The 56,298-nt window shown below is 64.8% G+C and carries 54 protein-coding genes and 2 tRNA genes (1 of these 56 only partly in view); 26 read left to right on the forward strand and 30 right to left on the reverse strand.

Going from position 1 to position 56,298, the window contains the following annotated elements; all coding sequences use genetic code 11:
* Positions 1-226: 226 nt before the first annotated feature.
* The 4 genes from CA2_RS17565 to hrcA form a co-directional block, all read right to left on the reverse strand.
* A complete protein-coding gene (locus CA2_RS17565; protein ID WP_081888969.1) occupies positions 227-430 on the reverse strand; it encodes a hypothetical protein in 204 nt (67 codons plus the stop codon).
* Between the two features lie 146 nt (positions 431-576).
* Entirely contained in the window at positions 577-1,236 is a 660-nt protein-coding gene (locus CA2_RS18040; protein ID WP_156106020.1) for a hypothetical protein, read from the reverse strand.
* Positions 1,237-1,371: 135 nt separating this feature from the next.
* A tRNA-Ile gene (locus tag CA2_RS11130) sits at positions 1,372-1,448 on the reverse strand.
* Positions 1,449-1,501: 53 nt separating this feature from the next.
* On the reverse strand, positions 1,502-2,509 hold the full coding sequence (hrcA, locus tag CA2_RS11135; protein WP_042416848.1) for a heat-inducible transcriptional repressor HrcA: 1,008 nt from the start codon (positions 2,507-2,509) through the stop codon (positions 1,502-1,504).
* Positions 2,510-2,538: 29 nt separating this feature from the next.
* On the opposite strand from hrcA, the gene CA2_RS11140 reads away from it, so the two are divergent.
* The 3 genes from CA2_RS11140 to rapZ are packed head-to-tail and all read left to right on the forward strand — an operon-like array spanning position 2,539 to position 6,049.
* The gene (locus CA2_RS11140; protein WP_042416851.1) at positions 2,539-3,441 is read left to right on the forward strand and encodes an NAD kinase; all 903 of its coding nucleotides are present in this window, start codon (positions 2,539-2,541) and stop codon (positions 3,439-3,441) included.
* A 2-nt stretch (positions 3,442-3,443) separates the two neighbouring features.
* Entirely contained in the window at positions 3,444-5,102 is a 1,659-nt protein-coding gene (gene recN / locus CA2_RS11145) for a DNA repair protein RecN (protein ID WP_042416855.1), read from the forward strand.
* 26 nt (positions 5,103-5,128) lie between these two features.
* A complete protein-coding gene (gene rapZ / locus CA2_RS11150) occupies positions 5,129-6,049 on the forward strand; it encodes an RNase adapter RapZ (RefSeq protein ID WP_042416857.1) in 921 nt (306 codons plus the stop codon).
* Between the two features lie 148 nt (positions 6,050-6,197).
* On the opposite strand, the gene mutY is transcribed toward rapZ, so the two are convergent.
* The 3 genes from mutY to mutM form a co-directional block, all read right to left on the reverse strand.
* Positions 6,198-7,283, reverse strand: a complete 1,086-nt coding sequence (gene mutY, locus CA2_RS11155; RefSeq protein WP_042416860.1) for an A/G-specific adenine glycosylase — start codon at positions 7,281-7,283, stop codon at positions 6,198-6,200.
* A gap of 47 nt (positions 7,284-7,330) precedes the next feature.
* Positions 7,331-9,292, reverse strand: a complete 1,962-nt coding sequence (locus tag CA2_RS11160) for a dynamin family protein (protein ID WP_042417016.1) — start codon at positions 9,290-9,292, stop codon at positions 7,331-7,333.
* Between the two features lie 91 nt (positions 9,293-9,383).
* Entirely contained in the window at positions 9,384-10,205 is an 822-nt protein-coding gene (gene mutM / locus CA2_RS11165) for a bifunctional DNA-formamidopyrimidine glycosylase/DNA-(apurinic or apyrimidinic site) lyase (RefSeq protein ID WP_042416862.1), read from the reverse strand.
* Between the two features lie 186 nt (positions 10,206-10,391).
* On the opposite strand from mutM, the gene CA2_RS11170 reads away from it, so the two are divergent.
* The 7 genes from CA2_RS11170 (at position 10,392) to pth (ending at position 16,089) form a co-directional block, all read left to right on the forward strand.
* Complete coding sequence (locus tag CA2_RS11170; protein ID WP_245620943.1) at positions 10,392-12,014, forward strand: tetratricopeptide repeat protein; 1,623 nt, start codon at positions 10,392-10,394, stop codon at positions 12,012-12,014.
* A 14-nt stretch (positions 12,015-12,028) separates the two neighbouring features.
* Positions 12,029-12,550: an outer membrane lipoprotein LolB gene (locus tag CA2_RS11175; RefSeq protein ID WP_052369920.1), complete on the forward strand. Its 522-nt coding sequence runs from the start codon at positions 12,029-12,031 to the stop codon at positions 12,548-12,550.
* 47 nt (positions 12,551-12,597) lie between these two features.
* Positions 12,598-13,458 carry a 4-(cytidine 5'-diphospho)-2-C-methyl-D-erythritol kinase gene (gene ispE, locus CA2_RS11180; protein WP_042416870.1) on the forward strand — a complete coding sequence of 287 codons (861 nt, stop codon included), beginning with the start codon at positions 12,598-12,600 and terminating at the stop codon, positions 13,456-13,458.
* Positions 13,459-13,501: 43 nt separating this feature from the next.
* A tRNA-Gln gene (locus CA2_RS11185) sits at positions 13,502-13,578 on the forward strand.
* A gap of 42 nt (positions 13,579-13,620) precedes the next feature.
* Entirely contained in the window at positions 13,621-14,580 is a 960-nt protein-coding gene (locus CA2_RS11190; protein WP_042416873.1) for a ribose-phosphate pyrophosphokinase, read from the forward strand.
* Positions 14,581-14,709: 129 nt separating this feature from the next.
* On the forward strand, positions 14,710-15,327 hold the full coding sequence (locus CA2_RS11195; RefSeq protein WP_042416876.1) for a 50S ribosomal protein L25/general stress protein Ctc: 618 nt from the start codon (positions 14,710-14,712) through the stop codon (positions 15,325-15,327).
* 120 nt (positions 15,328-15,447) lie between these two features.
* Positions 15,448-16,089 (forward strand): aminoacyl-tRNA hydrolase, encoded by a 642-nt coding sequence (gene pth / locus CA2_RS11200; RefSeq protein WP_042416879.1) that lies wholly within the window; start codon positions 15,448-15,450, stop codon positions 16,087-16,089.
* 63 nt (positions 16,090-16,152) lie between these two features.
* Here the strand turns inward: pth and CA2_RS11205 are convergent, their stop codons facing one another.
* A complete protein-coding gene (locus tag CA2_RS11205) occupies positions 16,153-16,413 on the reverse strand; it encodes a YfhL family 4Fe-4S dicluster ferredoxin (protein WP_042416882.1) in 261 nt (86 codons plus the stop codon).
* A 188-nt stretch (positions 16,414-16,601) separates the two neighbouring features.
* Here CA2_RS11205 and CA2_RS11210 point away from each other — a divergent pair, with 188 nt between their 5' ends.
* The 5 genes from CA2_RS11210 to CA2_RS11230 all read left to right on the forward strand — a co-directional run bounded on the left by CA2_RS11210 (position 16,602) and on the right by CA2_RS11230 (position 21,903).
* Positions 16,602-17,564 carry an ABC transporter permease gene (locus CA2_RS11210; protein ID WP_042416884.1) on the forward strand — a complete coding sequence of 321 codons (963 nt, stop codon included), beginning with the start codon at positions 16,602-16,604 and terminating at the stop codon, positions 17,562-17,564.
* Entirely contained in the window at positions 17,561-18,409 is an 849-nt protein-coding gene (locus tag CA2_RS11215) for an ABC transporter permease (protein ID WP_042416886.1), read from the forward strand. The genes CA2_RS11210 and CA2_RS11215 overlap by 4 nt, the downstream gene beginning before the upstream one ends.
* A gap of 8 nt (positions 18,410-18,417) precedes the next feature.
* Positions 18,418-19,461, forward strand: coding sequence for an ABC transporter ATP-binding protein (locus tag CA2_RS11220; RefSeq protein WP_042417018.1), 1,044 nt, complete (start codon positions 18,418-18,420; stop codon positions 19,459-19,461).
* A complete protein-coding gene (locus CA2_RS11225) occupies positions 19,458-20,321 on the forward strand; it encodes an ATP-binding cassette domain-containing protein (RefSeq protein ID WP_042416889.1) in 864 nt (287 codons plus the stop codon). Before CA2_RS11220 ends, CA2_RS11225 begins: the two co-directional genes overlap by 4 nt.
* Positions 20,322-20,403: 82 nt before the next feature.
* Complete coding sequence (locus tag CA2_RS11230; protein WP_042416893.1) at positions 20,404-21,903, forward strand: ABC transporter substrate-binding protein; 1,500 nt, start codon at positions 20,404-20,406, stop codon at positions 21,901-21,903.
* Positions 21,904-21,999: 96 nt separating this feature from the next.
* Here CA2_RS11230 and CA2_RS11235 read toward each other — a convergent pair whose 3' ends face one another.
* The 17 genes from CA2_RS11235 to CA2_RS11315 form a co-directional block, all read right to left on the reverse strand.
* Positions 22,000-22,650, reverse strand: coding sequence for a LysE family translocator (locus CA2_RS11235; protein ID WP_042416896.1), 651 nt, complete (start codon positions 22,648-22,650; stop codon positions 22,000-22,002).
* Positions 22,651-22,721: 71 nt separating this feature from the next.
* Positions 22,722-22,937, reverse strand: a complete 216-nt coding sequence (locus tag CA2_RS11240) for a hypothetical protein (protein WP_042417021.1) — start codon at positions 22,935-22,937, stop codon at positions 22,722-22,724.
* A 10-nt stretch (positions 22,938-22,947) separates the two neighbouring features.
* A complete protein-coding gene (locus CA2_RS11245; protein WP_042416908.1) occupies positions 22,948-23,829 on the reverse strand; it encodes an EamA family transporter in 882 nt (293 codons plus the stop codon).
* A 96-nt stretch (positions 23,830-23,925) separates the two neighbouring features.
* Positions 23,926-24,660 carry a GTP cyclohydrolase I gene (gene folE, locus CA2_RS11250; protein WP_042416911.1) on the reverse strand — a complete coding sequence of 245 codons (735 nt, stop codon included), beginning with the start codon at positions 24,658-24,660 and terminating at the stop codon, positions 23,926-23,928.
* Positions 24,661-24,719: 59 nt separating this feature from the next.
* On the reverse strand, positions 24,720-25,523 hold the full coding sequence (locus CA2_RS11255) for an endonuclease/exonuclease/phosphatase family protein (protein ID WP_042416915.1): 804 nt from the start codon (positions 25,521-25,523) through the stop codon (positions 24,720-24,722).
* On the reverse strand, positions 25,520-25,993 hold the full coding sequence (nudB, locus tag CA2_RS11260; protein ID WP_042416917.1) for a dihydroneopterin triphosphate diphosphatase: 474 nt from the start codon (positions 25,991-25,993) through the stop codon (positions 25,520-25,522). Before nudB ends, CA2_RS11255 begins: the two co-directional genes overlap by 4 nt.
* Before the next feature lie 136 nt (positions 25,994-26,129).
* Complete coding sequence (aspS, locus tag CA2_RS11265) at positions 26,130-27,932, reverse strand: aspartate--tRNA ligase (protein ID WP_042416919.1); 1,803 nt, start codon at positions 27,930-27,932, stop codon at positions 26,130-26,132.
* 44 nt (positions 27,933-27,976) lie between these two features.
* Entirely contained in the window at positions 27,977-28,600 is a 624-nt protein-coding gene (locus tag CA2_RS11270) for a DUF502 domain-containing protein (RefSeq protein ID WP_042416923.1), read from the reverse strand.
* 16 nt (positions 28,601-28,616) lie between these two features.
* Complete coding sequence (locus CA2_RS11275) at positions 28,617-28,892, reverse strand: FmdB family zinc ribbon protein (protein WP_042416925.1); 276 nt, start codon at positions 28,890-28,892, stop codon at positions 28,617-28,619.
* Positions 28,893-29,060: 168 nt separating this feature from the next.
* Entirely contained in the window at positions 29,061-30,515 is a 1,455-nt protein-coding gene (locus CA2_RS11280; RefSeq protein WP_042416928.1) for a high affinity choline transporter 1, read from the reverse strand.
* A 257-nt stretch (positions 30,516-30,772) separates the two neighbouring features.
* Positions 30,773-32,338, reverse strand: a complete 1,566-nt coding sequence (ubiB, locus tag CA2_RS11285; protein ID WP_042416931.1) for a ubiquinone biosynthesis regulatory protein kinase UbiB — start codon at positions 32,336-32,338, stop codon at positions 30,773-30,775.
* On the reverse strand, positions 32,335-32,898 hold the full coding sequence (locus tag CA2_RS11290) for a ubiquinone biosynthesis accessory factor UbiJ (protein ID WP_042416934.1): 564 nt from the start codon (positions 32,896-32,898) through the stop codon (positions 32,335-32,337). Before CA2_RS11290 ends, ubiB begins: the two co-directional genes overlap by 4 nt.
* Before the next feature lie 33 nt (positions 32,899-32,931).
* Positions 32,932-33,930, reverse strand: a complete 999-nt coding sequence (locus tag CA2_RS11295; protein ID WP_042416936.1) for a Tim44 domain-containing protein — start codon at positions 33,928-33,930, stop codon at positions 32,932-32,934.
* 81 nt (positions 33,931-34,011) lie between these two features.
* The gene (gene ubiE / locus CA2_RS11300) at positions 34,012-34,743 is read right to left on the reverse strand and encodes a bifunctional demethylmenaquinone methyltransferase/2-methoxy-6-polyprenyl-1,4-benzoquinol methylase UbiE (protein WP_042416939.1); all 732 of its coding nucleotides are present in this window, start codon (positions 34,741-34,743) and stop codon (positions 34,012-34,014) included.
* Positions 34,744-34,949: 206 nt separating this feature from the next.
* On the reverse strand, positions 34,950-35,399 hold the full coding sequence (locus CA2_RS11305; protein WP_042416942.1) for a gamma-butyrobetaine hydroxylase family protein: 450 nt from the start codon (positions 35,397-35,399) through the stop codon (positions 34,950-34,952).
* 112 nt (positions 35,400-35,511) lie between these two features.
* The gene (locus tag CA2_RS11310) at positions 35,512-35,952 is read right to left on the reverse strand and encodes an HIT family protein (RefSeq protein ID WP_042416945.1); all 441 of its coding nucleotides are present in this window, start codon (positions 35,950-35,952) and stop codon (positions 35,512-35,514) included.
* Entirely contained in the window at positions 35,949-39,860 is a 3,912-nt protein-coding gene (locus CA2_RS11315; RefSeq protein WP_042416948.1) for a DUF3683 domain-containing protein, read from the reverse strand. The genes CA2_RS11310 and CA2_RS11315 overlap by 4 nt, the downstream gene beginning before the upstream one ends.
* Before the next feature lie 411 nt (positions 39,861-40,271).
* On the opposite strand from CA2_RS11315, the gene ugpB reads away from it, so the two are divergent.
* The 5 genes from ugpB (at position 40,272) to ugpQ (ending at position 45,509) form a co-directional block, all read left to right on the forward strand.
* On the forward strand, positions 40,272-41,591 hold the full coding sequence (gene ugpB / locus CA2_RS11320) for a sn-glycerol-3-phosphate ABC transporter substrate-binding protein UgpB (RefSeq protein WP_042416950.1): 1,320 nt from the start codon (positions 40,272-40,274) through the stop codon (positions 41,589-41,591).
* Between the two features lie 221 nt (positions 41,592-41,812).
* On the forward strand, positions 41,813-42,694 hold the full coding sequence (gene ugpA, locus CA2_RS11325; RefSeq protein WP_042416954.1) for a sn-glycerol-3-phosphate ABC transporter permease UgpA: 882 nt from the start codon (positions 41,813-41,815) through the stop codon (positions 42,692-42,694).
* 2 nt (positions 42,695-42,696) lie between these two features.
* Entirely contained in the window at positions 42,697-43,545 is an 849-nt protein-coding gene (gene ugpE, locus CA2_RS11330) for a sn-glycerol-3-phosphate ABC transporter permease UgpE (RefSeq protein WP_042416957.1), read from the forward strand.
* 48 nt (positions 43,546-43,593) lie between these two features.
* Positions 43,594-44,601 carry a sn-glycerol-3-phosphate import ATP-binding protein UgpC gene (locus CA2_RS11335; RefSeq protein ID WP_042416960.1) on the forward strand — a complete coding sequence of 336 codons (1,008 nt, stop codon included), beginning with the start codon at positions 43,594-43,596 and terminating at the stop codon, positions 44,599-44,601.
* A gap of 131 nt (positions 44,602-44,732) precedes the next feature.
* Positions 44,733-45,509: a glycerophosphodiester phosphodiesterase gene (gene ugpQ, locus CA2_RS11340; protein ID WP_042416963.1), complete on the forward strand. Its 777-nt coding sequence runs from the start codon at positions 44,733-44,735 to the stop codon at positions 45,507-45,509.
* A gap of 170 nt (positions 45,510-45,679) precedes the next feature.
* On the opposite strand, the gene CA2_RS11345 is transcribed toward ugpQ, so the two are convergent.
* From CA2_RS11345 to CA2_RS11355, 3 genes are all read right to left on the reverse strand, one after another.
* Positions 45,680-46,657: a Bug family tripartite tricarboxylate transporter substrate binding protein gene (locus CA2_RS11345; RefSeq protein WP_042416966.1), complete on the reverse strand. Its 978-nt coding sequence runs from the start codon at positions 46,655-46,657 to the stop codon at positions 45,680-45,682.
* Between the two features lie 209 nt (positions 46,658-46,866).
* Entirely contained in the window at positions 46,867-47,769 is a 903-nt protein-coding gene (locus CA2_RS11350; protein ID WP_081888971.1) for an N-formylglutamate amidohydrolase, read from the reverse strand.
* The gene (locus CA2_RS11355; protein ID WP_042416970.1) at positions 47,769-48,752 is read right to left on the reverse strand and encodes a tripartite tricarboxylate transporter substrate binding protein BugE; all 984 of its coding nucleotides are present in this window, start codon (positions 48,750-48,752) and stop codon (positions 47,769-47,771) included. The genes CA2_RS11350 and CA2_RS11355 overlap by 1 nt, the downstream gene beginning before the upstream one ends.
* A 119-nt stretch (positions 48,753-48,871) precedes the next feature.
* Here CA2_RS11355 and CA2_RS11360 point away from each other — a divergent pair, with 119 nt between their 5' ends.
* Positions 48,872-49,777 carry a LysR substrate-binding domain-containing protein gene (locus tag CA2_RS11360; protein WP_042416972.1) on the forward strand — a complete coding sequence of 302 codons (906 nt, stop codon included), beginning with the start codon at positions 48,872-48,874 and terminating at the stop codon, positions 49,775-49,777.
* A 64-nt stretch (positions 49,778-49,841) separates the two neighbouring features.
* Here the strand turns inward: CA2_RS11360 and CA2_RS11365 are convergent, their stop codons facing one another.
* Positions 49,842-50,120: a hypothetical protein gene (locus CA2_RS11365; protein ID WP_042416974.1), complete on the reverse strand. Its 279-nt coding sequence runs from the start codon at positions 50,118-50,120 to the stop codon at positions 49,842-49,844.
* A gap of 72 nt (positions 50,121-50,192) precedes the next feature.
* Here CA2_RS11365 and hemA point away from each other — a divergent pair, with 72 nt between their 5' ends.
* The 5 genes from hemA to paeA all read left to right on the forward strand — a co-directional run bounded on the left by hemA (position 50,193) and on the right by paeA (position 55,745).
* Positions 50,193-51,488, forward strand: a complete 1,296-nt coding sequence (gene hemA / locus CA2_RS11370; RefSeq protein WP_042416976.1) for a glutamyl-tRNA reductase — start codon at positions 50,193-50,195, stop codon at positions 51,486-51,488.
* 104 nt (positions 51,489-51,592) lie between these two features.
* Positions 51,593-52,675 (forward strand): peptide chain release factor 1, encoded by a 1,083-nt coding sequence (gene prfA / locus CA2_RS11375; protein ID WP_042416979.1) that lies wholly within the window; start codon positions 51,593-51,595, stop codon positions 52,673-52,675.
* 195 nt (positions 52,676-52,870) lie between these two features.
* Complete coding sequence (prmC, locus tag CA2_RS11380; RefSeq protein ID WP_245620944.1) at positions 52,871-53,719, forward strand: peptide chain release factor N(5)-glutamine methyltransferase; 849 nt, start codon at positions 52,871-52,873, stop codon at positions 53,717-53,719.
* Positions 53,720-53,771: 52 nt separating this feature from the next.
* Positions 53,772-54,095, forward strand: a complete 324-nt coding sequence (gene grxD / locus CA2_RS11385) for a Grx4 family monothiol glutaredoxin (RefSeq protein WP_042416983.1) — start codon at positions 53,772-53,774, stop codon at positions 54,093-54,095.
* Positions 54,096-54,296: 201 nt separating this feature from the next.
* Positions 54,297-55,745 carry a polyamine export protein PaeA gene (paeA, locus tag CA2_RS11390; protein WP_081888972.1) on the forward strand — a complete coding sequence of 483 codons (1,449 nt, stop codon included), beginning with the start codon at positions 54,297-54,299 and terminating at the stop codon, positions 55,743-55,745.
* A 390-nt stretch (positions 55,746-56,135) separates the two neighbouring features.
* Here the strand turns inward: paeA and CA2_RS11395 are convergent, their stop codons facing one another.
* On the reverse strand, positions 56,136-56,298 hold the final stretch of the coding sequence (locus CA2_RS11395) for a lytic transglycosylase domain-containing protein (RefSeq protein ID WP_042417028.1). Its footprint extends 500 nt past the window's final position; only the last 163 of its 663 coding nucleotides appear in the window; its start codon lies beyond the right edge, outside the window — the gene reads right to left on this strand; it ends in the stop codon at positions 56,136-56,138.

Below are 56,298 nucleotides of genomic sequence, written 5' to 3' on the forward strand. Positions count from 1 at the left end.
CGATTCATGTTTGCCCGCGACGATGTTGGGGGCCAAAGGCAATTCACGCAGATTGTGGCGCGCAGCTATCAATGCGGACTCAGGCCCTTTGGTTATCTTGCCAAAGCGCAAAAAAGCTTGGTGTCGCTGAAGCTGCTGCACCATTACGCCGCCTCTGAAAGCAGTTCAGCCGTGCAATGCACGGCTGATGCTGAAAGGAGCAGGCGTGACATGCGCACCAAGTGCTTTAGATGCCCAACACCTTACGAATATCCGCTACGGCCCAAGCCAAGCGGCTGTTGATGCGCACAGGGCGCAGCGGGCCATTGTCCAAGCAAGCCCACAAACGCAAGGTTTGCTCAGCACGGTTCAGATGGAAGGCGGCTTCTGCCGTTGTCAGATGAGAACGAGTTTCTTCGCTCAGATGCAGGGGTTGGAGTTTGATCGCCATCTTCGTATTCCTCCGTATTGAAGAAGATTGATGGCGTGACTTTCCTTGGCTCGACGAATATGAACCCCCTTCATATTCGTCTTTTTGAACTTCAAATGAGGTCGCTGCCCCCCCCCGTTATTTAGCAAACAGCTCGTTTGCGCGAGTCATGCTTGACGTCGCTTGAGACGGATGGCTTGTGCCGATACACCGAACTTTCTGGACAAAATCCCTGCGGTTTCAGATTCATCTTTACCACTAGCTAGGAGCTTTGCGGTTTCCAGCATGAGTACTTCAGCAGATGGAATTTTGGTTTGCCGTTTGCGCCTCAGCGCTGACTTCAGTCCTCCAGTACTCGCACCTTTACGAATTCGCACCTGCTTTGCCTTCATAGGTTGAACTTCAGCACTAACCTCCTTGATGATCATCTTGATCACAGCGCGATGAAGGAAAAATTGCTCCAAATGCGGCAGATGCTCATAGGGGCAGATGGACAAGACAAACGACTTCAGCTCATCCTCACTACACCCTGCTACTTGGCAAATTTTGGCCAAACAATCTTTGTCCATCGTGAGCAATGCAGGCCAGGCAAGAAAATTGGCACGGACTTCAGGTTTGGCTGTTGGATGAAACCCCCTAGGCGGCAAATAAACTGGAGCGCCCCAAACCTCATCCGCTTTCAAACGACATCGAACTTGCTCTGTGACTTCATAAACGACCTGAGCAATGCGCAATAGTTTTTCATCCGTGAGGTCGCTCGCATGGGGCGCACAAGCCAATGGAGGCTCACCGACTGTTTGCTGATAGCTGTGCAAAAAACTTTTCACGAGACCGACATCCTTTCAGCTATGACTCCTAGAAAGCTAGGAAATTACCCAAAATCGTCTTACATCCACCCTTACATACCTTGAAAAAACAAAAAGCCCGCTATGCAAAACATAGCAGGCTTTCCTTTATTCATATGGTAGGGCGTGGCGGACTTGAACCGACGACCAAGGGATTATGAGTCCCCTGCTCTAACCAACTGAGCTAACGCCCCAACCGGGCTTGCCAACCCATGGTCGGGCCCGCAAAGCCTGCGCATTGTAACGGCTAGCGATGGTGGCTCAGCGCATTGCTGACCAGCTTGGAAGTGATGTCCACAATCTGGATCATCTTGTCGTAGGGCATGCGCGTCGGGCCGATAACCCCCAGGGTGCCCACCACCTGCCCATCGACCTCGTAGGGGGCACTCACCACCGACAGCTCCTCGAACGGCACGACCTGGCTTTCGCCACCGATGTAGATGCGCACCCCCTCGGCCTTGCTGGAGAAGTCCAGCAGGTGCAGCAGCTGGGTCTTTTGCTCGAACAGGTCGAAGGCGCGGCGCAGGTTGCCCATGTCGCTGGAAAAGTCGCTGACGGACAGCAGGTTGCGCTCGCCAGAGATGATGACCTGGTCCTGGGGACCGGGGCTCATGGCCTCGGCGCTGATGTTCACGGCCGCCTGCATCAGGTGGGCGACCTCACCGCGCAGTTGTTCCACCTCCTGCTTGATGCGCTCGCGCACCTGCTCGATGTCCAGGCCGGCGTAATGCGCGTTCAGGAAATTGGAGGCTTCCAGCAGTTGGTTCGAGGAGAAATCGGCATCCGTGAAGATCACACGGTTTTGCACATCGCCCTGGGGCGAGACGATGATGACCAGCACGCGCCGTTCGGACAGTTTCACGAACTCCAGGTGCTTGAACACCGAGCTGCTGCGCGGCGCCATGACCACGCCCACGAACTGGGACATGTTGGACAGCAGTTGCGCCGCATTCGCAATCACCTTCTGCGGCTGCTCGGCCGCAAGGGCCGGCGTCACCAGGCTGGCTTGCTGCACGGTCAGCATGGTGTCCACAAACAGGCGGTAGCCGCGGGCGGTGGGAATGCGCCCGGCCGAGGTGTGGGGGCTGGCAATCAGGCCCAGCTCCTCCAGGTCGGACATCACGTTGCGGATGGTCGCGGGCGACAATTCCAGGCCCGAGGCGCGCGACAAAGTGCGCGACCCCACCGGCTGGCCGTCGGCAATGTAGCGCTCGACCAGCGCTTTCAACAACAACTTGGCACGTTCATCGAGCATGCACAGATTTTAATGATGTAATTTCCTTTATGACGTCCAAGTTTCGCCACGTTGCCTTGGTTGGGAAATACCAAGCCTCCACCGCCTCCGACGCTTCCACGGCCCAGTCCCGTGAGGTCTTGCAGGACATTGCCGACTTTTTGCAGACGCAGGGCTGTGAAGTCATCGTGGAGGCGGAAACCGCCGCGCACACCGGCCTGCACCAGCGCCTGCCCAGCATGGATGTGGATGGTCTGGGCCGGCATTGCGACGTGGGCATCGTGGTGGGGGGTGATGGCACCATGCTGGGCATCGGTCGCCACCTGGCCCGGTACGGTACCCCGCTGATCGGCATCAACCAGGGGCGCCTGGGCTTCATCACCGACATTGCGCTGGACGACTACCAGCATGTGCTGCAGCCCATGCTGCACGGCCAGTACGAGGAGGATGCCCGGCCGCTGATGCACGCGCGCGTGGTGCGCAACGAGCAGTGCGTGTTCGAGGCCCTGGCCATGAACGACGTGGTGGTCAACCGCGGCGGCACCTCGGGCATGGTGGAGTTGCGCGTGGAAGTCGATGGGCGCTTTCTGTCCAACCAGCGCGCCGACGGCCTGATCGTCGCCACGCCCACCGGCTCCACGGCCTACACCCTGTCCGTCGGTGGTCCGCTGATGCACCCTTCGATCCCGGCCTGGCTGATGGCGCCCATCGCGCCGCACACCCTGTCCAACCGCCCCATCGTGCTGTCCGACCAGACGGAAGTGATGATGGAAGTGGTCGGCGGCCGCGATGTCAGCGCGAATTTCGACATGCAGTCGCTGGCCTCGCTGCTGCACGGCGACCGCATCTACGTGCGCCGCTCGGCCTACAGCGTGCACTTTCTGCACCCCGTGGGCTGGAACTACTTTTCCACGCTGCGCAAGAAGCTGGGCTGGAACGAAGGGGGCTATTGAACATGGCGCTCAAGCGGATTGCACTGCGCGACTTCGTCATCGTGCAGCAGCTCGACCTGGATCTGCACACCGGATTCACCGTGCTGACGGGCGAGACCGGCGCCGGCAAATCGATCCTGATCGACGCCTTGCAGCTGGTGCTGGGCAGCCGTGCCGACACCGGCGTGGTGCGTGAGGGCGCCAGCCAGGCCGACATCAGCGCCGAATTCGACTGTCCCGCCCACCTGCAGCTGTGGCTGGAGGAAGGTGGCTTTGCCCAAGAAGACAGCCTGCTACTGCGCCGCGTGATCGACACCCAGGGCCGCAGCCGCGCCTGGATCAATGGTGCGCCCGCCACCGCCACGCAGCTGCGCGGCCTGGGCGAGGCCCTGCTGGACATCCATGGCCAGCATGCCTGGCAAAGCCTGACGCGGGCCGACGCGGTGCGCGAGCTGCTGGATGCCTATGCCGGCGTCAGCACCCAGGCCCTGCGCCAGCACTGGATGGTCTGGCGCGCCGCCGCCAAGGATCTGGAGCATGCGATCGCGGCCCAGGACACCGTGCAGCGCGAGCGCGAGCGCCTGCAGTGGCAGATCGGCGAGCTGGACAAGCTCAGCCCCGGCGCCGACGAATGGGACGAGCTGAACACCCAGCACACGCGCCTGTCCCATGCCCAGTCGCTGCTGGAAACGGCGCAGGGCGCCCTGTTCCTGCTGGAAGATGACGAGGCCGGCATCAGCGGCCCACTGGGGCGCGCGCAGGACATGCTGCAGGACAAGGAACACCTGGAGCCCGAGTTCCAAGCGATCGCCGATGTGCTGGCCTCCAGCCTGGCACAGATCAACGACGCCCAGCACTCGCTGCAGATCTATCTGCGTCGCACCGAGCTGGACCCCGACAAGCTGGCCGAGCTGGACGAGCGCCTGTCGCTGTGGATGCAGCTGGCGCGCCGCTACAAGCGCACCCCCGAGGAGCTGCCCGGCCTGCTGCAGTCCTGGCGCGACGAACTGCGCCAGCTGGATGCGGTGGTCGACATCGGCCGCCTGCGCCAGGCCGAGCAACGCGCCCACGAGGCCTACCAGGCCGCCGCCCGCGAGCTGTCGCAGCAGCGCGCCAAGGCCGCGCCCAAGCTGTCGCGCGCCATCACCCAGGCCATGCAGGGCCTGGGCATGCAGGGTGGCAAATTCGAGGTGCAGCTGGACAAGCTGACCGAGCCCAGCCCCCACGGCGTGGACAGCGTGCAGTTCCTGGTGGCAGGCCACCCGGGCGCCACGCCCAAGCCGATCGGCAAAGTGGCCTCGGGCGGCGAACTGTCCCGCCTGTCGCTGGCGATTGCGGTCACCACCAGCCAGCTGGGCCAGGCCGGTACGCTGATTTTTGACGAGGTGGATTCGGGCGTCGGCGGCGCCGTGGCCGAAACCGTGGGCAAGCTGATGCGCGCCCTGGGGCGCGACCGCCAGGTGCTGGCCGTCACCCACCTGCCCCAGGTGGCCGCCTGTGCCGACCACCACTACGTGGTCGCCAAGAAGCGTGACAAGGCCGGGACCAGCAGCTCGGTCACGCCCACCGATGCCACGCAGCGCGAGCGCGAGATTGCGCGCATGCTGGGCGGGGAAAAGATCTCCGACACCACCATGGCCCACGCCCGCGAGATGCTGCTACAGGCCGCCCACACCCCCTAAACCCCTCGATCACGCAAAGGCAGGCTATGACGGATTTGGAAATTGTGCTGATCACCGGCATGTCGGGCTCCGGCAAGTCGGTCGCACTCCACGCCCTGGAAGACGCGGGCTACTACTGCGTGGACAACCTGCCGCCCGAGCTGCTGGCCGACTTTGTGCGCCTGCAGCACGTGCACCATGGCAACCGCGTGGCGATCGCCATCGACGCCCGCAGTGCCGCAGGCCTGCCCGATCTGCCGCGCGAGCTGGAGAAGCTGCAGCGCCTCAAGGCCTCGGGTGTGCACCTGCACGTGCTGTTCCTGGACGCCTCCACCAGCACCCTGGTGCGCCGCTTCTCCGAGACCCGGCGCCGCCACCCACTGTCCCAGTCCAAGCTGCCCGACGGCCGCCAGGCCCTGGTGGAGATCATCGAGCAGGAGCGCGAGCTGCTGGGCGACCTGCGCGAGTACGCCCACGTGATCGACACCAGCAACATCCGCGGCTCGCAGCTGCAAAGCTACGTCAAGGCCTTGATCCAGGCGCCCGCCAACCAGATGACGCTGGTGTTCCAGTCCTTCGGCTTCAAGCACGGCATCCCGGTCGATGCCGACTACGTGTTCGACGTGCGCATGCTGCCCAACCCCTATTACGACCTGGAGCTACGCCCCCTGACCGGCATGGATGAGCCGGTGCAGCGCTTTCTGCGCCAGCAGCCCGACGCGGCGGCGATGCAGACGCACATTGCCCAGTTCCTGGACCACTGGCTGCCGGCCCTCAACGCCAACCACCGCAGCTACGTCACCGTGGCCATCGGCTGCACCGGCGGCCAGCACCGCTCCGTCTACCTGGTGGAACAGCTGGCCCAGCGCTACCAGGCGCAATGGACCACGCTGCGCCGCCACCGCGAAATGGACAGCCGCGGCCCGGCCGCAGCCGCTCCGGTGCCCGAGGCGCCACAGCTGCTCTAAACAAAAAAGAGAGCTGCTTGCGCTCGATTCACCAGCAGTTCAAATACTTTTGTATTTGAATGCCTTGAAAAACAAGCGCTGACAGCTCCTTTTTTTTATACCGCTGCACCGCCGCTGCCACTGCGCAGGCACAGGCGGCCGCTGCAAGCTAACCAGCGGTGAGGGCCTCCACCAGCTTGCGCACAGGCGCCGGCAGGCCTTGCTGCAACCAGTCCGCCGCGGACTGCCACTGCCCGGCGCCCAGCTCTGCAGAGTCCTGGGGCAGGCGGCCCTCGGCCAACTCCACCACCACCGGGTGCAGGAACAGGTCGCGGTGCGTCAGCACATGCAGCTGCGCCGGCCAGTCCTCGCGCCGGGCCACGCGCAAGGCCAGGGTGTCCAGGCCGGCCTCCAGCGCCGGGGCACTGGCAAACACCGGCGGGCTGAACAGCCCGGCCCAGATGCCGGTCTCCCCACCCTGGACAGGGCGACGCTGCAGCCACAGCTGCCCTTGCGGATCGCGTAGCACCAGCAGCCACCAGGACTGGGTGCTGCGCCGCGTCTTGCGGGTCTTGACCGGGTAGGCCTGCGGCGCGCCCTGCTGTGCGGCGCGGCAATGCGGCTGCAACGGACACACCAGGCAGGACGGGTTGCGCGGCAGGCACACGGTGGCGCCCAGATCCATCAGGCCCTGGGTGTAGCGCGGCATGCTGCTGGCCAGCTCCTGCGTCGGCAGCAGGTCTTCTGCCAGGGTCCACAAGGCCTTTTCGTTGCGGCTGCTGGACAGGTCTTCGCCATAGGCCAGCACCCGGGTCAGCACCCGTTTGACGTTGGCATCCAGGATGGCCACGCGCTCGCCAAAGCAGAACGAGGCGATCGCCGCCGCCGTGGACCGGCCGATGCCCGGCAACGTGGCCAGCACGGCCGCGCTGCGCGGGAAGGCCCCGCCATGCAGTTGCACCACCGCCTGGGCACAGGCGTGCAGGTTGCGCGCCCGGGTGTAGTAGCCCAGGCCGCTCCACAGCGCCATCACATCGTCCTGGGGCGCAGCCGCCAGGCTGGCAACGTCCGGGAAGCGCTGCAAGAAACGCTCGTAGTAGCCCAGCACCGTGCTGACCTGGGTCTGCTGCAACATGATTTCGGACAGCCAGACGCGGTACGGATCACGGGTCTGCTGCCAGGGCAGGTGGTTGCGGCCATGGCTGGCCTGCCAGCGGACCACGTCCGTGGCGATAGGAGGGAGAGGGGGATTCAAGGGAAAGCAACAGGTCAGAGAACGAAAGCCACAGGGCGCACGCAGCCTCAGACACCGGCGGCCGGGGCATCAGTCAGTGCGAGCTCTGGCTCGGGCGGCTGCAGCAGTTGCTGCATCCACTGCGCCAACCGCTGCTCCAGCGCGGTGAGCTGCTGCTCCGCCGACTCGATCTCGGCAATCCGCTCCATCAGGCCGCTGGCCGCTTCGCTGATGCGGTCCACCGCCTCAATGCGGCGGGCAAAGCTGCGTTTGCGCTCTTTCAATTGTGCATCCAGCTGCGAGGTGGCGCTTTTGCTCCACAAATCCAGGTCATTCGCTGCGGACTCAAACAGGGTGCGCAGCCGCATGCCCAGGGCCTTGACCATGCGCTGACCAAACAGCGGGTTCGCCAGCTTGAGCGCATGGCCGAATCCCAGGTACTGCAGGTAGCTCTCTTCAATCTGCGCCAGCTCGCGGTCGAAGTCGTGCAGCTGCAAGTCGCCAGGCAGTTGCAGGGAGAAGCCGTACTCCGTGTTCAGTTCCTTGAACGTGGCGCTGAGCATGGTCTGGATTTCGCCGGCGGCGGCCTTGGCCTGCTGCCCCAGGCCGCGCAGGCTCTCGAACGTGGCCGCATAGACCTTGCGCACCCCCAGCTTCAGCCCGGAATGCTCCAGTGCCCCGGCCAGTTGCTCCAGCTCGCGCCGCAGCGAGGTTGCGCCCAGCAGCTGGAAGGCCTGGTTCATGAGCTTGAGGTGCACCGTGCGCACCGCCAAAATCTTGGCGCTGCTGTCCTCGAACGTGCGCTGCTCCTGCTGGATGCGCTGGCGCATGCTCTGGATCACCGTGGCATTCTTGCCGCGCAGGCTGCGCAGCTCCAGCATCTGCTCGTCCAGGTCACGGCGCCGGATCTGGATGGCGCGCTGCACCTGGGCCTGCAACTGGGTCACGCCCGCCCCCACGACGTTGCGCAGGATGCTCTGGCGGTGCGCCAGGATGCCCTGCGCCAGCAGGTCCTCGAACAAGGGCAGGCCGCTGCGCTGCAGCAGGGCGGCATTGCTCTCGATCTTGGCCATCAGGCCTTTCTGCGCCGACAGCGGCAGGATGCGCGCCGGATCGATGCCCAGAATCTGCGCACTCTGGGCACGCTGGCGGTTCAGCTGGGCCTGCACTTCCGTGCCCGAATCCAGACTGCCCCACAGGGTGTCGATCTTGTTCAGCACCACCAGGTGGGCATCTCCCTCGCGGTGGCAGGGCAGCAGGTGCTCGCGCCAGATGGCCAGGTCCGACTTGGTCACGCCCGCATCGGCCGCCAGCAGGAACACCACGGCATGGGCCTGGGCGATCAGGTTGACGGTCAGCTCCGGCTCGGTGCCGACGGCATTCAGGCCCGGCGTGTCGACGATCACCAGCCCCTGCTTAAGCAACGGGTGGGCCATGTTCAACAGGGCGTGGCGCCATTTGGGAATCTCGACCAGCCCCTGCTCATCGGGCACGGGGTTGTCGACCCCTGCCTCATCGCTCCAAAAGCCCAGGGTCCTGGCCTCTTCCACCGACACCTTGCACACCTGCGCCACATGCGCCAGGGTGCTGGCCAACTGGTCCGGGTCGTGCACGTCCATGGGCAACTGCACCCAGGTCGAGGGCCGGCTGCGCCATTCCGCCAGGCTGTAGGGTTGCGCCCGGGTCTCCACCGGCAGCAGCCGCAGGCAGGGGGGCAAGGCCGGGTCATAGCCCAGCTCGGTCGGGCACATGGTGGTGCGCCCTGGCGTGGCCGGCATGATGCGCCGGCCATAGTGGGCAAAGAACACGGCGTTGATCAGCTCGGACTTGCCGCGCGAGAACTCTGCCACAAAGGCCACACAGACCTTGTCACCGCGCAGCAGATGCTCCAGGCGCAGCAGGTGGTCCTGCACGGCGGCATCCAGCAGGTCCTGGGCCGCCAGCCAATCCCGGAAACTGGCCATCTGAGCGGCAAACCCCTTGCGCCATTGGCCAAAACGATCAAATTGCTCGCCGAATGAAAGGCCCACGATCATCCCCTCTCGCAACGTCTGTGTGCTGCCTGCATGCAATATACCTGCAGGCTGCCTGCGGGGAGCCCGGTGAATGTGACCCTTTTGCCTAGGATTTCTGGCAGTGCGGGCAATAGAACGTGCTGCGCTGCCCTTGGCGCAACAAGGCAATCGGCCTGCCACACTGCACACAGGGCAGACCTTCGCGGCCGTAGACCTTGGCTTGCAACTGGAAGTGTCCCGGCAGCCCATCCGCGTTCGAGAAATCACGCAGCGTGGTGCCGCCGCGCTCGACCGCCAGGGCCAGGATGTCACGAATCGCCTGGAACAAACGGCGGGCCTTGACGGCGCTGATGGCCTGCCCCGGCGTGGTGGGTGCAATCCGGCTGGCAAACAACACCTCGGAGGCATAGATATTGCCAACGCCCACCACCAGCTTGCCCCCCAGCAGCAAGGGCTTGATGGGCGTGCGGCTGCGCGCCAGCCCATCCCGGAACGACTCCCAGCGGAAGTGGTGCACATCCAGCGGCTCCATGCCCAGCCCGTCGAGCAGCTTGCGCGCCACCGGATCGTCGTCGCCGTCCGTGGCGATCACGGCGCCGAAACGCCGCGGATCATGCAGGCGCAGCGTGCCCCGGTCGGTTTGCATGTCGAAGTGCTCGTGCGGCCCCAGTGCGGCGGGCAGCTGGGTGGCGAACCGCAAGCTGCCGGACATGCCCAGGTGCACCATCAGCATGCCGCGGTCCAGATCGATCAGCAGGTACTTGCCGCGTCGGCGCACCTGCTGCACACGGGCGCCCACCAGGCTGGACGGTGCACGCCCCAGCGGCCAGCGCAGGGGTTTGCCCAGGGTCACCGACAGCACCTGGGCACCGGCGATTTGCGACGCGAAGCTGCGGCGCGTGACTTCAACCTCAGGAAGTTCTGGCATCTGTCGAATTCATTCACAGGGGGGAAATGCTTGGATTATTATGGGTTGATGGTTCTCACACTCCGCACTTGGCACTTGGCCCTGATCCCTGCCCTTGTTCTTGGAACAGTGCCGGCTCACGCTCAAGGAAAATCCTCCCCCGCGCCGCAGCCCGACCAGCCATCGGCGTCAGACCTGGCCGCGGCCTTGGATGCGGAGCTGTTCTATGAACTGCTGGTCGGAGAGATGTCGGCCTCCCAGGGCGATGCCACCAATGCGATTGCGCTGTTCATGGATGCGGCCCGCCAGACCCAGTCGCCACAGCTGTACCAGCGGGCCGCCGAACTGGCCCTGCAATCCCGCTCGGGTCAGCGTGCGCTGATCGTTGCCAACGAGTGGTACAAGGCCTTTCCGCAGTCGCGCGACGCCAACCGCTACATGCTCCAGATTTTGCTGATGCTCAATCGCGTCTCCGAATCCCAGGAGTACCTGGCCCGCGAAGTCGCCTGGACCCCCGCAGCCTCCAAACCCGCCACTTATCTGGCGATTGCCCAGCTGTACAGCCGTGCCAGCGACAAGGCCATGGCAGCCAGCGTGGTCGAGCAAGCGTTGCAGCCCGATGTAAAGGACCCCGCCCTGGGGTCTGCAGCCTGGGCCACGATTGGCCATCTGCGCCTGGTGGCCGGCCAGAAGGACCTGGCACTGCAGGCCCTGGAACAGGCCTATGACCTCGGCCGACGCAATGGCGCCACGGCACTGCTGGCGCTGGAACTGCTCGAAACCGGCAGCCTGTCCGTCGAGCCAATGGTCCAGGATTACATGCAGCACCAGCCCGCACCGACCATACAGATGGCCTATGTGCGCGTACTCATGGAGCAGCAGCGCCTGGAAGATGCGCAAAAGCAGCTGACGCCCCTGCTCAAGGCACAGCCCGACATGACCGATGCCTGGATGGCCCAGGCCAGCCTGCATGCCCAGCGCGCGGCCTGGCCGCAGGCGCAGCAGGCGCTGCGACGCCTGGAAAGCCTGCTGCTCCAGATCCCGAACGAAGCGCCGCGCACGCATGCACTCACCCAGGCCTATGTGCTGGGCGGGCGCATTTCGCTGCAGCAGAAAGACTACCCCCAGGCGCTGACATGGATGGACAAGGTGCCGGAAGAGGCTCAAACGCTGACGGTACAAAGCCTCAAGGCACAGGCCCTGGCCAAACAGGGCAAGCTGGCTCAGGGCCGCGCTTTGATCCGTGCCGTTCCCGCGAATGGCGATGAACAGGAAATGCAAAAACGCCGGGCCGAAGTGACCCTGCTGCGGGACAACGGCGCGCCCCAAGAAGCCTACCTGCTGCAACGCACCCTGTACGAACAATCGCCTAGGAACGCCGACATTGCCTACGAAACTGCGATCCTGGCCGAGCGTGCCGGCAAGCTGGAGGTGATGGAGAAGATCCTGCTCGACCTGATCGCGCAGCACCCCGACCACTACCACGCCTACAACGCGCTGGGCTACTCCTGGGCCGACCGCGGCATTCGACTGCCGGAAGCCCGCAAGCTGATTGAAACCGCCCTGTCCCACGCCCCCGAGGACCCCTTCATCACCGACAGCCTGGCGTGGCTGGAGTTCCGTGCCGGCAACCACGCGCAGGCACTGGCGCTGCTAGAAAAGGCCTACGCAGTGCGTGACGATGTGGAGATTGCCGCTCACCTGGGCGAAGTGCTATGGACCCTGGGCCAGCACAACCGTGCACGCACCATCTGGCACCAGGCGCAACGGCGCGATGCCGACAACGAAACCTTGCGCGCCACCTTGGAACGCCTGCAAGTCACGCCCTGATGCCGCGCCCCACCATGTCCGTTCTTTCCCATCCCCTGGCAGGGCGCGCCCGCATGCTGGCCCTGGGTGCCATGTTGGTGCTCGCCGGCTGCAGCACCCCGCCGCCGCCCGCCGCGTCCGGCCCGCAGCAGCAAGCCTGGGCAGGCCGCATGGGCCTGCAGGTGCACGACCCGCTGGCTCCGGAGCGCTCCTTCAGCGCCTCTTTCCATCTGCAAGGCACGCCGGACAACGGCAGGCTGGACATTTTCAATCCCCTGGGCTCACAGATTGCCAAGCTGGAGTGGCAACCGGGTGTGGCATCCCTGCAGCAAGGGGACCGCATCACCGAATCGACGTCGCTACAAGAGCTGCTGGAGCGCAGCCTGGGCACACCGCTGCCCCTGGAGGCCCTGTTCGGCTGGCTGCGCGGCCTCCAGACCAGCGCACCAGGCTGGCAGGTGGACCTCAGCCGCTATGCACAAGGCCGCATCACGGCGCAGCGCCTGAGCCCGCCACCCACGGCCACCTTGCAACTGCTGCTGCAAGCACCCGAATAAGCCAAGAGGCAGGCCCTCTTTCGCGACACTTTTCTGCGCCACTCTCCATGCACACCTTCTATGACGTGCCGGCCCCCGCCAAACTGAACCTGTTCCTGCACATCACGGGGCGCAGGGCCGATGGCTACCACCTGCTGCAGTCGGTGTTCATGCTCATCGACTGGCAAGATCGTTTGCATTTCGAGCGCACGCACAGTGCCCAGATCTCCCGCCAGGACCTGAACCCCGAGGCCCCACCGCTTCCGGCCGACGACCTGTGCACCCGCGCCGCCCAGGCGCTGCAAGCCGCCACAGGCTGCACCCAGGGTGTGCGGATTGCGATCGACAAGCACATCCCGGCCCAGGCGGGGATGGGCGGGGGATCGTCGGATGCGGCCAGCACCCTGGTTGCCCTCAATCGCCTGTGGAACCTGCAGCTCTCGCGCACCGAACTGTCCCGGATTGGTGAACGCCTGGGTGCCGATGTGCCGTTTTTCATCCATGGACAGAATGCCTGGGTGGAAGGCATTGGCGAACACATCGCACCGCTCACTGGTGCCGCACAACTGCCCACCAGCGACTTCATCGTGGTCAAGCCCCAAGCCGGTCTGGATACGCAAGGCATCTTCACCGCGCCCAATCTGACGCGCGACACAAAGCGTGCTAGAATCGAAGACTTTGCTGCAGATCACTACGGTTTTGGCCATAACGACTTGCAGCCCGTCGCTGAAGCCTTGTGCCCCGACGTGAGAAAAGCGCGACAGCTGCTGGAATCACTGGGATTGCATGCTACAATGACTGGCTCAGGAAGTGCAGTGTTTGCACAAACCAGCAAAGCCATTGAATTGCAAGACGCACCGCGCGGATGGCAATTCAAAATTTGCAAGAATCTGGAAAAACATCCTTTGTTTCACTGGATACCAGAGTAGTCAAGCTACCGGTTGGTTGTTATCAACGACAATTGACCTGTGTAGGGGAGTCGCCAAGTTGGTTAAGGCACCGGATTTTGATTCCGGCATGCGAGGGTTCGAGTCCTTCCTCCCCTGCCAAATATCTTTATGCGTTCAAGCAAACCCAATACTGGGAAGCTCATGCAATCCAACAATTCTGAATTCGTGGTTTTTACGGGCAATGCCAACCGTGGCATGGCCGAAGAAATCGCCAAGCATCTCGGCACGTCTCTGGGCGCGGCCGATGTTGGTCGTTTTTCCGACGGTGAAGTCACCGTAGAAATCAAGCAAAACGTTCGTACCCGCGACGTGTTCGTGGTGCAGCCCACCTGCGCCCCCACCAACGACAACCTGATGGAGTTGCTGGTGATGGTCGATGCGCTGAAGCGTGCCTCGGCACAAAGCATCTGCGCCGTCATCCCCTACTTTGGCTACGCCCGCCAGGACCGCCGCGTGCGCTCCACGCGTGTGGCCATCACGGCCAAGGTGGTGGCCAACATGCTGCAAGCCGCTGGTGTCAACCGCGTGCTGACCATGGACTTGCACGCGGACCAGATCCAGGGTTTCTTCGACATTCCCGTGGACAACATCTACGCCTCGCCCGTGCTGCTGGGTGATCTGAACCAGAAGAAGTACGACGATCTGATCGTGGTCTCTCCGGACGTGGGTGGCGTGGTGCGTGCCCGTGCACTGGCCAAGCAACTGGGTTGCGATCTGGCGATCATCGACAAGCGCCGCCCCAAGGCCAACGTGTCCGAAGTGATGCACGTGATTGGCGACATTGATGGCCGCAACTGCGTCATCATGGACGACATGATCGACACCGCCGGCACCCTGGTGAAGGCTGCCGAAGTACTGAAGGAGCGCGGCGCGAAGAACGTGTATGCCTATTGCACACACCCCATCTTCTCCGGCCCTGCGATCCAGCGCATCACCGAAGGTTCGGCACTCGACGAAGTCGTGGTGACCAACACCATTCCTCTGAGCGCAGCCGCCCAGGCGTGCAGCAAGATCCGCCAACTGTCCGTGGCGCCGCTGTTTGCGGAAACCATCCAGCGCATCTCCACCGGTGACTCGGTGAGCAGCCTGTTCCAGGACTAAAGTTTTTCCTTCGGGATCCGTGACAGCCTCCTTCGGGAGGCTTGCGTTTTCCGGAGTTTCTTCCAAAGCCTGTGCTTTGGTCATCAACCGAGTGGGACTGGTCGCGGTCCACTCACATTGGAGTTAGTTATGCAAATCGCTGCAACATCGCGCAATCTGCAAGGTACGGGTGCGAGCCGCCGCCTGCGTATTTCCGGCAACACCCCTGGCATCCTGTTCGGTGCTGGTCAGGACGCACAAAAGATCGAAATCGATCACAACACCCTGTTCCACGCTCTGAAGAAGGAAGCTTTCCACACTTCGATCCTGGATCTGGACCTGGACGGTCAAGTCGTAAAGGCCGTGCTGCGCGACGTGCAGTACCACCCCTTCAAGCCCGCGATCCTGCACGTGGACTTCCAGCGCGTGGACGAAAACACCAAGGTCGAATCCAAGGTGGCCCTGCGTTACGAAGGCGCTGAGCAATCGCCCGCCGTGACCGTGGAAAACGGCACCGTGACCCCCCTGATCACCGAAGTGTCCGTGCTGGCTACGCCCGCCAAGACCCCCGAGTTCATCACTGTGGACCTATCCAAGCTGACCTCGAAGATCATCCCCGGTCTGCAAACCGTGAAGGCGCCTGCTGGCGTGAAGATCATTGCCCGCGGTTCCAACAAGAACCCCGTGCTGGTCGCTGTGAAGCTGCCCGAAGCTGCCGTGGCAGCACCTGTGGCCACAGCCGCTCCCGCCAAGAAGGGCAAGAAGTAATTCTTGCGCTTGGCGCCGGACAGTCCCGACGGACTGTCCCCCAACAATGGCCCGCCCTGTGCGGGCCATTTGTTTTGCACGGCCGCGCGGCACACGCGGCCCTGATTGGATAATCCGCACATGATCAAACTGTTTGTGGGCCTGGGCAATCCGGGGCCGGAATACGAAGACACACGCCACAACGCCGGGTTCTGGTGGATCGACGGGCTGGCGAGGGAACTCAAGGTGCACCTGCAGCCCGAGCGCAGCTACTGGGGGCTGGCGGCCCGCGCCAACGTCCAGGGGCAGACGGTGTGGCTGCTGCAGCCGCAGACCTTCATGAACCTGTCGGGCAAATCGGTGGGGGCCCTGGCGCGCTTTTTCAAGATCAAGCCCGAAGAGGTGCTGGTGGTGCATGACGAGCTGGATTTCGAGCCCGGCCAGATCAAGCTCAAGCAAGGCGGCAGCCACGGCGGCCACAACGGCCTGCGCGACATCCACGCCCAGCTGGGCAGCCCCGACTACTGGCGCCTGCGCGTCGGCATCGGCCACCCGGGGCAAAAGGGCGAGGTCTCGGGCTGGGTCCTGCGCAAGCCGCCCCAGGACCAGTGGCAGGCCATCCACGAGCAACTGGACCGCAGCCTCAAGGCCTGGCCCCTGCTGGTGGCCGGCGAGATGGACAAAGCCATCGCCCAGATCAACACCAACAAGCCACCGCGTCCCAAGCCACCGCGCAAACCGGCGCCCGACGACGCTGCCGGTGCGCCAGCGATCAAGGAATAAAAAAATAGCTGCTGACGCTTGACTGTCAAGCGTTAGCAGCTATTTTGACCGATATTTTCTAGGTCAGATCTTCTGCGCTTGCGCCTGCAGGCGCTCGAACTTCTGCAGCAGGCTGTCGCGGCTTTCAACAAAATCCGGGTTGACCGGAATGCAGGAGACCGGGCAGACCTGCATGCACTGTGGCTCGTCAAAGTGGCCCACGCATTCGGTGCACTTGTGCGGGTCGATCTCATAGATCAACTCGCCCATGAAGATGGCATCGTTGGGGCACTCAGGCTCGCAGACATCGCAATTGATGCACTCTTCCGTGATCATCAGTGCCATGGCACGCCTCCTGGGCACAGTTCGGCCCGCACGGCGGCCCAGGGGTCGGGGGGGGTCAACTCAGGCAACATGCACCGATTATCCCGCGCCTGTCCCCAGTGCCGTGCAGGGGGTCACTACGTCCATGCTTTGCACTGTGGGATTTGCCGCTATGCTCGGGGCCCGCGCCCCTCGCCTGCCTTGCCTTCATGAGTGTTTTCCTCGCCAAACGCCTGCTCACGCTGATTGCCACCCTGCTCGGGGCATCGGTCGTGGTGTTTGCCGTGCTGGAGGTCTTGCCGGGCAACGCCGCCCAGGTGCTGATGGGCCCCGATGCCGATCCCGAGGCCGTGGCTGCCATGGCCGAGCAACTGGGCCTGCACCAGCCCGCGCTGCAGCGCTACGCCCACTGGGTGCTGTGCTTTTTCACCGGCGACCTGGGCAACAGCTATGCCTATGGCTCGCCCGTGTGGGAGCTAGTGGGGGAGCGCCTGGCGCTGACCCTGCCGCTGGCCATCCTGGCCATGGCCCTGACCACCGTGCTGGCCTTGCTGGCGGGTGTGTATGCCGCCTCCCAGCACAACAAGCTGGGCGACATCGGCACCATGGGCCTGGCCCAGCTGGGCATTGCCATCCCCAACTTCTGGTTTGCCATCCTGCTGATCCTGCTGTTTTCCGTGAAGCTGCAGTGGTTCTCGGCCGGCGGGTTTCCCGGCTGGAGCGCCGAGATGGGCGGCGGCTTCTGGCCCGCGCTGCAAGCCCTGCTGCTGCCCGCCATCGCTCTGGCCGTGGTGCAGGCCGCCATCCTGGCCCGCATCACACGCTCGGCCGTGCTGGAGGTGCTGCGCGAAGACTTCGTGCGCACCGCGCGCGCCAAGGGCCTGAGCCAGCGCGCCGTGCTCTGGGGTCATGTGCTGCGCAATGCCATGATTCCGGTGGTCACCGTCATGGGGCTGCAGTTTGCCAACCTGCTGGCCGGCACCATCGTGGTGGAGAACGTGTTCTACCTGCCCGGCCTGGGCCGGCTGATCTTCCAGTCCATCGCCAACCGCGACCTCATCGTGGTGCGCAACTGCGTGATGCTGGTGGCTGCCATGGTCATCGTGGTCAACTTCGTGGTGGACGTGCTGTACGCGGCCATCGATCCGCGCGTGAAGGCCAGCGACCTATGAGCGCCACCGCCGCCTGGCCACAGCGCGCGCTGCGCCATCCCAGCCTGGTGGTGGGCGCCGCACTGACGCTAGCCCTGATAGCCACCGCCCTGCTGTCCTTCGTTTGGACACCGTGGAGCCCCTATGAGATGAACCTGGACGCCAAGCTGCTGGCGCCCAGCGCCCAGTTCTGGATGGGCACCGATGCCTTTGGCCGCGATGTGCTGTCGCAGATCATGGTCGGGGCGCGCAGCTCGATCGCCGTGGGCCTGGTGGCCGTGGGCATCGGCCTGGTCTGTGGCGTGGCCCTGGGTCTGCTGGCCTCGGCCCTGCGTGGCTGGACCGAAGAGCTCATCATGCGGCTGTCGGACTTCACCTTCGCTTTTCCCGCCATCCTGTCGGCCATCATGATGACGGCGGTGTTCGGCCCGGGCATGGTCAACGCCATCGTCGCCATCGGCATCTTCAACATTCCCACCTTCGCGCGCATCACCCGGGCCTCGGCGAACGCCATCTGGGCGCGCGAGTACGTGATGGCGGCGCGCGCCTGCGGCAAGCACCGCCTGAGCATCACCATGCAGCATGTGCTGCCCAACATCCTGGGCGTGCTGGTGGTGCAGGCCACCATCCAGTTCGCCCTGGCCATCCTGGCCGAGGCCGCCCTATCCTACCTGGGCCTGGGTACCCAGCCGCCGCAGCCATCCTGGGGGCGCATGCTCAGCGATGCCCAGACCCTGATGTTCCAGGCGCCGCTGCTGGCCGTCTTTCCCGGCGCAGCGATTGCCCTGGCCGTGCTGGGCCTGAACCTGCTGGGCGATGGCCTGCGCGACCTGCTGGATCCGCGCCTGTCCCGCCAGCGCCAGTGAGCCCCGCCATGCCCTTGCTTGAAGTCACCGGCCTCAACCTCTTTCTGCGCAGCTCCGGCCGCAGCGTGCAGGCGCTGCGCCACCTCTCGTTCAAGCTGGAACGCGGCGGTGCCCTGGGCCTGATCGGGGAATCCGGCAGCGGTAAATCGCTGACCGCGATGACGCTGATGGGCCTGCAGCCCCAGCAAGCCAGCGTGACCGGTAGCCTGCAGTGGGAAGGCCAGGAGCTACTGGGCAGCACCGAGCGCCAGTGGCAGGCGCTGCGCGGCAACCGCATGGCCATGGTGTTCCAGGAACCCATGACCGCCCTCAATCCGGTGCACACCATCGGCCGCCAGGTGGCGGAACCCATGGTGCGCCACCTGGGCCTGGCGCCGCGCGAAGCCCTGAAGGCCGCCACCGGCCTGCTGGAGCGCGTGGGCATCCCCGAGCCCTCGGTGCGCGTGCACGACTACCCGCACCAGTTCTCCGGCGGTCAGCGCCAGCGCATCACGATCGCCATGGCCCTGGCCTGCCAGCCGGACCTGCTGATCGCCGACGAACCCACCACAGCCCTGGACGTGACGGTGCAGCAGCAGATCCTGGACCTGATCAACGACCTGGTGGCCGAGCGCGACATGGCGCTGATCCTGATCTCGCACGACCTGGGCGTGATCTCGCAGAACGTGGACGACATGCTGGTCATGTACGGCGGGCAGATCGTCGAAAGCGGGCCCACGGCGGCCATCTTCCGCCACATGGCCCACCCCTACACCCGCGGGCTGATGGCGGCCCGCCCGCGCCTGGATGCCGCGCGCCAGCCCAGTGGCCAGCCGTATGCGCTGTTCACCATCGCCGGCAACGTGCCCGCCCTGCCCGATCTGCCGCGCGGCTGCACCTTTGCCGGCCGCTGCCCATTCACCGAGGCCCGCTGCTTCGAGGAGCGCCCGCAGCGGGTGGGCATTCCCAGCTTCCAGCCGCAGGAGGCCGAATACAGCAGCCTGGGCGTGCACCAGGTGCGCTGCCTGCGCCCGCAAGCCATGCGCCCCGGCAACACGGAGGCCTGGCAATGACCCCCGACAACCTGCGCCCGCCGCTGCTGCAGCTGCAGGACGTCAGCAAGACCTACCGCCTGCCGCGGCGCCAGCTGTGGCAGCCCGCCCCCCTGGTGCAGGCCCTGCACGGCGTGGATGTGACGGTGTACAGCGGGCGCAATGTCGGCATCGTCGGCGAATCCGGCTGTGGCAAATCCACGCTGGCGCGCCTGGCAATGGCGCTGGACAGCCCCAGCAGCGGCCAGGTGCTGTTTGAAGGCCAGGACCTGCACCGCCTGCCCCGCCCGGCCCTGCGCGCGCTGCGGCGTGACTTTCAGATGGTGTTCCAGGACCCCTACGGCTCGCTAGACCCGCGCATGACCGTGGCGCGGATCGTGGCCGAACCCCTGAGCGCCCAGGCCAACACCAACCGCCTGGAGCAGCGCGAACGGGCCGCCGAGGTGCTGGCCCAGGTGGGCCTGCACCCGCACGACCTGGACAAGTACCCACACGAATTCTCGGGCGGCCAGCGCCAGCGGATTGCGATTGCCCGGGCCCTGATCACGCGGCCCAAGCTCATCGTCGCCGACGAACCGCTCAGCGCGCTGGATGTCTCCATCCAGGCCCAGGTGCTGAACCTGCTGCTGGACCTGCAGCAGCGCTTTGGCATGACCTACCTGCTCATCAGCCACGACCTGGCCGTGGTCAACCACCTGTGCGATGAAGTGCTGGTCATGCAGCAAGGCCAGGTGGTCGAGCGCGGCACGCCCCACCAGCTGTTCACGCAGGCGCGCCACCCCTACACCCAGACGCTGGTGAACGCCGTGCCCCAGATTGCCCCGGGCCGCGCGCGGGCCCTGCGCCAGTTGCGGGCCAAAGCCCCGTCCAACTTGGTGTAAAAACGCGCATTGCTTGGCCGGGCCACCCCGGCCCGCCAGCTTGTTGACCCGATACCCAGAAGCCCCCCGGAGACCCGCCACCATGATCCACCGCCGCAGTTTGCTTGCCTCTGGCGCGCTTGCCAGCCTGACCACGCTCATGCCCATGGGCAGCTGGGCGCAAGCCAAGAAAGACACGGTGACGCTGGCGCTGGCGCTGGAGCCGCCGGTGCTCGACCCCACGGCCAGCGCCTCCTCGTCGATCGCCGAGATCACGCAGTACAACATCTACGAGACCCTCACCAAGATCAACCCCGACGGCAGCGTCTCGCCGCTGCTGGCCGAAAGCTGGGAGGTCTCGCACGACCTCAAGACCTACACCTTCCGCCTGCGCAAGGGCGTGCGCTTCCACAACGGCGAAGTCTTCGACGCGCTGGCCGTGAAGTTCTCGTTCGAGCGCGCCGGTGGCGAAAAGAGCACCAACAAGGACAAGCGCAGCTTTGCTAACCTGCAGGTGCGGGTGATCGATCCACACACGGTCGAGCTGGTCACCGAGGACATCGACCCCGACTTCCTGTTCGTGCTGGGCCAGGGCACCTCCATCATCGTCGAGCCCAAGAGCGCCCCCACCAACGCCACCAAGCCTGTGGGCACCGGCCCCTACCGCCTGGGCATGTGGCAAAAGGGCGCCTCCATCACCCTGGTGGCCTGGCCGCAGTACCGCGATCCGGCCAAGATCCGCATCCGCCGCGCCACCTTCCGCTTCATCCCCGATGCGGCCGCCCAGGTCGCTGCCCTGCTGGCCGGCGATGTGGACGCCTTCCCGCGTGCCACACCGCGCAGCGTGCCCCAGTTCGAGAAGGACGGGCGCTTCCAGGTCCTGGTCAGCGGCTCGCGCGCCAAGACCATCCTGGCCATCAACAACGGCCGCAAGCCGCTCAACGATGTGCGCGTGCGCAAGGCGATTGCCGCCGCCCTGGACCGCAAGGCCATCATCGAAGGTGCCGCCGAGGGCTATGGCGTGCCGATTGGCAGCCACTACGTGCCCGGCGCCTTTGGCTATGTGGACACCACCGGCATCAACCCGCACAACCTCGACAAGGCCAAGGCCCTGCTGGCCGAGGCCGGCGTGAAGCTGCCGCTGAAGCTGAACATGACGCTGCCCCCCGCACCGTACGCGCGCCAGGGCGGTGAAATCATTGCCGCCCAGCTGGCCAAGGTGGGCATCGAGGTCAAGCTGCAGAACGTGGAATGGGCGCAGTGGCTGTCCGGCACCTACGGCAACAAGCAGTACGACCTGACCATGATCAGCCACGTCGAGCCCTTCGACCTGGGCAACTTCGCCAAGCCCGACTACTACTGGGCCTACGACTCGCAGGCCTTCCGCGACCTGTTCGACAAGATCAAGCACACGCCCAAGCCCACGGACCGCGCGCGCCTGCTGGGCGAGGCCCAGCGCCTGCTGGCCAACGACGCGGTGCATGGCTTCCTGTACCAGCCGCAGTGGGTGACGATTGCCAACAAGCACCTGCGCGGGCTGTGGAAGGACATGCCGATTTTCGTCAACGACCTGTCGGTGATGCACTGGTCGGAGAAATCCTAATCACCAGCAACCATAGCGCCTGGCGCTGATGGAACAAGGGCTTCAGAGCAAAAACACTCTGACGCCCTTTTTTTATGCGCGCAAAGCGCTCCGTTTTTATTTGTCCACCGTCGCCAGGCGCACGGCCAGACCCAGGAAGACCACGCCTGTCAGGCGGTTAAGCCACCACTGCGCGCGGGCCGAGCCCATCAGCACCTGGCCGAAGACGCCGGAAAAACACGCCACGGCCGCGAACACCGGAAACGCCGCCAGCACAAACACCCCGCCCAGCACCAGCAACTGCAGGGCCACGCTGCCGCGCGCCGGGTCGGCAAACTGCGGCAAAAAGGCCAGGAAGAAGATCAGCACCTTGGGGTTGGTCAGGTTCATCACCACCCCGCGCCCGACCAGGCGCCAGGCCTGGGCCGCATCCAGGCGGTCGGCGCGCGCCGTCTGCACCTGCGGCAGCGCGGACCGCTGCGCCGGGGCCCGCAAGGCCCCCCAGGCCAGGTACGCCAGATAGGCCGCGCCGCACCATTTCAACAGTGTGAAGGCCAGGGGCGATGCGGCCAGCACCGCCGCCAAGCCCAGCGCCACCGCCAGCGTGTGGCCCAGCACGCCCAGGCACAGGCCCAGCACCACGCACAGGCCCACGCGCCAGCCGCGCTGCACCGACTGCACCAGCACAAACAGGTTGTCCGGTCCCGGGCTGAGCGACAGCAGCAAGGCTGCGCCATAGAAAGCCACCAATGTTTCCCAAGCAGGCATGTGTCAGGCGCCGTGTGGCGCTTCGCAAAAAATGCCATTGTGCAGGCGCCGCGCGTGCGCCACAACCGGCGTCAGCGCGGTGGCACCTGGCGCTGCGGACGGCACTGGGGGTTGTTGAAGGGCCCCTCCGCCTGCGTCCAGCCCTGGCGCGGCATGAACTGCGCGCACACGCGCTGGCCGTCGACCTTGCTGGTCCACCAGTACCAGGGCGCCGGCGCGGCACGCGCGCCCTCCAGGCCCATCCACAGCAGCAGCGCGCCGCTGCAACTCACAACATATCGCAGCATGCGGGCCACTTTACCCCAGGCCCAGCGCCGTCACCCCCATGGCGATCAGCACCGCCCCGACCATGCGCACCAGGCGGTCGCCCTCCCGCAGCAGGTGGCCACCAATCAGGGCCGCGAACAGCATGGACACCTCGCGCGCCGGCGCCACGTGCGAGATGGGTGCGCTTTGCATGGCAAACAGCACCAGCACATAGGCCACCGGGCTGACCACGGCCACCAGCAGCGCCCAGCGCCACTGCACCATCCACAGCACACGGGCCTCGGGCAGGTTGCGCAGCACCACAGGCGACAGCAGCAGCACACGCAGGCAGCTGCCCAGGTAGTCGATCAGGATGGGGGACAGCAGCAGCACCTTGACGCCATAGCCATCGACCACGGTATAGGCCGCAATGAACACCCCGGTCAGCAGGCCGTACAGCAGACCCTGGTGCAACCGCAGGCGGGCCTCCGGGTCCTGGCGCGCGCGCAGCAGGCCCGGCCCCCCGGCGATCAGGAACACGCCCAGCACCACGCCGGCCACGCCCAGCAGGCCCAGCTGCGAGATCTCCTCGCCCAGCACCACGATGGCAAACAGCGAGCTGATCAGCGGGCCGCTGCCGCGCGCCAGCGGATAGACCACGGTCAGGTCGGCATGGCGGTAGCCGCGCAGCAAAATCACGTAATACGCCAGGTGCAGCACCCCGCTGACGGCCACCAGGGCCCAGGCCTGCCAGCCCCAGTGCAGCACCACATCGTGGCCCACCCACCAGGCCAGGGGCGCCCAGACCAGCACCAGCAGCAACGAGCTGAAGAAGGCGAAGCGCGCATCACCGCCGGCTTTCTTGGCGGCAATGTTCCAGCCGGCATGGATCAGGCCGGCCAACAGAATCAGGGCGAAGGCTTGCAGTGACATAGGGACCCGGGGCAGCGCCAGCGGCGCCGTGCCCACGGAGCGCAGGCAAGAAAAAGGCTGCGGGGTACGCAGCCGGAATGAAGGGGGAAACCGCGCTTACTGGCGCCCGGGGATCAGGGCCAAGAACTCGCGGCGCAGCGTGGGATCCTTGAGGAAGGCGCCGCGCATGACCGAGTTCAGCATCTTGCTGTCCTTTTCGCGCACACCGCGCCAGGACATGCAGAAATGCGAGCATTCCATGACCACGGCCAGGCCGTCAGGTCGGGTTTTTTCCATGATCAGGTCGGCCAGCTGGATGATGCCTTCCTCCTGGATCTGGGGGCGGCCCAGCACCCAGTCGACCAGGCGTGCGTACTTGGACAGGCCGATCACATTGGTGTGCTTGTTGGGCATCACGCCGATCCACACCTTGCCCATGACGGGGCACAGGTGGTGGCTGCAGGCGCTGCGCACCGTGATGGGGCCGACGATCATCAGCTCGTTCAGGTGCTTGCCGTTCGGGAACTCGGTGATCTTGGGCGGCTGGTGGTAGCGGCCGGCGAACACTTCCTTGAGGTACATCTTGGCCACACGGCGGGCCGTGGCCTGGCTGTTGTGGTCGTTGGCGGTGTCGATGACCATGCTGTCCAGCACGCCCTGCATCTTGGCCTCGACCTCGTCGAGCAGCAACTCCATCTCGCCGGGTTCGATGAAGTCGGCGATGTTGTCGTTGGCGTTGAAACTGCGCCCTGCTGCCTGCACCCGCTCACGAATCCTGACGGAAATGGGTGTGCCCTGCGGGTCTCCACCAGCAGGCTTTTTATCGGATGCAGCAAGCAAATCTGTAAACATGGGCGGGATGGTAACAGTGAATCAGCGGGCCGACAGGCGCCATGGAATTAGCAATCGGCTCAGAGTTTGAACTCGGCAATCAGGGGCAAATGGTCGGACATGCGCCACCAGATGCGGCCCTGCGGCACCACCAGACTCAGGGGTTCCAGCCCGCGCACGTAGACATGGTCCAGCTGCGCCAACGGCAGGCGTGAGGGGTAGGTGAAGCTGCTGCGGTCGCCCTCGTATTCGTGCAGGCCGAAGCCCGCCAGCATGCGCTTGATGTGGTTGCCCCAGTCGTTGAAGTCGCCGGCCACCACAACGGGAGCGCCAGGCGGCACCTCGCGTTCGATGAACTGGTGCAGTTGCTGGATCTGGCGCACCCGGCTGCCAGCAATCAACCCCAGGTGCACCACCACGGTGTGCACGGCGCGGCCGTGGAACTCCACCTCGGCATGCAGCAGGCCACGCTGCTCGAAGCGGTGGTCCGACACGTCCAGGTGCTTGACATCGCGCACCGGCCAGCGCGACAGCAGGGCATTGCCATGCTCGCCATCCTTGGTCACGGCATTGGTGCGGTAGACCGCCTCATAGCCCTCGGGGGCCAGGTACTCGGCCTGGCCCACGGCGGGCCAGCGCTCGAAGTACTGGGCCTCGCGGCGGTTCATCTTGCGCACTTCCTGCAGGCAGACGATGTCGGCATCCAGTTGCTCCACGGCCAGGCTCAGGTTGTGGATCTCCAGCCGGCGCGTGGGCCCCAGGCCTTGCACCCCCTTGTGGATGTTGTAGGTGGCCACGCGCAGGATGCGCGGCTCCGGCGGCAGCAGGATGCCCGACGGCGTGGACGGTGACAGCGGCGACAGGGTCGGTAACTCAAACGTCATGCAGCGACAAAAGCAGGCAGATGGAGGATGGCTTCGGCATTCGACGGGGCGTAGCAGCGGTCTGCCGCTTCACGCCAAGCATGCCAAGCAAATGCGGTGTGCTCCCGGGGATTCAAGGTGACGTGGGTGTAGGACGCCACCTCCAGCCCGAACACGCGCTCGGTGTTCATGCACACGCCCGGGGCGTAGCGGTGCAGCCACTGGGGATAGATCGGGTAGGTGTTCTCCAGTTCCCAATCGTGCAGGCGGCAGCCCGGTGCCGTGGCGTCGATGCCGGTCTCTTCCTGGACCTCGCGCACCGCCGCGGCCGCCCAAGGCTCGTCCTCGGCATCCAGGCTGCCGGTGACGGACTGCCAGAAAGCCGCCCCCAGGCCATTGCCCAGCGCACGGCGCAGCAGCAAGACCTGCAGATCCGGCGTGTAGATCACGACCAGCACGGAGCGTGGAATTTTGTAGGGCTGGCACACCATGGCGGCATCTTCGCACCGGAAGCCAGGCCCTGGATGCAAAAAAGCCTTTGCGTCACCGCAAAGGCTTTTGGAGCGTTTCATGGCTTCAGCGCTTTTCTGTCAAGCACCAACAGCTATGAATTTCAGAGCCATCGAATCACGATGCCTTGACGGCGTCGGGGTTGCGCAGGCGGATGTGCAGCTCGCGCAGCTGCTTTTCGTCCACGGGCGAAGGTGCCTGGGTCAGCAGGTCCTGCGCACGCTGGGTCTTGGGGAAGGCGATCACGTCGCGGATCGACTCGGAGCCGGTCATCAGCGTGATCAGGCGGTCCAGACCGAAGGCCAGGCCACCGTGCGGGGGCGCGCCGTACTGCAGGGCGTCCAGCAGGTAGCCGAACTTGGCACGCTGCTGCTCGGGGGTGATGTTCAGTGCTTCGAAGACCTTGGCCTGCACGTCAGCGCGGTGGATACGCACCGAGCCGCCGCCCAGTTCCCAGCCGTTGAGCACCATGTCGTAGGCCTTGGCTACGCACTTGCCGGGATCGGTCGCCATGAGTTCTTCGTGGCCGTCCTTGGGGGAGGTGAAGGGGTGGTGCACGGCCACCCAGCGGTCTTCTTCTTCGTCGTGCTCGAACATGGGGAAGTCCACCACCCACAGCGGTGCCCACTTATCTTCGAACAGGCCGCTCTTCTTGCCGAATTCGCTGTGGCCGATCTTCAGGCGCAGCGCGCCGATGGCGTCGTTGACGATCTTGCCCTTGTCGGCACCAAAGAAGATCAGGTCACCGTCTTGTGCTGCGGTGCGCTTCAGGATTTCAGCGATGGCGGCATCGTGCAGGTTCTTGACGATGGGCGACTGCAGGCCGTCGCGGCCCTTGGCCACTTCGTTGACCTTGATCCAGGCCAGGCCCTTGGCGCCGTAGATCTTCACGAAGTCGGTGTACTGGTCGATCTCGCCGCGCGAGATCTGCGCGCCACCGGGCACGCGCAGGGCCACCACACGGCCACCCTTGGTGGTCGCGGGCGTGGAGAACACCTTGAAGTCCACATCGGCCATGACGTCGGTCAGCTCGGTGAACTCCAGCTTGACGCGCAGATCGGGCTTGTCCGAACCGAAGCGGAAGGCCGCGTCCTGGTAGGTCATGATGGGGAATTCGCCCAGGTCCACGCCCAGCTGGGTCTTGAACACTTCGGTGATCATCTGCTGGAAGATGGCGCGGATTTCCTCTTCGTTCAGGAACGAGGTTTCGCAGTCGATCTGGGTGAATTCAGGCTGGCGGTCGGCACGCAGGTCTTCGTCGCGGAAGCACTTGGTGATCTGGTAGTAGCGGTCAAAGCCCGAGACCATCAGCATCTGCTTGTACAGCTGGGGCGACTGGGGCAGCGCGAAGAACTGGCCATCGTGCACGCGCGAGGGCACCAGGTAGTCGCGGGCGCCTTCGGGCGTGGACTTGCCCAGCATGGGGGTCTCGATGTCGATGAAGCCCAGCTTGTCCAGGAAGTTGCGCACCTGGATGGAGGTCTTGTAGCGCAGCATCAGGTTGCGCTGCATCACGGGGCGGCGCAGATCCATCACGCGGTTGGTCAGGCGCACGTTTTCGGACAGGTTGTCATCATCCACCTGGAAGGGCGGGGTCACGGCGGCGTTCAGCACGTTCAGCTCGTGGCACAGCACTTCGATCTGGCCGCTCTTGAGCTTGTCGTTGGTGGTGCCGGCGGGGCGTGCGCGCACGATGCCCTTGACCTGCACGCAGAACTCGTTGCGGATGTCTTCGGCCACCTTGAACATCTCGGGACGGTCCGGATCGCACACCACCTGCACATAGCCTTCGCGGTCGCGCAGGTCAATGAAGATCACGCCACCATGGTCGCGGCGACGATTCACCCAGCCGCACAGGGTAACGGTTTGGCCCATCAGGGCTTCGGTCACAAGACCGCAATATTCGGAGCGCATGGCCATGGTCTATCTTCCTGCGCCCTTGGGGGACGCGCTTTCAGGGTAGTTTATCGTTCTTCGTCGGGCACGGGCAGCGGTGGCGGAGCCACCACCCCCATGGAGACGATGTACTTGAGCGCGGCGTCCACGCTCATTTCAAGTTCCACACAGTCACTTTTGCGCATCAGCACAAAGTAGCCGCCGGTCGGATTGGGCGTGGTCGGCACGAACACGCTGACGAATTCATCGCGCAGGTAGCTGGCCACCTCGCCCGCCGGATTGCCGGTGATGAAGGCCACGGTCCACACCCCCTCGCGGGGCCATTGCACCAGCACCGCCGTCCGGAAGGCGTTGCCGCTGTCCGAGAACACGGTGTCCGACACCTGCTTGACGCTGGAATAGATGGAGCGTACCACCGGGATGCGGGTGATCACCGCATCGCCCCACTGCACCAGCTTGCGGCCGACGAAGTTGCTGGCGATGGCACCGATCACCAGCAGCACGGCCAGCGTCAGCAGCACGCCGAAGCCGGGGATGTGCATGCCCAGCAGGTGGTCGGGCTGCCAGGCTTGCGGCAGCAGGTACAGCGTTTGGTCCAGCGTGCTGATGATCCAGTTCAGCACCCAGACGGTGATCACACCGGGCACCAGGACCAGCAAGCCGGTGAACAGCCATTTGCGCAAAGCAGACATAGACAAAAAGGGGGGTTTAGGCTTCGGTGGCGGCAGGGCAGCCGGCGGCGGCGCAAGCGCTGCCGCCATTGTCGCAAGCTGCGGCCGGCGCTGCCGCAGCGCTGCTGGTTCCACCCTTGAAGTCGGTGGCATACCAGCCCGTGCCCTTGAGCTGGAAGCCGGGTGCGGTCAATTGCTTGGAGAAGGCCGCGGCACCACAGGCCGGGCAATCGGTCAACGGTGCATCCGACATCTTCTGGAGCACATCCTTGGAGTGGCCACAGGCGCCACACTTGTACGCATAAATCGGCATAGCTTCTGTTTCCGTGTGCGAGACAACAATCAAGCGAAATTCGCAAAACCCTCGATTATAGGCGGGCCTGTTTTGGGGTGAGGCCCACGCCCCGCTTGCCCAGACGCGACACAGGGCGCCTGAGCGCCCTGTGCATCGCCAGCGATGGGTGCCCGGGGCACCGGTCGCTTACTCCGCGGAACCCTGGTAGTGCACCACGTCTTCGTGTTCGTTGGCGATGTACTGGGGCGCCAGCGAGCCGAACACCATGCCGGCGAACGCGCCCAGCAGGCCGGCCAGCTGCTGCGGGAAGGCCTCACCCCAACCGGGCATGAAGACAAAGGTCAGCCACACGCCCAGACCGGACACCACGGCCAGCAGGGCGCCCTGGGTGGTCGCGCGCTTCCAGTACAGGCCGCAGACCAGGGGCACGAAGGCACCGACCAGCGGCACCTGGTAGGCCCCGGCGACCATTTCATAGATGGAGCTGTCCTGCATGCTGATGGCATAGACCAGCACGCACAGCGTGAAGACCACCACGGTCACGCGCATGGCCTTGAGGGTCTGCGCGTCGGTCATGCCGGGCTTGATGTTGCGCAGCACGTTCTCCACGAAGGACGTCGAGGGCGCCAGCATGGTGGCCGAGGCGGTGGACATGATGGCCGACAGCAGCGCGCCGAAGAAGGCGATCTGCAGCACCACGGGCATGTGGCCCATCACCAGGGTGGGCAGGATCTTCTGGGGATCGTCCGCGATCAGGGCCTTGGTCTCTTCGGGCATGACCAGCACGGCCGCCGTCACCACGAACATCGGGATGAAGGCGAACACGATGTACAGGCTGCCACCGATGATGGGACCCAGGCGCGCCACGTTCTCGTCCTTGGACGACATCACGCGCTGGAACACGTCCTGCTGGGGGATGGAGCCCAGCATCATGGTGATGGCCGCGGCAAAGAAGAACAGCCAGGTCTTCAGGTCCGCATCCTGCGGGAAGAACTGCAGCTTGCCCTCCGTCACGGCATAGTCGATCACCTTGTCGGCGCCGCCGGCCAGGTTGCCGGCAAACCAGGCGATCGCCAGCAGGCCGACGCAGATCACGATCATCTGCACCAGATCGGTGATGGCCACCGACCACATGCCGCCAAACAAGGTGTAGATGAGCACGATCACGGTGCCCAGCACCATGCCCGCCACGATCGACAGGGCGCCACCGGTCAGCAGGTGGAACACCAGACCCAGCGCCGACACCTGCGCCGCCACCCAGCCCAGGTAGCTGAAGATGATGATGATGGAGCACAGCAACTCCACGGCGCGGCCATAGCGCAGGCGGTAGTAGTCACCGATGGTGATCAGGTTTTTCTTGTACAGCTTGTAGGCAAAGAACAGGCCCACCAGGATCAGACACATGCCCGCGCCAAACGGGTCCTCCACCACCCCTCCCAGACCTTCCTCGACGAACACCGCGGACACGCCCAGCACCAGCTCCGAACCGAACCAGGTCGCAAACGTGGTCGCCACCACGATGTACAGCGGCAGGTTGCGCCCAGCCACGGCGTAGTCGGCCGTGTTGTGCACACGGCGGGCTGCGTAAAGGCCAATGCCGATCGACACCAACAGGTACGCGGCGATAAAGGTAATCAGCATGGTGGCTGGTCCCCCCGGGAAAAGGAAAAGGGTTGTGGAAAAATTTGAGGCGCGATTATGGACACCACTTGTGTCCGCACGCGGAAAAAATCGCGCGCTGTCTGCTTCAGGCCACAAACAAAAAGGAGCGCCTGGCGCCTGCCCCGATTAGCTTTCAATATCAAATGACATTGAAAGCCAAACAGAACAAGCGCTAAGCGCTCCTTTTTTCTTGAACTGAGCACCTGCTTACGCAGCAGGCGCCCGTGCAGGCCGGATCAGAAAAGCCGAATTCGCGTAAGGACTTGCATGGCCAGCATGCCTAGTACAAACCCGAGCCCGCCGTACACCAGCCCCTGCAGCAAACGATTGGTACGCCGCTGCTCGCGAAGCAACTCCTGTACCAGTTCCGGGTCCGCGGCCTGTTGGCGCTGCAGCGCGGCGTGCACCAGGCGCGGCAGCTCCGGAATCAGCTTGGCGTAGCGCGGGGCCTCGGCCTGCAGCTCGCGCCAGAAGCGCTGCGGCCCCATCTGCTCCAGCATCCACTTTTCCAGGAAGGGCTTGGCCGTGCTCCACAGGTCCAGGTTCGGGTCCAGCTGGCGGCCCAGGCCTTCGATATTGAGCAGCGTCTTTTGCAGCAGCACCAGCTGCGGCTGGATCTCGACCTGGAAGCGGCGCGAGGTCTGGAACAGGCGCATCAGCACCATGCCCAGCGAAATCTCGGCCAGCGGACGGTCAAAGTACGGCTCGCACACGGCGCGGATGGCCGCTTCCAGCTCTTCCACGCGCGTGCTCGCCGGCACCCAGCCACTTTCGATGTGCAGGGCGGCCACGCGCTTGTAGTCTCGGCGGAAGAAGGCCAGGAAGTTCTGCGCCAGGTATTCCTTGTCGAACTCGGTCAGCGTGCCGACGATGCCGAAGTCCAGCGAGATGTAGCGCCCGAAGGTGGCCGGTGCCAGGCTGACCATGATGTTGCCCGGGTGCATGTCGGCGTGAAAGAACCCGTCGCGGAACACCTGGGTGAAGAACAGGGTCACGCCGTCACGCGCCAGCTGCGGAATATCCACCCCGGCTTCGCGCAGGCGCTCGGTCTGGCTGATGGGCACGCCGTGCATGCGCTCCATCACCATCACCTCGGCATGGCAATAGTCCCAGAACACCTCGGGGATCAGCACCAGGTCCAGGCCCTCCATGTTGCGGCGCAGCTGTGCCGCGTTGGAGGCCTCGCGCACCAGGTCCAGCTCATCGTGCAGGTAGTTGTCAAACTCGGCGACCACCTGGCGCGGCTTCAAGCGCTTGCCATCGGCCGAGAGCTTTTCCACCCAGCCGGCCATCATGTGCATCAGGGCCAGGTCCTTGTCGATCACCGTCTTCATGCCCGGGCGCAGCACCTTGACGGCCACCTCGCGCTCCACGCCCTGCTTGTCGCGGGTCACGGCAAAGTGCACCTGGGCGATCGAAGCGCTGGCCACCGGCGTGCGCTCGAACTGCACGAAGATTTCGTCCAGCGGTTTGCGGAAATTGCGTTCGATGGTGTCGACGGCGATCTGCGAATCAAACGGCGGCACGCGGTCCTGCAGCTTGGCCAGCTCCTCGGCCACATCGGGCGGCATCAGGTCGCTGCGCGTGGACAGCACCTGACCGAACTTCACGAAGATGGGGCCCAACTGCTCCAGCGCCTCTCGCAGGCGCTGGCCGCGCGGCGCATCCAGCTTGCGGCCGATGGTGAGCACGCGGCGCAGGCGGTGCAGCCACGGGTGCTGGAAGCTGGAGAGCACCAGCTCATCCAGGCCGTAGCGCAGCACCACCCAGATGATGGTGCAGCCTCGGAAAAAGCGGCTCATTGCGACAACCGGTCCGCGCCGCTGGCGGCAGCGCCTTGGCCCATGCGACCGCCGACAAACTGGCGCACCGCCCCGGCAATGCTGCGCCCCAGGTTGGCCAGGGTGTGTGCGGGCACGTCGCCGATGATGCGGGACATGTCTTCCTCGACGTCCCACTGCACGTTGTCAACCAGCCAGTTGATGTCGGCCGCCAGTTGCACATCGCCCTGGATGCGCAAGGCTGGCTTGTCGCCGCGCAGCGCCATCTGGGCCAGGGCCAGCGGGTTGCTGTCGGTGATCTCCAGCTGCAGATCAGGCTGAGCGCCCTCGGCCGCCAGGTTCAGCAGGCCGGCCGGGGTCACCACCAGGGCCATGTTGAAGTTGCGCCACTGCACACGGGCCACGCGCCCCTTTTGCCGCACCAGGCGCTCCATGGCCTCGCGTTCCTGCATCAACACGTGGTTGAGAAACAGCACGATGCGCTGCTGGGTTTCGTGGACGAGCCAGCTGGGCGGCTGCACGGCCTGCACCGCGCGTTCCACCAAGCCGTTCAGTAAAGAAAAAGGGGACTGTGTTGCCATAGTCCCCTGATTATTCCTGAAGTCGCAAGTTTTTTAGGCCAAGGCCTGTAAACCCGCTACCAACCAGCCGCTGGAGTTGTCCTTGGGCTTGGCCATGTTCCACACTTCACGGAAGGGGTTGGGGCCGGCGGAGGCTTCTTCGCGGATCAGGCCGGAGAATTCCACGCTGGCCATGTAGGAATCGCCCAGGTCCTCGATGCCCAGCAACTGCGCATCGATCATGACCACGTCGGTCTGGTTGAGGGCGCCGCCGCTCTGGGCTTCGCGCTCTTCCAGCTGGTGCTTGATCTCGGCCAGCATGCTGTCGGTCATCATGGAACGCAGGGTGGTGATGTCACCCTTGTCCCAGGCCGCCTGCAGGGTCACGAAATTGCGCTTGGACGCCTCCAGGAAACCCTGGGTGTCGAAGTCGGCAGGCACGCTCCAGGTCGAGGCTGCGGTGCCCAGGCCGGAGCCGATCATGCTGCCGCTGGCACCGGGGATCTGCTCCCAGGGACGGGCCGAGGCGTCATTGCCCACGTTCTGGGGCTTGTACTGTGGCGGTGTGGCCACGCTGTCGTGCGTCACCGGGGCACCGGCACCCTGAAAGGCGAAGGGCGAGGCCGCCGCCATCGCGGGCGCCGCCTTCTTGTTGGCGCGGGCGCGCATCACCATGCCGACCACCACCATCACAGCCAGGGCCAGCAGGCCGAACATCAGCATGTTGGCGAAGGCTTCGCCAAAGCCCAGGCTGTGGGCCAGCCAGGCCAGGCCCAGGCCAGCAGCCAGGCCGCCGAGCATGGCGCCCCAGGGCTTCTTGGCGGCGGCTGCGGGAGCCGCCGCGGGGGGCGTTGCGGGTTTGGCAGCGGCGGTGTTCTGCGCAGGCTGCTGCGCGGGGCTGGCAGGCGGGGTGGCTGGGGGCGTCGCCTGGCGCTGCGTCACATTGCTGGACTGCTTGCCGATCGAGCCGCCACCGCCCATGCGCTTGGCTTCTGCCAGGGGATGCATGACGACCAATGCCGCCGCCAATGTCACTGCCCACACCTTCTTCATCGCTGTATCTCCGCTTGAATTTGAATAAACCGTTGATTAACCAAAACCTGCAAACACGTTATGCATGGGACATCTCCCTGTTCAGCATTTGATCCCGACATGCAGCGCGACGATGCCGGCCGACATGTTGTGGTAGTCCACGTGCCCGAAGCCCGCCTGCTGCATCAGGGCCTTGAGCTCCTCCTGGCCCGGGTGCATGCGGATGGATTCCGCCAGATAGCGGTAGCTGTCGGGGTCGCCCGCCACCATCGAGCCCATCTTGGGCAGGATGTTGAAGGAGTACCAGTCGTACACCTTCTCCAGCGGTTTGGCGACCTTGGAAAACTCGAGCACCAGCAGCTTGCCGCCGGGCTTGAGCACGCGGTTCATTTCCTTGAGGGCGGCGTCCTTGTGCGTCATGTTGCGCAGGCCGAAGGCCACACTCACCAGATTGAAATGGTTGTCGGGGAAGGGCAGCTTCTCCGCATCGCACACCAGCGTGGGCAGGAAGATGCCCTTGTCGGTCAGGCGGTCACGTCCAACGCGCAGCATGGCTTCGTTGATGTCGGTGTGCACCACGGTGCCACTGGCGCCGACCTTCTTGGAGAACGCCATGGACAAGTCGCCCGTGCCCCCGGCAATGTCCAGCACCTGGTCGCCCTCTTTGAGGTTGGCCACCATCACGGTATAGGCCTTCCAGGCGCGGTGCAGTCCGCCGGACATCAGGTCGTTCATGACGTCGTACTTGGACGCCACGGAGTCGAACACGCCGCGCACGCGACTGGCCTTGTCTTTTTCGTCGACCGTCTGGAATCCAAAGTGTGTGCTGCTCATAAGCTTGAAATGTAAGCAGGCTGCTGCGTCTGGTACAGCGACAACCCCGTGCACCCCCAGGGCATAGCAGGCCTGCAGTCAAAATCTGGTGCCGGGAAAACGCTTTTCAAGCGGTCGTCTCCAGCTACTTTAAATATAGCACCACCGAGGGAATATCCCAGCCCAGCGACGGCACTTGTTGCGCGCAGGGCATGCCGCCCCGGGCTTCAGCAGCCGCAGGAGCCGCTGCCGCAGCCACCACCGCTGCTGGCACCACCGCCGGTGCCGCAGCTGCCGCCGGACTTCTGCGGCATGGGGGTGTCGCGGTCCACGCCGGCCGCCTCCAGGCGCGCCAGGTAGTCGCGCCACAGGGTGTCCTGGTTCTGGCCCAGCTCGTACAGGTAGTTCCAGGTGAACAGGCCGCTTTCATGGCCGTCGCTGAAGAACGGCTTGATGGCGTAGTTGCCCACCTGTTCGATGTTGTCGATGCCGACTTCGCGCTTGCCGGTCTGCAGCACTTCCTGGCCCGGGCCATGGCCCTGCACTTCGGCCGAGGGGGAATACACGCGCAGCAGCTCGAAGGGCAGGCGGAAGGTCTGGCCGTCGGAATAGCCGACCTCCAGCACGCGCGAGGCGGCGTGCACGGTCAGCGATTGGGGAAGAGGCATGTCTGCCATGGAATGCAACCTATCAAAACAATAGCTGCCTGCGCTTGCCAAACGCCAACTTCAGCCCTGAAACCTGCTGAAGTCGCGATATGGTCAGCGCAAACCGCTCACATCAATGTGATCACGCCCAGCGTGCCAGCGCCTGGGCGATGGCAGCATCGCAGTCGGCGAGTGCGTCCTGCAATTGTGCTTCGCGGGCCAAATCGCGCGCCCGCAAGGGGTTTGCCCAGACGGGCGCCGGGAAATGGCTGTCCCAGTCATGGCGCGCAATCACATGCCAGTGCAGGTGCGGCACCATGTTGCCCAGGGCAGCCAGGTTGATCTTGGTGGGCTGCAGCTCGGTGCGCAGCACGCGCTCCACCGCGGCCACCACGGCCATGCAGGTGTTGCGATCGACCTCGGACAGGTCCGACAGCTCGGCCGCATGCGCGGTCCAGATCACGCGGTAGAAGGCCGGGAAGCCCTCCTCCTGCGCCCGGATGACGCGCAGCTGTGCGCCCTGCCAGACGGGCAGGCCGCCCGCCTCGCGGCACAGCACGCAGTCCGCGGACGGCGCGCTCACAGCAGCACCCGTTCGATGCCGCCGGCGTTGGCGCGCTGCACGTAGTCCGGCATCCAGTTCTCGCCCAGGATCTGCTTGGCCATCTCGACCACGATGTAGTCGGCTTCCAGCAGACCGTTCTGCAGGTCGTTGCCGTAGCGGCTCAGGCCTTGCAGGCAGCTGGGGCAGCTGGTCAGGATCTTGACGTTGTCCTTGGCACCGACGGAGCCGTTGGCCCGCAGCTCAGCCTCACCCTGGCGCAGCTCGGTTTCCTTGCGGAAACGGATCTGCGTGGAGATGTCAGGCCGCGTCACGCCCAGCGTGCCGGATTCACCGCAGCAGCGGTCGCTCTTGAGCACGCCATCGCCGACCAGGGCCTTGACGGTCTTCATCGGATCCTGCTGCTTCATGGGGCTGTGGCAGGGGTCGTGGTACAGGTAGCCGCCCTGCGCCCCCTCCGCCGCGCCCGGCAGCGTGATGCCCTTTTCCAGCAGGTACTCGTGGATGTCGATGATGCGGCAGCCCGGGAAGATCTTGTCGAAGGCGTAGCCCTGCAACTGGTCGTAGCAGGTGCCGCAGCTGACCACCACGGTCTTGATGTCCAGGTAGTTCAGCGTGTTGGCCACGCGGTGGAACAGCACGCGGTTGTCCGTGATCATCTTGTCCGCCACGTCGTACTGGCCCGAGCCGCGTTGCGGATAGCCGCAGCACAGGTAGCCCGGAGGCAGCACCGTCTGCACGCCGGCATGCCACAGCATGGCCTGGGTGGCCAGGCCCACCTGGCTGTACAGGCGCTCCGAGCCGCAACCGGGGAAGTAGAACACCGCCTCGGTGTCGGCCGTCGTCGCCTGGGGGTCGCGGATGATGGGGACGTAGTCCTTGTTCTCGATGTCCAACAGCGCGCGTGCCGTCTTGGTCGGCAGACCGCCTGGCAGCTTCTTGTTGACGAAGTGGATCACCTGCTCCTTGAGCGGTGGCTTGCCCACCGAGGCCGGTGGGTGCTTCATCTGCGGCTTGGCCACGGCGTGCAGCAGGTCGGACGCCAGGCGCTGCGCCTTGAAGCCCACGCCCACCATGCCCTTGCGCAACAGGTTGATGGTGTCGGGGTTGGTGGCATTCAGCATGGCCATGGCCATCTTGTTGCCGGGATTGAAGCTCTTCTTGCCCATCTTGCGCAGCAGGTTGCGCATGTTCATGGTCACATCGCCGAAGTCGATCTTGACCGGGCAGGGCGTGAAGCACTTGTGGCAGACCGTGCAGTGGTCGGCCACGTCCTCAAACTCCTGCCAGTGCTTGATGGACACGCCGCGGCGCGTCTGCTCCTCGTACAAGAAGGCCTCGACCAGCAGCGAAGTGGCCAGAATCTTGTTGCGCGGGCTGTACAGCATGTTGGCGCCGGGCACGTGCGTGTTGCACACGGGCTTGCACTTGCCGCAGCGCAGGCAGTCCTTGACCGAATCAGCGATGGCGCCGATGTCGCTTTGCTGCATGATCAGCGACTCGTGGCCCATCAGGCCGAACGAGGGCGTGTAGGCGTTAGTCAGGTCAGCGTACATCAGCGCGTCGCGCGGCGACTCGGCCGGCACCAGACCGTTCTTTTCGCGGATCAGCTTGCCGCGGTTGAAGCGGCCATGGGGATCGATGCGCTTCTTGTAGTCGGCGAACGGCTGCAGCTCCTCATCGCTCAAAAATTCGAGCTTGGTGATGCCGATGCCGTGCTCACCGGAGATCACGCCGTCCAGGCTGCGCGCCAGCTGCATGATGCGCGCCACGGCTTCGTGCGCGGTCTGCAGCATCTCGTAGTCGTCGGAATTGACGGGGATGTTGGTGTGCACATTGCCGTCACCGGCGTGCATGTGCAGTGCCACCCAGACACGGCCCTTGAGGACCTGCTGGTGGATCTTGACGGTCTCGGCCAGGATGGGCTTGAAGGCGTCGCCATTGAAGATCTGCGCCAGGGGCGCCTTGATCTGCGTCTTCCAACTGGCGCGCAGGCTGTGGTCCTGCAGTTGCGGAAACAGGGTGGCCACGTCGGCCAGCCAGCCCGCCCACAGGGCGCGCACGTCCTGCACCAGCGCGATGGCCTGTTGCACCCGGTCTTCCAGCAGTTCGGCCGAGGGAATTTCACCCGCATCGTCCTGCTTGCCCAGCGGGAGATTGCCCTTTTCAAAGAAGGCCAGCAAGGCATCGCAGAACTTGAGCTTGTTGCGCAGGCTCAGCTCGATGTTGATGCGCTCGATGCCGTCCGTGTACTCCGCCATGCGGGGCAGCGGGATCACCACGTCCTCGTTGATCTTGAAGGCGTTGGTGTGGCGGCTGATGGCGGCCGTACGCTTGCGGTCCAACCAGAATTTCTTGCGCGCCTCGGCGCTGATGGCCACAAAGCCTTCGCCGTTGCGCGAATTGGCGATGCGCACCACTTCCGAGGTCACGCGCGCCACTTCGTCGGCGTCGTCACCGACGATGTCGCCGATCAGCACCATCTTGGGCAGGCCGCCGTTGCCCTTCTTGGACTTGGTGGCATAGCCCACGGCCTTCAGGTAGCGGTCGTCCAGGTGCTCCAGGCCGGCCAGCAGCACGCCCGAGCGTTTTTGCTCCTCGAACATGTAGTCCTTGATCTCGACGATCGAGGGCACGGCATCCTTGGCGTTGCCAAAGAACTCCATGCACACGGTGCGGGTGTGCTCGGGCATGCGGTGCACGATCCAGCGCGCGCTGGTGATCAGGCCGTCCGTGCCTTCCTTCTGCACCCCGGGCAAGCCGGAGAGGAATTTGTCCGTGACGTCCTTGCCCAGGCCTTCCTTGCGGAACTTCTGACCGGGAATGTCCAGGCGCTCGGTGCGCAGCGGCGTCTTGCCGTCGGTCGCGAAGTAGCGCAGCTCGAAGCTGGCCATCTCGGCATCGTGGATCTTGCCCAGGTTGTGGCCAATGCGCACCACCTCCAGCCATTCGGCATCGGGGGTGACCATGCGCCAGGAGGCCAGGTTGTCCAGTGCCGTGCCCCACAGCACGGCCTTCTTGCCACCGGCGTTCATGGCGATGTTGCCGCCGATGCAGGACGCCTCGATCGAGGTCGGGTCCACCGCGAACACGAAGCCCGCGCGCTCGGCCGCATCGGCCACGCGCTGGGTCACCACACCGGCTTCCGTCCACACCGTGGGCACGGGGTGGTCCACGCCAGGCAGTGCCACCGACTCCACCTCGGTGATGGCCTGCAGCTTTTCGGTGTTGATGACCACCGAGCGCCAGGTCAGCGGAATCGCGCCACCGGTGTAGCCGGTACCGCCCCCTCGCGGAATGATGGTCAGACCCAGCTCGATACAGCCCTTGACGAGACCGGCCATCTCGACTTCCGTGTCCGGGGTCAGCACCACGAAGGGGTATTCGACACGCCAGTCGGTGGCGTCGGTCACATGGCTGACGCGCGACAGGCCGTCAAACTTGATGTTGTCCTTGTGCGTGAGCTTGCCCAGGGTCTTGCGCACGCGGTGGCGCAGCTCGGCCGCCTCGACGAACATGCGGTCAAACTCAACCACGGCGCGGTTGGCGGACTCGATCAGCTCGCCCACCAGATGATCGCGTTGCGGGTCATCCTGTGGCATGCGGCGCTTGTGGACCTCGGCCATGCGGTGTTGCAAGGCATCGACCAAGAGCTTGCGGCGCCCGGGGTTGTCCAGCAGGTCGTCCTGCAGGTAGGGGTTGCGCTGCACCACCCACATGTCGCCCAGCACCTCGTACAGCATGCGGGCAGAGCGGCCGGTCTGGCGCTCTTCACGCAGCTGGTTGAGCACACTCCAGGCCGAAGTGCCCAACAAGCGGATCACAATTTCCTTGTCGGAGAACGAGGTGTAGTTGTAGGGAATCTCTCGGAGACGGGCGGGTTCGGCAACCTTGGTTTCCAGCATTGCCTGCGCAATCGGTGCATTCATGGACGTGGACCGGATCGGGCGCTCAAGCGGCGCCCCTGAGTCATGGGGGGGCCAATTTTATGCCACCCCTAGGCACCACCCCCGAGGCTGTGTCAGAGACCTCTCGGCGCGCTGACCCAGCCGCCACCGCAGCGGCACGTCAGATTTGAACCACTACGCAAATCCCACAATTGCGAAAATAAATAATCAAAAAAGAAAAGAATTCGCGCATACCCGCATTCACCAGCGCAGGCCCGGCTTCTAGAATGCGGCCACAGCCACGGGCCACCTACCGGCGTTTGCCACGCAAGTGGAGTACAAAGGACCGTGCGGCTGTCATTTGGCCCTACACCGGCCGTATGACTGTCATAAAAGTGCCATCTTCATTCTTAGGATGGGCAGCACACATTTCTACACGTTGAGGAGTTTTCCATGCAATACAAGCGTTTCGCCCTGACCGCCGTCGTCGCGGCCACCGCCATGGGCGCAGCCAATGCAGCCACTGAAATCCAGTGGTGGCACTCGATGACCGCCGTGAACAACGAGTGGGTCAACGATCTGGCCAAGCAGTTCAACGAAAGCCAGAGCGAATACAAGGTGGTCCCCACGTTCAAGGGCGTGTATGACGAATCCATGACCGCCGCCATCGCTGCCTTCCGTTCCGGCAATGCGCCCCACATCCTGCAAGTGTTTGAAGTGGGCACCGCCACCATGATGGCCTCCAAGGGCGCCACCGTGCCCGTGGGCAAGGTCATGGCCGATGCCGGCGCCAAGTTCGACCCCTCGGCCTACATCCCCGCCGTGGCCGGTTACTACACCGCCCCCAACGGCCAGATGCTGAGCTTCCCCTTCAACAGCTCGACCACCATCTTCTATTACAACAAGGACGCCTTCAAGAAGGCCGGCCTGAACGCCGACGTAGCCCCCAAGACCTGGCCCGAAGTGTTCGCCGCAGCCAAGAAGCTGAAGGAATCCGGCCACAGCTGCCCCATGACCCTGGCCTGGCAAGGCTGGACCCAACTGGAGTCCTTCTCCACCTGGCACAACGTGGAGTTCGCCACCCACCAGAACGGCCTGGGCAAGGAAGGCTACAAGGCCCGCCTGAAGATCAACTCACCCCTGCACGTCAAGCACATCGAGAACCTGGGTGAAGCCGCCAAGAATGGCGAGTTCGTCTACAAGGGCCGTGCTTCCACCGCACAGGCTTCGTTCACGGCTGGCGAGTGCGCCATGATTCAGACCTCGTCCGGCTTCTACGGCGACGTGTCCAAGAACGCCAAGTTCGCCTACGGCCTGGCCCCTCTTCCCTATTACCCCGATGTGAAGGGCGCACCTCAGAACACCGTGATCGGTGGTGCGTCCCTGTGGGTGATGGCAGGCAAGAAGGCCCCCGAGTACAAGGGCGTGGCCAAGTTCTTCGAATTCCTGTCCAAGCCTGAAATCCAGGCCGCTTCGCACCAGCGCACCGGCTACCTGCCTGTGACCATGGAGTCCTTCAAGATGACCGAAGCTTCGGGCTTCTACCAGAAGAACCCCGGCACCGACGTGGCCGTGAACCAGATGATCCGCAAGGTGACCGACAACTCGCGCGGCATCCGCCTGGGCAACTACGTGCAGATCCGCACCATCGAGGACGAAGAACTCGAACAAGTGTGGTCCGGCAAGCAATCCGGCAAGCAAGCGCTGGACAACATCGTCAAGCGTGGTGACGAACTGCTGGCCCGCTTCGAGCGCGCCAACGGCGGCAAGTAACCCGCGACCACAGAAGGGCTAATACCCTTCTGACTTCAACGGAACAGCCGCTGCGTCTCTGGCGCAGCGGCTGACAGCTAGGCACAATACGCGCTCATTCGATACACATAGTGTTTCGCCTTGGTTCGTTTTGACGCGATTCCAACGCGACACGCCTCGATGACCCTCACTCTCCTCCGCGGCTGATGCAGCTCCGGCGGTTTTTTATTTTGTGATCCATCATGGAAAAACGCGTACTTTTCCGCTCCCGATGGCTGCCCTGGGCGCTGATCATGCCCCAGCTGCTCATCATCGGCATCTTCTTCTTCTGGCCAGCCGGCCAAGCCGTGCTCCAGTCTTTCCAGATGGAAGATGCGTTCGGCATGTCGACCGAATGGGTCGGATTGGACAACTTCCGCAACCTGCTGGATGACCCCACCTACCTGAACTCCTTCCAGCGCACCGCCGTGTTCTCGGTGCTGGTGGCAGGCGTCGGGATCGCCGTGTCACTGGGTCTGGCGATCTTTGCCGACCGCATCATCCGCTTCGCCATGGTCTACAAGACCCTGCTGATCGTGCCCTACGCCGTGGCGCCCGTGATCGCCGGCGTGCTGTGGGTCTTCATGTTCTCGCCTTCCATCGGCGTGATCACCCACTACCTGGGCAAACTCGGCTACGAGTGGAACCACCTGATGAACGAGAACCAGGCCATGGCCCTGATCGTCATCACGTCGGTGTGGAAGCAGATCTCGTACAACTTCCTGTTCTTCCTGGCCGGCCTGCAATCGATCCCCAAGGCGCTGATCGAGGCTGCCTCGATTGACGGTGCCGGCCCCTGGCGCCGTTTCTGGAACATCCAGCTGCCCCTGCTGTCGCCCACCACCTTCTTCCTGCTGGTGATCAACATCGTGTACGCGTTCTTCGACACCTTCGGCATCATCGACGCGGCCACGCAAGGCGGTCCCGGCCAGTCGACCTCGATCCTGGTCTACAAGGTGTACCAAGATGGCTTCAAGGCCCTGGACCTCGGTGGCTCGGCCGCCCAGTCCGTGATCCTGATGCTGATCGTTGTCGTGCTGACCGTGATCCAGTTCCGCTATGTTGAAAAGAAAGTGCAGTACTGATCATGGTTGATCGCAATCCCTGGCTCACCTTCATCTCGCACGCCGTCCTGATCCTCGGCGTGGCGATCGTCGCCTTTCCGCTGTACCTGGCGCTGATCGCCTCGACCCACACGGCCGATGCCATCGTGCAGTCGCCCATGCCGCTGCTGCCCGGCGCCCACATGTGGGACAACTACAAGGAAGCGCTGCTGGGCTCCGGCAAGCTGGGCTCCAACACCAACGTCGTGCACATGATGTGGGTGAGCTTCGTGGTGGCCATGGTCATCACCCTCGGCAAGATCGCCATCTCGCTGCTGTCGGCCTTCGCCATCGTCTACTTCCGCTTCCCCTTCAAGATGCTGTGCTTCTGGGCCATCTTCCTGACGCTGATGCTGCCCGTGGAAGTGCGGATTCTGCCCACCTACAAGGTCGTGGCCGACCTGGGCCTGCTCAACAGCTACGCAGGCCTGACCCTGCCCCTGATCGCCTCGGCGACCGCCACCTTCCTGTTCCGCCAGTTCTTCCTGACCGTGCCGGACGAGCTGGTGGAGGCCGCCCGCATCGACGGCGCCGGCGCCATGCGCTTTTTCAAGGACATCCTGGTGCCCTTGTCCAAGACCTCGATCGCTGCGCTGTTCGTGATCCAGTTCATCTACGGCTGGAACCAGTACCTGTGGCCGCTGCTGATGACCACCTCGGAAGACATGTACCCCGTGGTGATCGGCATCAAGCGCATGCTGGCCGGCGGTGAAGCCGCCGTGGACTGGAACATCGTGATGGCCACTGCCATCCTGGCCATGCTGCCCCCGACCTTGGTCGTGATCCTGATGCAAAAGTGGTTTGTCAAAGGCCTGGTGGATACCGAAAAGTAATCCGCTGCCGCATCCACCCTCTTTTGACCGATTCAACGAAATACTGTTATGGCATCCATCTCTCTCAAGAACATCGTCAAGCGCTACGGCACCGGCAAGACGGCCGTGCCTGTGATCCATGGCGTGAACGTCGACATCAAGGACGGCGAATTCATCGTGCTGGTCGGCCCCTCGGGCTGCGGCAAGTCCACCCTGCTGCGCATGATTGCCGGCCTGGAAGAAATCACCGGTGGTGACCTGATCATCGGCGACAAGAAGGTCAACGACCTGGAACCTGCCAAGCGCAACATCGCCATGGTGTTCCAGAACTACGCGCTCTACCCCCACATGAGCAACTACGAGAACATGGCCTACGGCCTGAAGCTCGCCAAGGTGCCCGAGGACGAGATCAAGCGCCGCGTGGACAAGGCCGCCAAGATCCTGGAGCTGTCCCACCTGCTGGACCGCAAGCCACGCCAGCTGTCCGGCGGCCAGCGCCAGCGCGTGGCCATGGGCCGCGCCATCGTGCGCCAGCCCCAGGTGTTCCTGTTCGACGAACCCCTGTCCAACCTGGACGCCAAGCTGCGCGGCCAGACCCGCATCGAGATCCAGAAGCTGCACGCCGAACTGGGCATCACCAGCCTGTTCGTGACCCACGACCAGGTCGAGGCCATGACCCTGGCCCAGCGCATGGTGGTGATGAACGGCGGCAACGTGGAACAGTTCGGCACGCCCGAAGAGGTCTACCACACCCCTGCTTCGACCTTCGTGGCCGGCTTCATCGGCTCGCCCCCGATGAACCTGCTCAAGCACTCGCCCAACGGCAAGCCCGGCCTGATCCTGGGCATCCGCCCCGAGCACATCGACCTGGTGGAAACCGGCGGCGTGGAATTCCGCGTGGAAACCGTGGAACTGCTGGGTGCCGAGCGCCTGCTGTACGGCAAGGTGGGTGACGAGGACGTCACCGTGCGCGTGGAAGAAGGCAAGCCCTTCCCCAAGCCCGGCGAGACCGCCCGCATCTCGGCCCGCCAGGACCGTCTGCACTGGTTCGACGCCGAAACCGGCAAGCGCGCCTGAGCGTTCAGGCGCGTGGCCGCGCCGAATGCACGTGTGCATGCCTGCGGAATGACTTCTGCACTAAGCTTTCCCAAGCGCCCCAGCCCACGCTGACGGCGCTTTTTTCACGTCTCTAGGGGCGCAAATCCACGATGACTACTGCATTGAAACCCTGGCCCTACCCCCGTTGGGTGGCCCACCGCGGTGCCGGCAAGCTGGCACCGGAAAACACCTTGAGCGCCTTCCGCCTGGGCGCGCAGCACGGCTACCGCTTTTTTGAGTGCGACGCCAAGCTCAGCAGCGATGGCGTGCTGTTCCTGATGCACGACGCCACGCTGGAGCGCACCACCAACGGCCACGGCGTCGGCGGCGCATTGACCATGGGCCAGATCGCCCAGCTCGATGCTGGCAGCTGGCACTCGCGCGCCTACGCGGGCGAGGCCCTGCCCACGCTGGAAGCCCTGGCGCGCTGGTGCCTGGCCAACCACCTGCACCTGAATGTGGAGATCAAGCCCACGCCCGGCCAGGAGCTGGAAACCGGCCGCGCCTGCGGCACACTGATGCAGCGCATCTGGCCGCACAGCGACGTGCCACCGCTGTTCACCTCGTTCAAGCCCGAGTCCCTGCAGGGCGCGCGCGAGACCGCACCCCACATCCCGCGCGGCCTGCTGCTGGACAAGCTGGCCGACGGCACCGGTGACGCCGATCTGCAAGTGGCCTTGGACATGGACTGCCACGCCATGGTGCTGCACCACGCGCTGTGGACCCCCGAGCTGGTGGCCAAGGTGCACGGCGCCGGCCTGCGCTGCAGCAGCTACACCGTGAACGACGAATGGGCCGCCCAGCGCCTGATCGACCTGGGCACGGACGGCATCATCACCGACCGCGTGGACCTGTTCAGCCCGGCCCAGACCAGCGCCACTCTCTAAAAAAGAGAGCTATTTGCGCTCTATGACAGGGCATTTCAGGCACAAAACACACTGAAACACCCGTACAGCGTGCGCTGAACGCTATCGAGTTCGCCAGCATGGCATCCAAAAAGGCCTTCCCCTGCGGGAAGGCCTTGCTGTTGGTGCAGCCCGCTGCGCGGGCAGCACGCTCAGTCCATCTTCGTGCCCGAGGCCTTGACCGCATCGGCCCAGCGGGGCATTTCGGCGGCAAGAAACTTGGCAAAGGTCTCGGACCCCATGAAGTCGGGGTTGGCGCCCTGGCTGACCATGCGCTCGCGCAGCTCGGGGTTCTCCATCACCTTCTGGAAGGCCTGGCTCAGGCGGTCAACCACAGGCTTGGGTGTGCCGGCCGGGGCCAGGAAGCCGTAGAAGCCGACCACTTCGAAGCCCTTGAGGCCGCTTTCGATGGCGGTCGGGATCTCGGGCAGCGCCGGGTTGCGCTCCCGGCTGGTCACGGCCAGCGCGCGCACCTTGCCCTGCTTGTGGTAGGCCGCGGCCTGCGGAATGCTCTCGGCCATGAACTGCACCTGCCCGCCCATCAGGTCGGTGAAGGCAGGGGCGCTGCCCTTGTAGGGGATGTGCACCATCTGGATGCCCGTGGCGGACTTGAACATCTCGGGCACCAGGTGGCTGATGCCGCCGTTGCCGGCCGAGCCGAAGTTGACCTTGCCCGGATGGGCCTTGGCATAGCTGATGAACTCCGGCAGCGTCTTGACCGGGGTGTTGTTGCTGACCAGCAGCGCCAGCGGCTGCATGGCGGTGCGCGCAATCGGCGTGAAATCCCGCAGCGTCTGGTAGGGCAGCTTGGGGTAGAGCGCGGGGTTGATCACCATCACCCCGGTGTTGGCGATCATCAGCGTGTGCCCGTCGGGCGCGGCCTTCATGACCTCCTGCGCGCCCAGCGTGCCGCCGGCACCGGGCTTGTAGTCCATGACGATGGGCTGGCCCAGCTCGGCCTGCAGCTTGTCGGACAGCAGGCGGGCGTGCTGGTCCAGCGGGCCGCCGGCCGGAAAACCCATCACGATGCGGATCGGCTTGCTGGGGAAGTCCTGCGCCTGCGCCTGCGCCCCCACCGCAGCCACCAGGCACGCGGCCGCGGCCAGGCATGTACGCCATGTTGTGTTCATTCAATGCTCCTTGTTGTGGAATGGCCCGCCCGCCGTCTGGCGACAGGCATGGCGGGCGGATTCTAGGGAGCCAGCCCGGTGCTGCGGGGCTGAAATGTGACAAATTCATGTCAAATCCGTGAAAACCCCGGGGCGTTCGACCGCCTCACCCGCAGGCCGGAACGGCAGACATTCCGGGCTGCGGTATCGCCCCCGCCCAGCCCGCAGGCTCAGGCGCGCGACAGCTGGCGCATGCGCTGGCGCACGTGCTCGGCCACCACCGGCATCAACTGCTGCAGGTGCTGCTGCACCTGGGCAAAGCCGGCGCTGGGTAGGCGCGTGTCCTCGTCCAGGTAGATGCGGCGGTTGATCTCGATCTGCAGGCTGTGGCGGTGCAGATGCGGCTGGCCGATGCGGCCGATCAGGGCCACGCCCTTGTACGGCTCGTTGTAGGCCACGCTGTAGCCCTGGGCCTGCAAGGTCTCGCCAATCAGGCGGATGAAGTCCGGATCGCAGGTCGTGCCATCCCGGTCGCCCAGGACAAAGTCGGCCAGGGTCTTCTCGGGCGTGCCCAGGCGCTGGTAGACATCGCTGGGCATGGAGTGCAGGTTGATGTGCCAGACCCCGCCGAAACGCCCCACACACCAGCGGATGGCCTGCGACAGCGCAGCGTGGTAGGGGCGCCAGTAGCGCTCGATGCGCTGCTGCACCTCGGCCACGCTGAGTGCGCGGTCGTACACCGGGGTGGAACGGCCGGCCTGGCTGAGCTTCTCCCACACCAGCCCCAAGCCCTGCAGGGTCTTGGGGCTGGGGTGCAGCGGCGTGGGCCAGGGGCCGTCCAGCATCGCGGGGTTGATGTCGTCTTCCTCGCGGTTGGGATCGATGTAGGTGCGCGGAAACGTGGCCTCGACCAGGGTCGCACCATGCTCGGGCCAGGCCTGCCACAGGCGGTCCACCAGCGAGTCCTCGCCGCGGCGCAGCTGCGCCAGGGGCAGCGCGAACCCGAAATCCGCCGGATAGGCCGTGCCGCTGTGCGGGGAGTCGCACACCAGTGGCAAGACCTCGGCCTGCGGCGGATGCACCCGCACCGGGGCCTCCGGGCGGGGCTGCAGAAAATCAGGCAAACCGGGCATCAGTTGATCTTGATGTTGGCGCGCTGGGCCACGGCGGTGTAGCGGGCGATGGCGGCATCGATCTGCTTGGCAAACTGCTCGGGCGTGTTGGCCATGCCTTCACCGGCGATGTCCTTTTGCTTGGCCAGGTAGCTGGGGTCCTGCATGGCCTTGTGGGCGGCCGCGTTCAGCTGGTCGATGATGGCCTTGGGCGTGCCGGCGGGGGCCACCAGGCCGAACCAGCCGCCATCACCCATCTGGGGGTAGCCCAGCTCGGCATAGGTGGGCACGTCCGGCAGCACCTCGGTGCGCTTGAGCGCCAGCACCGCCAGCGGACGTAGCTTGCCGGCCTTGATGTTGGTCAGCGACGAGGACAGGTTGTCCGTCATTGCGTGCACCTGGCCCCCCAGCGCGTCATTCAGCGCCTGGCCCGCGCCCTTGTAGGGGATGTGCAGCAGGTCGATGCCCGCCAGGTTCATGAAATTTTCGATGTTGGCATGGCCCAGCGAGCCGGTGCCGGGCGAGGCGAAGCTGTACTTGCCGGGTTCCTTCTTGGCCAGAGCGATGAACTCCTTCATCGTCTTGGCAGGCACGCTGGGGTGCACCACAAACACGCTGGGCACGGCCATCACGTTGGTGATGGGGGCGAAGTCCTTCTTGGCGTCATAGGGCAGCTTGGCCATGATCGCGGGGTTGGCGCCGTGCGTGGACACGGTAGCCATGCCGATGGTGTAGCCATCGGGGGCGGCCTTGGCAATTTCGGCCGCACCGATCGACCCACCGGCGCCACCCTTGTTCTCGATCACGATGGGCTGGCCCAGAATGGGGCCCATCTTGTCGGCCAGCAAGCGCGCGACGATGTCGGTCGACCCCCCGGCGCCAAACGGCACCACCAGCTTGATCGGGCGGCTGGGGTAGTTGTCTGCGGCCAGGGCGGCGGGGGCCAGGGCGGTCAGGGCCGCAGCAGCGGCGACGGAAGACAACAGGGTGCGGCGCAACATCATGGGGTTTTCTCCAGGGTTCGGATGATTTATGAGAAGTACGCACAGATTCTTGGCCACTGGGGCGCAGGAAAAAAGGGACAAAAAAGCAAGCAAGCATTACCAAAAGTCATAATTCAACCATGCGCCTTCAGTCCCCGTCCATTTCGGAGCTCCATGCCTTTGCCCAGGCCGCGCGGCTGGGCAGCTACACCCAAGCGGCCGATGCCCTTCAGGTCACCCAAGGTGCCATCAGCCGCGCGATTGCCCGCCTGGAAGAGCACCTGGGCTTTGCCGTCTTCGAGCGCCAGGGCCGGCGCAGCGTGCTGACCACGGCCGGGCGCCAGTACCTGGACGCCGTGGGTCCGGCCATCTTTACCATCGAATCGGCCACCCAGGCCATGCGCCGCAAGCGCGAAGGCCGGCACGTACGCCTGTCCATGCCGCCCACGCTGTTCAGCCACTGGCTGATTCCGCGCCTGCCGGATTTCAGCGCCCGCCACCCGGGGACCGTGCTGTCGTTTGCCCCGTATCGGCGCGACGATCCCATCACCTCGCCCGACATCGATGCCTGGGTCCGCATCGGCAGCATGCCGTTTCCCGAGACCGTGCAGGCCGACTACCTGGTGGGCCGCGATCTGGTGCCCATCTGCCGGCCCCAGGATGCGCTGAGCATCTGCCGCCCGCAGGATCTGCTGCGCCGCCCGCTGCTGGCGCACACCAACTACCCGGACAACTGGGCGCGCTGGTTCGAGAAAATGGGCTGCGACGGCCCCTACCCGGCACCGGCAGCCGACTTCGAACTGGTGGGCATGCTGGTACAGGCCGTGGTCGCCGGCATGGGCGTGGCCGTGGTACAGCGCTGCCTGATTGAGGACGATCTGGCCGCCGGGCGCGTAGCCATCCCCGTGCACCGCCCCTTCCAGATCGAGCGCGGCTATTTCCTGTGCCAGCCCGCCTCGCGCCCGGCCTCGCATGCGTTGCAGGATTTCCGTGACTGGGTGCTGGCGCAGGCCCGGGCCGACCAGGCCCAGTACGCGCAGGCCTAGGTGCCAACGCCGCGCCACTTCCGCTGCCGCAGACCGGTCCGGAGCGGCGCCGGCGTCCTTCGGCTCAGCCGCGCCAGCCCTGGGACATCAGCCACTGGCAGCTGCCCATGGCCAGCACCAGGACGGCATAAGTACCCATGCGGCCGTCGTGGCCGGTCAGCACCACGCCCAGGGCCAGCACCAGCACGCCCAGCAGCAGGTTGACGGCGACCATCAGGTACCAGGGCAGCAGGTGCGCCCGTTTGCGCCACAGCACGCACGCGCCCAGCGCCAGCACCAGGGACAGAAAAACAGCCGGTGCCACGAAGTTGAGCAGGTGGTTGAGGAAGTCCAGGACGGGCATAGAAATGACACAGATCAAGACTTTGGACTGTAGGACAGCGCAAAGCGGCAGCAAATTTTATAATCTCGGCTTATGGCAGTCTGGGCACTCGGCATCAACCACAACACGGCACCGTTGGATTTACGGGGCCGTTTTGCGTTCGCCATCGACCAGATCGCCCCCACCCTGCACGGATTGCGCCAGGCGCTGACCAGCGCCACGCGGCACCCCGAGGTGGAAACCGCCATTCTCTCGACCTGCAACCGCACCGAGATTTACTGCGCCGCCGACGCCCCCGCCCTGGACCACACCCTGGGCTGGCTGGCCCATGCCGGCGGCGTGAGTGCGGACATGCTGCGCTCGCACTCCTACCTGCTGGAAGACGGCTCCGCCGCGCGCCACGCCTTCCGCGTGGCCTCCGGCCTGGACTCCATGGTGCTGGGCGAAACCCAGATCCTGGGCCAGATGAAGAACGCCGTGCGCGCCGCCGAGGAAGCCGGCGCCCTGGGCAGCACGCTGAACCAGCTGTTCCAGCGCAGCTTTGCCGTGGCCAAGGAAGTGCGCAGCTCCACCGAGATCGGCGAGCACTCGATTTCCATGGCCGCCGCCGCCGTGCGCCTGGCCGGCCAGCTGTTCGAAGACCTCACCAAGATCCGCATCCTGTTCGTGGGCGCCGGCGAGATGATCGAGCTGGCCACCACCCACTTTGCCGCCAAGAACCCGGCCCACATCACCATCGCCAACCGCACCATGGAGCGCGGGGAAAAGCTGGCCAGCCGCTTTGACGCCGAGGTGATGCCGCTGGCCGAGATTCCCGAGCACCTGCACGAGTACGACGCCATCATCAGCTGCACGGCCTCGACCCTGCCCATCATCGGACTGGGAGCGATCGAGCGCGCGCTCAAAAAACGCAAGCACCGCCCCATGTTCATGGTCGACCTGGCCGTGCCCCGCGACATCGAGCCCGAGGTCAAGGACCTGCGCGACGTCTACCTGTACACCGTGGACGACCTGGCCAGCGTGGTGCGCACCGCCCAGGCCCAGCGCCAGGCCACGGTGGCCGAGGCCGAGGTCATCATCGACGCAGGTGTGCTGAACTTCATGCAGTGGATGCACCAGCGCGCCCAGGGCGGCGTGGTGCCGCTGATCCAGCAGCTCAACGCCCAGACCGATGCCTGGCGCGCCGCAGAAATCGCCCGCGCCAAGAAACTGCTGGCCAAGGGCGAGGATGTGGATGCCGTGCTCGACGCCCTGTCGCGCGGCCTGACCCAAAAGATGATGCACGGCACCCTGGCGGCCCTGCACAAGGGCAGCGCCGAAGAGCGCGCCCAGACGGTGGACACCGTCTCCCGGCTGTTCCTGCGCCCCGGCAAGCCCGGCCAGCGTTAGCGCCGCTGCGCGCTGCGGTTTCTGAGCCCAAACACCCTCCAGCGCTGATCTGACCAGCGCTTGCCGCTACGTTTCGCGTAGCACCCCATTTCCCCAAATCGACCATGCAACCATTCCTGCGCACCCAGCTGGAGCGCTATGCCCAGCGCCTTGAAGAACTGGATTTCCTGCTCTCGCGCGAAGACATCATGGGCGACATGCAGCAGTACCGCCGCATCTCGCGCGAGCATGCCGATGTCACGGCCGTGGCGGGGCGCTACCAGCGCTATCTGCAGACCGAGGCCGACATCGCCGCCGCGCGCGAGATGCTGGACGACCCGGACATGGCCGACATGGCGCAGGAAGAAATCACCGAGGGTGAGGCGGCGCTGCTGCGGCTGGAAGACGAGCTGCAGCGCCTGCTGCTGCCCAAGGACCCGGACGACGAGCGCCCGGCGTATGTGGAAATCCGCGCCGGCACGGGCGGTGACGAGTCGGCCCTGTTTGCCGGTGACCTGGCGCGCATGTACACCCGCTACGCCGCCAACGTGGGCTGGAAGGTGGAGGTGATGAGTGCCAGCGAAAGCGAAATTGGCGGCTACAAGGAAATCGTGCTGCGCATTGAGGGCGAGAACGTGTACGGCGCGCTGAAGTTTGAATCGGGCGGCCACCGCGTGCAGCGCGTGCCTGCCACCGAGACGCAGGGCCGCATTCATACCAGCGCCTGCACCGTGGCCGTGATGCCTGAGCCCGACGAGCAGCAGGCCATCACCCTGAACCCGGCCGATCTGCGCATTGACACCTTCCGCGCCAGCGGCGCCGGCGGCCAGCACATCAACAAGACCGACTCGGCCGTGCGCGTGGTGCACATTCCCACCGGCATCGTGGCCGAGTGCCAGGATGGCCGCAGCCAGCACAGCAACAAGGCCAAGGCCCTGCAGGTGCTGCAGGCACGTATCCAGGAAAAAGAACGCAAGGAGCGCGAAGCCAAGGAAGCTGCGCTGCGCAAGGGCCTGATTGGCTCGGGCGACCGCAGCGACCGCATTCGCACCTACAACTTCCCGCAAGGGCGCCTGACGGACCACCGCATCAACCTGACGCTGTACAAGCTGCTGAACATCATGGAAGGGGACCTGGGCGATGTGATCCAGGCGCTGCAGCAGGCCCGCGAGGCCGAACTGCTGGCCGAGCTGGAAGTGAATACTTAGGGAGATCGGTAAACACCATCCCGCACACCGAAGATGGACGATGGCAAAGCGTGAAACTGCGTGCCGTACTGGCGTGCGACAAGGCACAACAACGTATCCAGCGTGGTGTGAGCGAGTCTTTCAATCTTTTCAAGCCCAATTAACCTCTAACGCTCATACCGTCTGCTCCAGCAGCTATACAAAGTGAACTCACCTTTGACTTTGCAGCACGCCCTGCGCCAGGCCCACCAGCAGGGCCTGGCGCGCATTGACGCGCAAATGCTGCTGCTGCACGTGCTGGGCCAGCCCGGTGCCAGCCGCGCCTGGCTGCTGACGCACGACCAGGACCCGCTGAGCCACGACCAGCAGGCGCAGTTTGCGCAGCTGTGCGCCCAGCGCCTGGATGGCGTGCCCGTGGCCTATCTGACGGGCTGCAAAGAATTTTTCGGCCTGCCGCTGCAGGTGGATGCCCGCGTGCTGGACCCGCGCCCCGACACGGAGACCTTGGTGGAGTGGGTACTGGACGTGGTGGAAAAAATCGTTTCACCCCGCGTGGTGGACCTGGGCACCGGCAGCGGTGCCATCGCCCTGGCCGTGCAAAGCCAGCGCCCGGACGCCGCCGTGACCGCCGTCGACTTGAGCCCGCAGGCGCTGGACGTGGCGCGCGCCAACGCACAGCGCTTGCAGCTGCCGGTGCAGTTCGTGGCCTCGTCGTGGCTGGAGCAGGTGGAGGGGGTGTTTGACGTCATCGCCAGCAACCCGCCCTACATCCGCGAGGACGATCCCCACATGCCCGCGCTGCGCCACGAGCCCCGCCACGCCCTAACCAGCGGCGCCGACGGCCTGCAGGACCTGCGCGCCATCGTCGCCCAGGCCCCCGCGCACCTGCCGCCCGGCGGCTGGCTGCTGCTGGAGCACGGTTGGGACCAGGCCGGCGACGTGCAGGCCCTGCTGCGCAGCGCCGGTTTTGTGCAGGTGCACAGCCGCCAGGACCTGGCCGGCGTGGACCGCTGCACAGGCGGGCAAATCCCGGACGGCGCCAACGTTGGCGAGACAGTGAAATAATCACAAGCATTGCCGGGCGGACCATGCCCAGGCTCCCCTGCAAGGAGAACCCATGAGCGACGTACAACAACGCATCGACCAACTGGTCAAGAACAACGACATCCTGCTGTTCATGAAGGGCAGCGCCAGCTTCCCCATGTGCGGTTTCTCGGGCCGCGCCATCCAGATCCTGAAGGCCTGCGGCGTGGAGCCCAAGGCGATCGCCACCGTGAACGTGCTGGAAGACCAGGAAATCCGCCAGGGCATCAAGGACTACAGCAACTGGCCCACCATCCCCCAGCTGTACATCCGCGGCGAATTCATCGGCGGCTCGGACATCATGATGGAGATGTACGAGTCCGGCGAGTTGCAGCAAGTGATCAACGGCGAAGCCTGATCGCATGCAGCTGCTGGGACCGATGCCAATCCCAATGACCAGTACGGCTGGCATGGCCCCTGCTTTATCCAAAACCGCCCCTGTGGGCGGTTTTTTCGTTCTCGGCCGCAGGGCAGCGGCACAGAGTGATCGGTATGCCGGCATGCGAAGGAGGCATGCACAATGGTGACACTCGGCCGTCACCTGCCACCCCACTGACTTATGACGTTGACGCAAAGCCTGTTCATCATCGCGCTGTTGATTGCCGCCAGTGCCTTCTTCGCCGTGGCCGAGATTTCCCTCGCTGCCTCCCGCCGTCTGCGCCTGCGCCAGATGGCCGACGAAGACGACCCCCGCGCAGACAAGGCGCTGAGGATGCAGGAGCAGCCCGGCGACTATTTCACCGTGGTACAGGTGGGCCAGAACGGCATTGCCATACTGGGCGGTATCGTCGGCGAAGGGGCCCTCAGCGGCACACTGGGCAGCCTGTTGACACTGTGGCTGCCCGAGAGCACCGCCAGCAGCCTGGGCTTCGTGCTGTCCTTCCTGGTGATCACCTCCCTGTTCATCCTGTTTGCCGACCTGGTGCCGCGCCGCCTGAGCATGGTCGAGCCCGAGCACCTGCTGCTGCGCGTGCTGGGTCCCATGCAGCTGTGCATGACGGTGTTCAAGCCCATCGTCTGGATCTACGCCCGCATCACCGATGCGCTGATCCGCGTGCTGGGCCTGCCCGACCAGCGCGACGAGCGCATCACCTCGGACGACATCCTGGCCATGACCGAGGCCGGCGCGCGTGCCGGCGTGCTGGCGGTGCGCGAGCAACAGGCGATTGCCAACATCTTCGAGCTGGATTCGCGCACCGTGGCCTCGGCCATGACGCAGCGCGACCGCATCGCCTACTTCCTGCGCGATGACCCGGACCACGTGATCCGCGCACGCATCGCCGAGGAGCCCTTCTCGACCTACCCGGTGTGCGATGGCGACATCGACCACATCGTCGGCTACGTGGACGCCAAGGACCTGTTCCAGCGCGTGCTGAACAACCTGCCCATTTCGCTCAAGGACGACAGCCTGATCCGCCGCGTGCTGCTGGTGCCCGACAAGCTGACCCTGGCCGAGGTGCTGGACCAGTTCCAGCAGGTGCATGAAGACTTTGCCGTGATCCTCAACGAGTACAGCCTGGTTGTCGGCGTGGTCACGCTGAACGATGTGATGAGCACGGTCATGGGCGACCTGGTCTCGCCCGACGATGAAGAGCAGATCATCCGCCGTGACGAGAACTCCTGGCTGATCGACGGCATCACCCCCATCGACGATGTGCTGCGCGCCCTGGACCTGGAAGCCTTGCCGAATGAGGACGAGTACGAAACCCTGGCCGGCTTCTTGATGGTCATGCTGCGCCGCGTACCACGCCGCACCGATGCGGTGAACTGGGGTGGCTACCGCTTCGAGGTGATGGACGTGGACAGCTATCGCATCGACCAGGTGCTGGTCTCGCGCCTGCATGCGGATGGCAGCGTGATGCCGGTGCCAGACGCGCCGACCTCCACCCTGTCGGCCGTGGCCGCCGTGGCGGCATCCGGCCCAGCCATGAGCACCCTGCCCGGCGCCGCCTCCAAACCCGAGGCCCAGCACCCCAAGCCCCAGCGCGAGACCCCCAGCGTGCCTTGAGTGTCCGTTGGACGCGCCCGCTTACCGACAGCGGTCATCCGTGATCGCCGTCGGCACGGCGGAACCCTGGCATAACTGGAGAAGTGACGGGGCAGCACCAGGCCCAGCGCGCCCGTGGCCTGACGCTGTAGCCGCAGGCGCGACGACCACCTCCCCGCAGCAGCACACGCCGGAGGACCTGCCCACAGGCAGCAGTGCTGGGCATGCCTCATCTGCCGCGCCACGCTCCCCCAACAACGGCGGCATCCACACTGCAACAGGCACGTGGTCGCGCTGCGCGCCTTGCCAGATTCACACAAATACATAGCTGCTAGCGCAGACGAAAAAAGGGTTTCAAAGCCCTAAGGCCATGAAACCCTTGTTTGCGCTGCGTCAACTGCTCTGCTTATTTCATGCCTGGCGCAGCGCCTGCGGATCGAACTGCCACTGCTTCTGCGCCCCCAGCACCAGGCTGGGGTATTTGTCCTTGCCGCGGCTGCCGTTGTAGCGCCCCAGGGCCATGAACAGGTCGCCGCGTTCGCGCTCCAGGTAGTGACGCAGAATCACGCAGCCA

The organism is Comamonas aquatica NBRC 14918, assembly GCF_000739875.1.
Taxonomy (GTDB): domain Bacteria; phylum Pseudomonadota; class Gammaproteobacteria; order Burkholderiales; family Burkholderiaceae_C; genus Comamonas; species Comamonas aquatica.

Bases quoted from the DNA above. Each gene is read 5' to 3' on its own strand.
- CA2_RS11205 (WP_042416882.1), bottom strand. From the start codon at position 16,413: ATGGCACTGATGATCACGGAAGAGTGCATCAATTGCGATGTCTGCGAG.
- ugpQ (WP_042416963.1), top strand. From the start codon at position 44,733: ATGACTACTGCATTGAAACCCTGGCCCTACCCCCGTTGGGTGGCCCAC.
- CA2_RS11305 (WP_042416942.1), bottom strand. From the start codon at position 35,399: ATGGCAGACATGCCTCTTCCCCAATCGCTGACCGTGCACGCCGCCTCG.
- CA2_RS11360 (WP_042416972.1), top strand. From the start codon at position 48,872: ATGCGCCTTCAGTCCCCGTCCATTTCGGAGCTCCATGCCTTTGCCCAG.
- hrcA (WP_042416848.1), bottom strand. From the start codon at position 2,509: ATGCTCGATGAACGTGCCAAGTTGTTGTTGAAAGCGCTGGTCGAGCGC.
- CA2_RS11140 (WP_042416851.1), top strand. From the start codon at position 2,539: ATGACGTCCAAGTTTCGCCACGTTGCCTTGGTTGGGAAATACCAAGCC.
- ugpE (WP_042416957.1), top strand. From the start codon at position 42,697: ATGGTTGATCGCAATCCCTGGCTCACCTTCATCTCGCACGCCGTCCTG.
- CA2_RS11315 (WP_042416948.1), bottom strand. From the start codon at position 39,860: ATGAATGCACCGATTGCGCAGGCAATGCTGGAAACCAAGGTTGCCGAA.
- CA2_RS11335 (WP_042416960.1), top strand. From the start codon at position 43,594: ATGGCATCCATCTCTCTCAAGAACATCGTCAAGCGCTACGGCACCGGC.
- CA2_RS11355 (WP_042416970.1), bottom strand. From the start codon at position 48,752: ATGATGTTGCGCCGCACCCTGTTGTCTTCCGTCGCCGCTGCTGCGGCC.
- CA2_RS11175 (WP_052369920.1), top strand. From the start codon at position 12,029: ATGTCCGTTCTTTCCCATCCCCTGGCAGGGCGCGCCCGCATGCTGGCC.
- folE (WP_042416911.1), bottom strand. From the start codon at position 24,660: ATGTTTACAGATTTGCTTGCTGCATCCGATAAAAAGCCTGCTGGTGGA.
- nudB (WP_042416917.1), bottom strand. From the start codon at position 25,993: ATGGTGTGCCAGCCCTACAAAATTCCACGCTCCGTGCTGGTCGTGATC.
- ugpB (WP_042416950.1), top strand. From the start codon at position 40,272: ATGCAATACAAGCGTTTCGCCCTGACCGCCGTCGTCGCGGCCACCGCC.
- CA2_RS11295 (WP_042416936.1), bottom strand. From the start codon at position 33,930: ATGAAGAAGGTGTGGGCAGTGACATTGGCGGCGGCATTGGTCGTCATG.
- mutM (WP_042416862.1), bottom strand. From the start codon at position 10,205: ATGCCAGAACTTCCTGAGGTTGAAGTCACGCGCCGCAGCTTCGCGTCG.
- CA2_RS11365 (WP_042416974.1), bottom strand. From the start codon at position 50,120: ATGCCCGTCCTGGACTTCCTCAACCACCTGCTCAACTTCGTGGCACCG.
- CA2_RS11215 (WP_042416886.1), top strand. From the start codon at position 17,561: ATGAGCGCCACCGCCGCCTGGCCACAGCGCGCGCTGCGCCATCCCAGC.
- ispE (WP_042416870.1), top strand. From the start codon at position 12,598: ATGCACACCTTCTATGACGTGCCGGCCCCCGCCAAACTGAACCTGTTC.
- CA2_RS11230 (WP_042416893.1), top strand. From the start codon at position 20,404: ATGATCCACCGCCGCAGTTTGCTTGCCTCTGGCGCGCTTGCCAGCCTG.
- rapZ (WP_042416857.1), top strand. From the start codon at position 5,129: ATGACGGATTTGGAAATTGTGCTGATCACCGGCATGTCGGGCTCCGGC.
- pth (WP_042416879.1), top strand. From the start codon at position 15,448: ATGATCAAACTGTTTGTGGGCCTGGGCAATCCGGGGCCGGAATACGAA.
- aspS (WP_042416919.1), bottom strand. From the start codon at position 27,932: ATGGCCATGCGCTCCGAATATTGCGGTCTTGTGACCGAAGCCCTGATG.
- CA2_RS11235 (WP_042416896.1), bottom strand. From the start codon at position 22,650: ATGCCTGCTTGGGAAACATTGGTGGCTTTCTATGGCGCAGCCTTGCTG.
- CA2_RS11255 (WP_042416915.1), bottom strand. From the start codon at position 25,523: ATGACGTTTGAGTTACCGACCCTGTCGCCGCTGTCACCGTCCACGCCG.
- CA2_RS11220 (WP_042417018.1), top strand. From the start codon at position 18,418: ATGCCCTTGCTTGAAGTCACCGGCCTCAACCTCTTTCTGCGCAGCTCC.
- CA2_RS11280 (WP_042416928.1), bottom strand. From the start codon at position 30,515: ATGCTGATTACCTTTATCGCCGCGTACCTGTTGGTGTCGATCGGCATT.
- CA2_RS11270 (WP_042416923.1), bottom strand. From the start codon at position 28,600: ATGTCTGCTTTGCGCAAATGGCTGTTCACCGGCTTGCTGGTCCTGGTG.
- ubiB (WP_042416931.1), bottom strand. From the start codon at position 32,338: ATGAGCCGCTTTTTCCGAGGCTGCACCATCATCTGGGTGGTGCTGCGC.
- CA2_RS11275 (WP_042416925.1), bottom strand. From the start codon at position 28,892: ATGCCGATTTATGCGTACAAGTGTGGCGCCTGTGGCCACTCCAAGGAT.
- CA2_RS11190 (WP_042416873.1), top strand. From the start codon at position 13,621: ATGCAATCCAACAATTCTGAATTCGTGGTTTTTACGGGCAATGCCAAC.
- ubiE (WP_042416939.1), bottom strand. From the start codon at position 34,743: ATGAGCAGCACACACTTTGGATTCCAGACGGTCGACGAAAAAGACAAG.
- CA2_RS11245 (WP_042416908.1), bottom strand. From the start codon at position 23,829: ATGTCACTGCAAGCCTTCGCCCTGATTCTGTTGGCCGGCCTGATCCAT.
- CA2_RS11210 (WP_042416884.1), top strand. From the start codon at position 16,602: ATGAGTGTTTTCCTCGCCAAACGCCTGCTCACGCTGATTGCCACCCTG.
- CA2_RS11290 (WP_042416934.1), bottom strand. From the start codon at position 32,898: ATGGCAACACAGTCCCCTTTTTCTTTACTGAACGGCTTGGTGGAACGC.
- CA2_RS11345 (WP_042416966.1), bottom strand. From the start codon at position 46,657: ATGAACACAACATGGCGTACATGCCTGGCCGCGGCCGCGTGCCTGGTG.
- paeA (WP_081888972.1), top strand. From the start codon at position 54,297: ATGACGTTGACGCAAAGCCTGTTCATCATCGCGCTGTTGATTGCCGCC.
- CA2_RS11240 (WP_042417021.1), bottom strand. From the start codon at position 22,937: ATGCTGCGATATGTTGTGAGTTGCAGCGGCGCGCTGCTGCTGTGGATG.
- ugpA (WP_042416954.1), top strand. From the start codon at position 41,813: ATGGAAAAACGCGTACTTTTCCGCTCCCGATGGCTGCCCTGGGCGCTG.
- prfA (WP_042416979.1), top strand. From the start codon at position 51,593: ATGCAACCATTCCTGCGCACCCAGCTGGAGCGCTATGCCCAGCGCCTT.
- grxD (WP_042416983.1), top strand. From the start codon at position 53,772: ATGAGCGACGTACAACAACGCATCGACCAACTGGTCAAGAACAACGAC.
- CA2_RS17565 (WP_081888969.1), bottom strand. From the start codon at position 430: ATGGCGATCAAACTCCAACCCCTGCATCTGAGCGAAGAAACTCGTTCT.
- CA2_RS11195 (WP_042416876.1), top strand. From the start codon at position 14,710: ATGCAAATCGCTGCAACATCGCGCAATCTGCAAGGTACGGGTGCGAGC.
- hemA (WP_042416976.1), top strand. From the start codon at position 50,193: ATGGCAGTCTGGGCACTCGGCATCAACCACAACACGGCACCGTTGGAT.
- CA2_RS11350 (WP_081888971.1), bottom strand. From the start codon at position 47,769: ATGCCCGGTTTGCCTGATTTTCTGCAGCCCCGCCCGGAGGCCCCGGTG.
- CA2_RS11225 (WP_042416889.1), top strand. From the start codon at position 19,458: ATGACCCCCGACAACCTGCGCCCGCCGCTGCTGCAGCTGCAGGACGTC.
- recN (WP_042416855.1), top strand. From the start codon at position 3,444: ATGGCGCTCAAGCGGATTGCACTGCGCGACTTCGTCATCGTGCAGCAG.